We start from the raw sequence: 55,451 nt of genomic DNA, 5'->3' as shown, positions 1-55,451 counted from the left end.
TGGCCGCCGGCACCCGAGCTCTGAGGCGCACCGGTTCCAGGCCCCCTGTCCTAGATCGCTCCAGACGCGCACACTGGAAGAAGCGCAGGGTAGGGAGGGCCCACATGAGGACGATCGACCACTGGCTCACCTCCCCCTGGCGGCGCTCCGGCATCGCCGCACTGGCCGGCGCCCTTCCCGTGCTCGCGTTCCCCGCGCCTGCGCTGTGGTGGTTCGCCTACGTCGCCCTGGTCCCCTGGATCCTGCTGGCCCGCTCGGCCCCGAGCGGGCGCCGAGCGGCGTACGACGGCTGGAGCGGCGGCTTCGGCTTCCTGCTGGCCGTGCACCACTGGCTGCTGCCGAGCCTGAACGTGTTCATCTTCCTGATAGCCGTCCTGCTGGGCGTGCTCTGGGCGCCCTGGGGCTGGCTGGTGCGCCGTTTCCTGGGCGAGCAGCCGACGCCCGGGCGGTGCGCCGCCGCGCTGCTGGTGCTGCCGTCCTGCTGGCTGATGGTGGAGCTGGTGCGGTCCTGGCAGGGGCTGGGCGGGCCGTGGGGCGTGCTGGGCGCCAGCCAGTGGCAGGTGTCGCCGGCGCTGCGGCTGGCCTCGGTCGGCGGAGTGTGGCTGCTGAGCTTTCTGGTGGTGGCCGTCAACGTGGCGGCGGCCGTGCTGGTGTCCGTGCGCGAGGCCCGCGTCCCGGCCGTGGCCTCGCTGGTCGCCACGGCCGCCGCGACCTGCGCCGCGTGGGCCTGGGCACCGCACCCGGGCGTCGACGGGCGGGTGCGGATCGCCGTCGTACAGCCCGGGATCATGGACGGGCACGACAGCGCCGGGAAGCGGTTCGACCGTGAGGAGCAGCTGACCCGGCGGCTCGCCGGGCAGGACGTCGACCTGGTCGTGTGGGGCGAGTCCAGCGTCGGGTACGACCTGGACGACCGGCCCGACCTGGCCCGGCGGATCGCCGCCCTGTCCCGCGAGACCGGGGCCGACGTGCTGGTGAACGTGGACGCCCGCCGCTCCGACCGGCCCGGCATCTACAAGAGTTCGGTGCTGATCGGTCCGGACGGCCCGACCGGCGAGCGGTACGACAAGATGCGGCTCGTGCCCTTCGGCGAGTACATACCGGCCCGCTCGCTCCTCGGCTGGGCGACCTCGGTCGGCAAGGCGGCCGCCGAGGACCGCAGGCGGGGCACCGAGCAGGTCGTCATGAACGTCGGGCACGGGCTGCGGATCGGCCCGCTGATCTGCTTCGAGACCGCGTTCCCCGACATGAGCCGGCATCTGGCCCAGGACGGCGCCGATGTCCTGCTCGGCCAGTCCGCCACCTCCACCTTCCAGGACAGCTGGGCCCCGGAGCAGCACGCCTCGCTGGCCGCGCTGCGGGCCGCCGAGACCGGCCGCCCGATGGTGCACGCGACCCTCACCGGCGTCTCGGCCGTGTACGGCCCCGGCGGCCAGCGGCTCGGCCCGTGGCTCGGCACCGGCACGAGCGGTGCCCGCGTGTACGACGTACCGCTCGCGCACGGCATCACGCCGTACGTCCGCTACGGCGACTGGCCGGTGCACGGCGCGCTGCTGGTGCTGGCCGTGTGGTGCGCCACCGAGGGGATGCGGGCGGTCAGGCTGCGCCGGGGCGGTCCCGAACCGCTCGTACCACCCGCTCGCACAGCTCATGGGTCGCCAGCGCGTCCCGGGCGCTGAGCACCTTCCCGGCGCGCACGGCGTCGAGGAAGGCGAGGACCGCCTGCTCGATGCCGCGCTGCCGGGCCACCGGCACCCAATCGCCGCGCCGGCGCACGGTCGGCTGGCCCTTGTGGTCGATCACCTCGGCGAGGTTGACCACCTGCCGCTTGGTGTCCTGCCCGGAGACCTCCAGGATCTCCTCGGCGGAGCCGCTGAGCCGGTTCATCACGCCGAGCGCCGTGAAACCGTCCCCGCCGAGCTGGAGCACCACATGGTGCAGCAGCCCGGCCTCGACGCGGGCGCGGACCGTGACGTCGTCCACCGGGCCCGGCACCAGGAACCGCAGGGTGTCGACGACGTGGATGAAGTCGTCCAGGATCATCGGACGCGGTTCCTCGGGCAGTCCGATCCGGTTCTTCTGCATGAGGATCAGCTCGCGGGGGTGCTCCAGGCACTGGGCGTATCCGGGTGCGTACCGCCGGTTGAAGCCGACGAACAGGGAGACCCCGCGCTCCTCGGCGAGGGCCACCAGCCGCTCGGAGTCGGCGAGTTCGTAGGCGAGCGGCTTGTCCACGTACGTCGGTACGCCCGCCTGGAGCAGCCGGGTGACGATCTCGGGGTGGACGGCGGTCGGCGCGTGCACGAAGGCCGCGTCGAGACCGGCGCCCAGCAGGGAGTCGAGCGTGGTGTGCCGCCGGCCGGCCGGCAGGTGCAGGCTGTCCGCGACCCGGTCGAGGGTGGCGGGCGTCCTGGTCTGGAGGTGGAGGTCGATGCCCGGCTGCACGGCCAGCACCGGCAGGTACGCCTTCTGCGCGATGTCCCCGAGCCCGATGCAGCCGACCTTCACGTGCCTCTCCCCTACCGCTTGGTTGCCTCTTCGGCAGCATACGGGGGCCGCCAGCCGGCGATGTCGTCGAAGCCGCGCAGGAGGAGCGCCGGTCCGGCCTTCGACAGTGCCGCGACCAACGTGTTGCGTACGGCGACGGCGGCGGGGTTGCCGGCCATGTTCACGCGGGCGACCCGGACGGCCCGGCGGGCGATCGCGGTGGTGCGCGGCAGCCGGGCGGCGGTGTAGGCGGCGAGGTCGTCGCAGTGGTGGGCGAGCACGACGGCGTCCTCGACGGCCTGGTTGCCGCCCTGGCCGAGGGTCGGCGGCATGGCGTGGGCGGCGTCGCCGAGCAGGGCCACCCGGCCGGAGTGGAAGGCCGGCAGGGGCGTGACGATGTGGTGGACGTCGTGCCGGAGCACGTCCTCGGGTCGGGCGGCGGCGAGCACGGCGGGAATGGGGTCGTGCCAGTCGCCGAACAGGCGCAGGAGTTCGGCCTTCTCGTCGTCGGGTGCTCGTCCGCCGGCCGGGGTCACGGCCGCCGCGTAGGCGTAGACGCGGCCGTCCTTGAGCGGATGGGTGCCCCAGATGCGGCCCCGGCCCCAGGTCTCGTGCGAGGCGAACGTCACGCCGGGCACCTCGATCAGCACCCGCCAGGTGGTGAATCCCGCGTACACCGGGCCGGGGTGAGCCGGGAAGAGGGCACCGCGCACACGGGAGTCGATGCCGTCCGCGCCGACCACCAGTTCGGCCGCCAGTTCGTCGTCGCCGATGCTCACCCGGGCGGGCCGCCGGTGGTCGCCGGGATCGGCGAGGGACGCGGCGGCCGCGGTGCGGACGGCACCGGGCGGGAGCAGGGCGGCGAGCCGATCGACCAGGGTGGCGCGGGGCAGCAGGACCAGGGGGCCGCCGAAGCGGGCGGCGGCCGCCTCGGCGCTGGTCCGGGACAGCCACCGCCCGCCGGGGGCGCGCAGTCCGCCGTCCCCCTGCCAGGCCGCCAGATCACGGATCTCCGCGCCGACGCCGAGCACGTCCAGGGCGCTGAGGGCGTTCGGGGCCAGGGAGATGGCCGCGCCGACGGGTTCCAGGGAGCGCGCCCGCTCCAGCACCGTCACGTCCCAGCCCCCGCGGTGCAGGGCCGCCGCCGCGGCCAGACCTCCGATGCCGCCGCCGATGACGATCGCGCGTCCCGACCGAGCCATGGCTCCTCCCGATTCCCCGTTCCGAGTGCCCGTGTGACTACATCTGTGACTACATCTGTAGTGAGTGGGACTCTACTACAGCCGTAGTGAGACAGATAGGGTCGCCTCATGTCCGTACGCACCCCCGGCGCCTCCCGTGCCGATCTCGTCGCCGACGCCGCCCTCGCCCTGCTCGCCGAGCGCGGGATGCGCGGGCTGACGCACCGGGCGGTGGACGAGACGGCCGGACTGCCGCTGGGCTCGACGTCGAACGTGGCGCGCACCCGGCAGGCCCTGCTGGAGCTGGCGGTACGACGGCACGCCGAGCGCGAGGCCCGGGTGCTGGACGTGGCGGAACTGCCGGATCCGAGCGGCGGAGCGGACGCGCTGGCCGACGGTCTGGCCCTGGCCGTGCACCGCTCCCTGACCCAGGGCCGCGCCCTGCTGATCGCCCGCTACGAACTCGCGCTGGAGGCTACGCGCCGCCCCGAGCTGCGGGCCTTCTACGACCGGACCGGTGCCGTGTTCAAGGAACAGCTGGCCGCGATGCTCACCGCGGTCGGCTCGCCCGACCCGGCCCGGCACGCGCTGTCCCTGGTCGCCTGGGCGGACGGGCTGATGTTCTCCTGCGCGGCGGGCTCGTTCGGCGCCGAGCAACCGGGCCTGGAGGAGATCCGCACCGGCCTGCGGGAACTGCTCGCGGGGCTGCTGGGCCGGTGAAAACCCCTGGTGGAGGGCCGTGATCTCGGGTGACGATACGGGCATGACGACCGAACGCCGAGAGCCCGACCAGACCGCCGGTGAACGCGCCATGCTGGAGGGCTGGCTGGAGTATCACCGCCAGACCCTGGCGTGGAAGTGCGAGGGACTGACCGACGAGCAGTTGCGGACCCCGTCCGTGCCGCCCTCCGAGCTGTCCCTCATGGGCCTGGTGCGGCACATGGCGGAGGTGGAACGGGGCTGGTTCCGCAAGGTGCTGGTGGGCGACGACCCCGGCCCGATCTACTACACGGAGGAGGACCGGGACGGCGAGTTCCACCTCACCGAGGCCGACACCTGGCAGGAGGCCCACGCGACCTGGCAGGCGGAGATCGAGACGGCCCGGCGCAACGCGGCCGGCTTCGAGCTCGACGACCTGTCCCGGGGAAAGAGCCGGTTCCGTGACGAGCCGTTCAGCCTGCGCTGGATCTACACCCACATGATCGAGGAGTACGCCCGGCACAACGGCCACGCCGACCTGATCCGCGAGCGGATCGACGGCGCCACCGGCGACTGAGCGTCAGCCCCGGCACGCGGAAACCCCCCGTACGGGGCACGAGATCACCCGTGCGGGGGCATCGACCTCGGCTCCCTGACCCCAACCCGGGCGCCGAGCCAGCAGAGTTGACCAGGTGCATCGAACGACGACGACCGCAGCGCTCCTGGTCACCGTGGCCGTCTCGGCCCTCACCGGCTGTGTGACGGTACCGCGCCCCGCGACACCCGCGCCGCCGAGGGACACGGCCCCCTCGCTCCCGACGGCACCCCGGCCGGACGGCAGCACCGAACCCCGCGCGGTGCAGGCACCGGCCCAGGAGGCCCTGGAGATGACGGGCCCGTCCCGGCATCCGCAGCACCGGCCTCCGGCGGCCCCGCGGCACCCGGCCGAGGTACCGCCGGCCGTGCACCGTCCGCCGGCCGCGCCGCCGGCTCCCCCGCGTCACCGCGAGCACCCCCGGCAGCCGCATCCCACCACCCCGGATCTCCCGAACACGGCACCCAAGGCCCCGAACGTCTGCGCCCTGGGCAAGCGGTACGGCGGCTGGCGCGACGACAGCACGGAGGCGAAGATCTGCGAACAGACGTACGGCCACTGAAACGCGCCCGAAAGGGGCGCGGAGCCGTGTCGATTTGCGGCTCTGCCGCGTGCGCGCGACGAGCCACGACGAAGCCGCACCCGCAAGACGGCACAGCCCGGCATACGCCTAGGCGCCCTCCCCCAGCCGCAGCTCCATCCGGTCGATGGCCGCCCACACCCCGTCGCCGTACCCGTCGTCGGCCAGCGCGGCAGCGAACTCGCGTGCCCGGTGCAAATGGCTCCGGGCCGCCTCGTCCCGGCCCAGCTTCACGTAGTCGGCGGCGAGATTGAGGTGGAGCGAGGGGAACAACCCCCGCACACTCAGCGGAGCGCCCCGCTCCTCCGCCGCCGACAACGCCCTGAGGTCCCAGGCGAGTTCGTCCTCCGGGTCCTCCTGGGTGTCGGCCAGATAGTGGGCCAGGGTGCAGCGGTGCAGCGGGTCGCCGTCCTCGCAGATCTCCGCCCACAGGTTCAGGAAGCGGCTGCGGGCCTCCTCGCGGTCGCCGCCGTGGTGCAGCATCACGACCTGCCCGATCCGCGTCAGCAGGGCATCGGGTGCCGCCTGCTCCTGTTGCTCCGCCACGGGGCCCTCCGGGCTTTCGACCGATGTGGTGGTGCTGACGTTAAACGGCGCCGTCTGGAATCCTCGGCAGGCGGCGCCGTTGTGGCTTGGGCCGGTGGCCCGGCTGCGGGCTCGTCGTGGCTGGTCGCGCCCACGCGGCGGAGCCGCATGTCGACGCAGCCCCGCGCCCCTTCGGGGCGCTCACCCCAGGTTCGGGATCCGCCAGTCGATCGGCTCGTGCCCCTGCGCGGCGATCGCCTCGTTGATCTGGGTGAAGGGGCGGGAGCCGAAGAACTTCTTCGCGGACAGGGGGGAGGGGTGCGCGCCCTTGACCACCACGTGCCGCTTGTCGTCGATCAGTGGCAACTTCTTCTGGGCGTAGTTGCCCCACAGCACGAAGACCGCCGGGTCCGGGCGGGAGGCCACCGCGCGGATCACCGCGTCGGTGAACTTCTCCCAGCCCTTGCCCTTGTGCGAGTTGGCCTCGCCGGCGCGGACCGTGAGGACCGCGTTGAGCAGCAGCACACCCTGCCGGGCCCACGGCATGAGGTAGCCGTTGTCGGGGACGGGCAGGCCCAGCTCCTCCTGCATCTCCTTGTAGATGTTGCGCAGGGAGGGCGGGGTCTTCACGCCGGGACGGACCGAGAAGCACAGGCCATGGCCCTGGCCCTCGCCGTGGTACGGGTCCTGGCCGAGGACGAGGACCTTGACCTGCTCGTACGGCGTCGCCTCCAGCGCGGCGAAGACCTGCTCGCGCGGCGGGTAGACGGGACCCTTCGCCCGCTCCTCCTCGACGAACTCGGTCAGCTCCTTGAAGTAGGGCTGCTGCAGCTCGTCGCCCAGAACCCCGCGCCAGGACTCGGGCAGCATGGCGATGTCGGTCACGTCAACGTCCTCACGATGTCGATCAACTACGGCCTGTGGTCACTTCCAGGTCCAGAACCTACAGGCGACCACTGACAACCGGCACAGGAAGGCCGGTTCACCAGCTGGTCTTGCGGTGCAGTGCCCACATCATCATGATCGTCGACGGGTCGAGGGACTGTTCGCCGCCGGAGATGTCCTCGCTGGCGGCGATGAACTGCCGGCCCTGCCACAGCGGGATCAGCCGGGCGTCGTTCACCAGGATCTGCTGGGCCGCCTCCATGTCCTTGACCGTCTGGGCGCGGTCGCTCTCGGCACGGGAGTGCGGCAGCAGCTTGTCGGTGATCTCCTTGGACGGGTAGGGGGTGCCGAGGGCGTTGTGATCGCCGACGAACGGGGCGATGAAGTTGTCCGCGTCGGGGAAGTCGGGGAACCAGCCGCGGCCGAACACCGGGTACTCGCCGTTCTGGTAGCCGACCACATAGGTCTTCCAGGGGCGGCTCTTGAGCGTGATCGAGAACAGGCCGGACGCCTCCAGCTGCCGCTTCAGCTCCTGGAACATCAGCCCCGTCTCGGAGCCGTACCGGTCGGTGGTGTACCAGAGGGTGAGCGGGACGCGCTGGTGGATGCCCGCGTCGGAGAGGATCTTGCGGGCCTTGGTCACGCTCGGGTCGCCGTAGTCGTCGAAGAAGCCGGTGCTGTGCCCGGTCAGGCCCTTGGGGACCATCGAGTACAGCGGGTCGACGGTGTCCTTGTAGACCTTGTGGGCGATGGCGCCCCGGTCGACGATCTGGGCGACGGCCTTGCGGACGGCCGGCTCCTTGGCCCAGGGATCCTTGGGGTTGAACACCAGGTAGCTGATGTCGATGCCGGAGCCGTCGACCAGCTGGAGGTTGCTGTCGGCGTGCTGCTGGAGGGCGAGGATGTCGTCGGCGGCGAGACCGCGGTAGGTGACGTCGATCTGCTTGTCCCGCAGGGCCTTGACCATCTGGGCCGAGTCCTGGAAGTAGCGGATGGTCACGGCGTCGTTCTGCCGCTTGGCGAAGCCCTGGTAGCTGCCGTTGGCGACGAGGACGGCCTGCTTGTCCTCGTCGTAGGACTGGAGCTTGTACGGCCCGGAGCCGTAGACACTGTTGTCCTTGCGCAGGGAGCGCGCGGGGTAGTCGTCCGGGTCGACGATCGACATCGCGGGCGTGGCCAGCACGAACGGGAAGGTGGCGTCGGGCTGGTTGAGGTGGAAGACGATCTCGCGGTCGCCGAGCGCCTGCACCCGGTCCAGGCTGCCGAGCAGCGGGGCGGGGCCGCCGGGGGCGTTGATGGTGCGGATGCGGTCGATGGAGTGCTTGACGGCCTGGGCGTTCAGGGCGTTGCCGTCGGCGAACTTCAGGCCCGAGCGCAGGGTGCAGCGGTAGGTGCGGCTCGAGGAGTCGGTGAAGGAGCAGCTCTGGGCGGCGTCGGGCTGGGGGGTGGTGGCACCGCTGGGGTAGGCGAGCAGTGTCTGGAAGATGTTGCGGTACAGCTCCCAGGAGCCGTCGTAGGCTCCGGCGGGGTCCAGCGTGCTGGGCGCGCTGGTGGTGCCGACGACGATCGGGCCCTTGCTGTCGCCGCCGCCGTCGGACAGCAGGCTGCAGCCGGCCACCAGGGATATGGACGCGATCGCCGCGACTCTCCGCAGGAATCGGTTCCGGTTGAACACGCGCACGCTCCTCGATCTGCCATACCAAGGGTCGGCAGACCATACCGCAGCGTTCGCAGCCCTGAACCTCCCCGGAAACGAGGCTTCTTGATCGATTTCGCGATGACGACGTTGTCAGTCCGCTGTGCGGAATCCATGGGGCCTTCCGGGCGCCGATCCGTCCGAAAATCGGCGCCCGGAAGGTGGCTCAGCCCACGCCGGCGTTGAGGAAGATGCCGCCGTCCACGACGAGCGTCTGGCCGGTGATCCAGTCGGACTGGGTGGAGGTGAGGAACGCGGCGGCGCCGCCGATGTCGGAGGGCACGCCGAGCCGGCCGAGGGGGTAGGCGGCGGCCGCCTCCTCCTCCCGGTTCTCGTACAGGGCCTGCGCGAACTTGGTCTTGACCACGGCCGGGGCGATCGCGTTGACCCGCACCTTCGGCGCGAACTCGTGCGCCAGCTGCTGGGTCAGGTTGATCATCGCGGCCTTGCTGACGCCGTAGGCGCCGATGAACGGCGAGGGCGCGAGGCCCGCGACCGAGGCGATGTTGACGATCGCGCCGCCGTTGTCCTTCTGCCAGGCGTGCCAGGACTTCTGGGCGAAGCCGAGCGCGGAGATCACGTTGGTCTCGAAGACCTTGCGGGCGACGTCCAGGTCGAGGTCGGCGATCGGGCCGAAGACCGGGTTGGTGCCCGCGTTGTTGACCAGGAAGTCGAGGCGCCCGAAGGCCTCCATGGTGCGCTCGACGGCCTCGGCCTGGTGGGCCAGGTCGTGCGCCTTGCCGGCGACGCCGATGACCCGGTCCGAGCCGAGCTTCTCGACGGCCTCCTTCAGCGCGTCCTCGTTGCGGCCGGTGATGCACACGCGGTCGCCACGGGCGACGAGCGCCTCGGCGACGCCGTAGCCGATGCCGCGGCTGGCGCCCGTGACGAGGGCGACCTTGCCCGACAGCTCGGGCAGTTCAGCGGAAGTCATGTACCCGTATCCCTTAGTTGAGCGGTCCGCCGGCGACGTACAGCACCTGGCCGGAGACGAAGCCGGCCGCTTCGCCGGTGAAGAAGGCGATGGCGTTGGCGATGTCCTCGGGCTCGCCGACGCGCTGCACCGGGATCTGGGTCGCGGCGGCCTTCTTGAAGTCCTCGAAGCCCATGCCGACGCGGTCGGCGGTGGCCTTGGTCATCTCGGTGGCGATGAAGCCGGGGGCGACCGCGTTGGCGGTGATGCCGAACTTGCCCAGCTCGATGGCGAGGGTCTTGGTGAAGCCCTGCAGGCCCGCCTTGGCGGCGGAGTAGTTGGCCTGGCCGCGGTTGCCGAGCGCCGAGGAGGAGGACAGGTTGACCACCCGGCCGAAGCCCGCGTCGACCATGTGCTTCTGGACGGCCTTGGTCATCAGGAACGAGCCGCGCAGGTGAACGTTCAGGACGGTGTCCCAGTCGGAGACGCTCATCTTGAACAGCAGGTTGTCGCGCAGGACGCCCGCGTTGTTGACGAGGATCGTCGGGGCGCCCAGCTCCTCGACGATCCGGGCGACGGCCGCCTCGACCTGCGCCTCGTCGGAGACGTCGGCGCCGACCGCGATGGCCTTGCCGCCGGCGGCGGTGATCTTCTCGACGGTGTCCTTGCAGGCGGCCTCGTCGAGGTCGATCACGGCGACGGCACGGCCCTCGGCGGCCAGCCGTACGGCGGTGGCGGCGCCGATGCCGCGCGCCGCGCCGGTGACTACCGCGACCCGCTGTTCAGTGGTGGACATTGCTGCTTCTCCTCGCCCTTGAGAGAACCTGTCGGGGCCCTTGGCAGTGAGCCCCTCATGCGGTGAGCGACCGCTTAGTACCTTCAGCAGAGGTGACGCTAGAAGCCCTGGCACCCGGTGTCAACGGCACACCGGGTGCGTGTGATCCATTACCTCACCAAGAGGTCCAGCAACCGCTCGGTCTCGGCCGCCGGGTCGGCGGTCAGACCGGTGTGCACGGGGCCGGGCTGCACGATCGTGGAGCGGGGTGCGATCAGCCAGCGGAAGCGGCGCCCGGCGTCGTCCCCCGCCGCCTGCCCGGCCTCCTCGCCGCCCGCGCAGTGCCGCTCGATCGCACCGAGCGCGGCCCGGATCCCGGCCACGTCCGCCTCCGGGTCCAGCGCGAGCAGCCGGGCCTCGTCCAGATGGGTACGGGCGCCGACGTAGGCCCTGGCACGGCTGTAGACGACGACGCCCGCGTTGACGCACTCCCCGCGCTCCACCCGCGGTACGACCCTGAGCAGCGCGTACTCGAACACGTCCCGGTCCCCGCCCTGCCCCGCCCGGGTGATGTGCCGTTCGGTGACATGGCCGGCCATGTGGATGTGGGTCTCGCTCACTTGGTCCCCTCGATACCGGTGATGCGTTCGTGGACGCCCTTCGCCCGCGCGAGCAGCGGCCCGGCGTAGGCCCGGCGCAGGTCGTCGGGGGTGTCGAAGCCCGGCTCCTCGGTGAGCCAGGCGTCCGGGACCTCGGCGGTGACCTCGGCGAGCAGGTCCTCGGTGACCCGGGGCGCCAGGTCGGCCGCGGCGCCGGCGACGTCCGGGGCGAAGCGGGCGAGGGCGTGGTCGGAGGCGTCGTAGGGGCGGGCCGCGGAGGCGTCGGCCGAGGGCCAGTTGTGGTGCCAGATCATCGTGGCGCCGTGGTCGATGAGCCACAGCGCGCCGCGGTGCACCAGGAGGTTGGGGTTGCGCCAGGACCGGTCCACGTTGTTGACCAGCGCGTCGAACCAGACGATCCGGCCGGCCTCCTCGGGGCTCACCGGGAAGGCGAGCGGGTCGAAGCCGAGGGCGCCGGAGAGGAAGTCCATGCCGAGGTTGCTGCCGCCGCTGGACCTGAGCAGGTCCTGCACCTGCTGTTCGGGTTCGCCGAGGCCGAGGACCGGGTCGAGCCGGACGGTGACCAGCCGGGGCATCCGGAACCCGAGGCGGCGGGCGAGTTCGCCGCACACCACCTCGGCGACCAGCGTCTTGCGGCCCTGTCCGGCGCCGGTGAACTTCAGGACGTAGGCCCCGAAGTCGTCGGCCTCCACGAGCCCCGGCAGCGAGCCGCCTTCACGCAGGGGCGTGATGTAACGGGTGGCGGTGACTTCTGGCAGCATTTCCCCAGGCTACCGAGTTCTCGACCGTGCGATCGCCGGCCGCCGGGAGGTTCGCGGCGGTGCGGCCCACGCGGCACGCGACGGCCGGCGCCACGGGCGGTGCCGACAGCGGATCGACAGCTGTGGTTTACGGGCGTCTCATGCCCGGACGGCAAGGATCTGCATGCCCGTCTGAACGGGTCGCGTCCGGGCGCCGTACCCCTGGACGGATCACGAGAAGCTCCGCGGAAGGGAAGCTCACATGACCAGCGCATCGCCCCAGCCCCATGCCGGACCGGCCCGCCGTACCGTCGTGGCGGCGGCCGGAGCGGCGGGGCTCGCCGCCGCGCTGACCGCCTGCGGTTCGGGCGACAACTCGTCGGACACGGCCGGCACCGGGTCCGGTTCCTCCGGCTCGACCGGCTCGACCGGCTCCGGCGGGTCGGCGGGGAGCACCGGCTCCACGGGATCCTCGCAGAACAGCGGCGGTTCGGCCGGCGGCACCGCGCTCGCCAAGACCTCCGACATCCCCGAGGGCGGCGGCAAGGTCTTCAAGGACCAGGGTGTCGTCGTCACCCAGCCGGCGGCGGGCCAGTTCAAGGCGTTCTCGTCCAAGTGCACCCACCAGGGGTGTGCCGTGGGGAGCGTGGCGAACGGCGTGATCGTCTGTCCGTGCCACAACAGCCACTTCTCCGCCGAGGACGGCAGCGTGAAGCAGGGTCCCGCGACCCAGCCGCTGCCCGCGGCGAAGATCGCCGTGTCCGGCGACGAGATCAAGCTGGCCTGAGCCGTCTCACCCCCGCCCGCGCGGCCGTTGGAGGCAGCCGAGCACCTCGTCGGTGGTCGAGACCGTGGCGACCAGCGCGAGGGTGTGACGGATCATCGCGGGGGTGTACTCGGCGGGCACCCCCGCGATGGCGTCGGCCGGGACGACGGCGGTGTAGCCAAGGTTGACGGCGTCGAACACCGCGTTGGGTACCGCCACGTTGGCGGAGACACCGGTGACGACCAGCGTGCGGCAGCCGAGGTTGCGCAGCAGGGCGTCGACGTCGGTGCCGTGGATCGGGGACAGGCCGTGCAGCCGCCGTACGACGATGTCCTCCTCGGTGACCTCGATCGGGGGCGCGACGCGGACCGCGGTGGTGCCGGACAGCTGCTGCACGGGGAGCCGTTCGGCGGCCCGGAACAGCCGGGCGTTGCGGCTCGCGCCCCGGCCGTCCGGGCGGCGCTCGGCGATCGCGTGGACCACCTGGACACCGGTCTCGTGGGCGGCGGCGACCAGCCGGGCCACATTGCGCAGCGCACCGGAGGACCGGGCCGCACGGGCGAGTTCGGGCAGGGCGCTGTCCGGGCCGACGACCCCCTGCTGGCACTCCACGGTGAGCAGGACGGTGCTCACGGGGTCGAGGAGTTCGCCGAGCTGTGCGTGCGACGGCATGGCACGCCTCCCTTCGAGGAACCGCACGAGGACTGACGAGGACTGACGCGGACTTACGAGGACAGCCTGTTCTCTTTTCTGACGTGATGTCAGAGGATCACCACCACACGATAGTTCTCTGGCACGACGTGGGAGAAGAGGGGGCCGCATGACCGTCATTCAGCAGCGCCGGGGCCGGAAGATCATGATGACGCCCGGCGAGCTGGACGAGTTCCTCACCAGTCAGCGCACCTGCCGGGTCGCGACCGTCTCGGCGGACGGCACTCCGCATGTCAGCGCGTTGTGGTTCGCCTGGGACGGCACCTCGCTGTGGCTGTACTCGGTGGTGCGCAGCAGGCGCTGGGCGCAGCTGTGCCGCGATCCCCGGGTGGCCGTCGTGGTCGACTCGGGCGAGGAGTACGACCAGTTGCGCGGGGTCGAACTGTCCGGCCGGGTGGAGTTCGTCGGCGAGGTGCCGCGCACCGGGGAGCTGTGCGCCGAGCTCGACACGGCCGAGACGCTGTTCGCACGGAAGAACTTCGGCCTGGACGAGATGCCGCACGACGGCCGCCACGCGTGGGCACGGCTGACCCCGGACAAGATCGTCTCCTGGGACTTCCGCAAGCTGGGGCCGGCGTAGGGCTCAGCCGACCCCCTGTGCGGCGGTCCGCAGGGCGTCCACCGCCGCCCTGATCGAGGGGCGGCGGTCGGCGTCCGCGCGCCAGACCACGTAGACGTGCCGGCGCACCCGCTGCCTGAGCGGGACGAGGACCACGCCCTCGGGGACCGGGTGCCGACCCAGGAGCGGCGCGATGCACACGCCCAGTCCCGCGGCGACCAGGCCGAGCTGGGTGTGGGTCTCGCCCGCGCGGTGGCCGACGATCGGCTCGACGCCCTTGGAGCGCAGGGTGAACATCAGCCACTCGTGGCAGAACTCGCCCTCGCCCCAGGTGATCCACTCGTCCTCGGCGAACTCGGTGAGGTCCACCTCGTCCCGCGCGGCGAGCCGGTGCCCGGCCGGCATGGCGACATCGGCCGGGTCGTCCAGCAGGGGTGCCTTGACCAGGCCGTCGGGCACGGGCATCGGCTTGTTGTACCAGTCCAGGACCACGGCGAGATCCAGATCGCCGCGGACGACACCGGCGACGCCCGCCTCCGGCTCCAGCTCGCTGGAGCGCACCCGCAGCCCCGGATGCTCGGCCCGCAGCGCGCCGAGCGCGACCGGGAAGAGCCCGCGGGCGGCGGTCGGGAACGCGGACAGCCTGAGCTCGCCGACGACCTGCCCGCGGTGGGCCTCGAGGTCGGACTCGGCGAGTTCGACCTGCGACAGGATGCGGGCCGCGTGCTCCGACAGCAGGCGGCCGGCGTCCGTGAGCCGTACCCCGCGGCCGTTCTTGGCGAGCAGTCGCTGGCCGATCTCGCGCTCCAGCTTGCCCAGTTGCTGGGAGACGGCGGACGTGGTGACGTGCAGCGCGTCGGCGGCGGCGCTCACCGAGCCGTGCCGGGCGAGGGCGTCGAGGGTGCGCAGGCGCTCCAGGTTCAACATGTAAGTGATTCTAAGAGATACCTCGTGAGAAATCTCGATTGTGCTACGAGGTTGCCTTCGGCATCGTGGAGACCATGAGCACGGTCACCGCACCCCGAACCCAGTCCCCCGCCCCCGCCCGCCCCCGCGCCCGCCTCGACTGGCGACTCCGCTTCGGCGCCCTGTCGCTGATCTGGGGCTTCAGCTTCCTGCTGATCAAGCTGGGCACCGAGGGCTACGCGCCCTTCCAGGTCACGCTCGGGCGTCTGGTGTTCGGTACGGCGGTGCTGGCGGCGGCGATGGCCGTCAAGCGGGAGAGGCTGCCGCGCGGGGCCCGGCTGTGGGGCCGCATGGCCGTCGCCGCGTTCTTCCTGAACGCCCTGCCGTTCTCCCTCTTCGCGTACTCCGAGCTGACGATCCCGTCCACCCTGGCCGGCATCTGCAACGCCACCTCTCCCCTGTGGGGCATGGCCCTGTCCCTGGTCGCCCTCTCCGAGGACCGGCCGACCCGGGTCCGCGTGGCCGGGCTCGGGCTGGGCTTCCTGGGCGTCCTGACGGTGCTGGGCGCGTGGCAGGGCTTCCACGGACTGGACGCCACGGGTACGGCGATGGCTCTGCTGGCGTCGCTGAGCTACCCGGTCGGCTGGATCTACGTCCGGCGGACACTGGCCGGGACGGGGAACTCGCATCTGTCGATGACGGGCGCGCAGCTGCTGCTCGCGGCGCTCCAACTCGCCGTTGTGACGCCGTTGTTCACCAGCTTCCCCACCCGTTTCCCGCTCGTTCCGCTGCTGGCGATCGCCGCGCTGGGGGCGCTGGGCACGGGGGTGGCGGTTCTCATCCAGTACGGGCTGGTCGCCGAGGTCGGGCCGACCACCGCGCAGATGGTCACGTACTTCATTCCGGTCATCGCCACGGGGGCGGGCGTCGCGATTCTCGGGGAGTCGTTGCGGTGGACGACGCCGGTGGGGGCGGTTGTCGTTCTCGCGGGGGCCGCGCTCACCCAGGTCCGGCGGAAGAGCGCCTGAGCGGGAGGGGCTGGGGGTTCGTGGGCGAGTGCAGGTCGCCCGTGGTTGCTCGGGCCCACGCGGCGGAGCCGCATATCAATACAGCCCCGCGCCCCTTCTCACGTGCCGTCATCCGTAAACGCGCGCCGGTGACGGCCGTACCGCTGCTGCCACCGCGTCCGCCAGCAGGCTGATGTCCTGCTCCGTGAGGGCCGAGATCGTGATGCGGATGCCCGGTGGAGAGGAGACGCGGAAGCGGGCCCCCGGTGCCACCGCCCAGCCCGCCTGCAGCAGACGGGCCACCGCGCCGGTCTCGTCGGGGACCGGTACCCACACGTTCATGCCGCTGCGGCCGTGGGCCACGACCCCGCGTTCCGTGAGCGCGTCGACCAGCGCGTCCCGCCGGGCGCCGTACGCCTTCGCCACCGCCGCCCGGTCCACCGCGCCCTGCGTCCACAGCCGGACCACGGCCCGCTGCAGCAGCACGCTCACCCAGCCCGGGCCGAGGCGCTGGCGGCCGCGTACCCGGTCGACGGTGACCGGGTCGCCGGCGACGACGGCCACCCGCAGGTCGGGACCGTAGGCCTTGGAGGCGGAGCGGATCACGGCCCAGTGGTGGGTGACGCCGGCGAGGGGGTGCAGCGGGAGGTCGACGATGCCGTGGCCGTGGTCGTCCTCGATCAGCAGGGTGCGCGGGTGGTCGCGCAGGATCGCACGCAGGGCACGCGCGCGCGTGGCGGTCACCGAGGCCCCGGTCGGGTTCTGCGCACGGTCGGTGACGATGAGCGCGCGGGCCCCGGACTCCAGGGCCCGGCGCAGGTCCTCGGGACGCGGTCCGTCGTCGTCCATGCCCACCGGGAGCGTGCGCAGGCCCAGCGCCGGGACCAGGTCGAGGACGCTGCCCCAGCCGGGGTCCTCGACGGCGACCGCGTCGCCCGGTCTGAGGTGCGCGGCGAGGACGCGCTCGATGGCGTCGAGGGAGCCGGACGTCACGGTCAGCGGGCCCTCAGGGACGCCGTCGGCGTCGAGTTCGGCGCGGGCCGTGCGGACGAGTTCCGGGTCGACCGGGTCGTCGCCGTAGAGGACGGGCCGCCGGTCGCCCTCCTCAGCCGCCGCGGCGAGCGCCGGGGCGAGGCGGGGCAGCAGGGCCGGGTCCGGGTTTCCGGCCGACAGGTCGCGGCCCCCGGCGGGGACCTCCACGCGCAGTTCCTCGCGGCCGGTGGTGGCCGGCTTGGGCCGGACCCGGCTGCCCCGGCGGCCGGCCGTCTCGATGACCCCCCGCTCGCGCAGGGTGCGGTAGGCGGCCGCCACGGTGTTCGGGTTCACGCCGAGCCGGGTCGCCAACTCCCGCATGGGAGGCAGGGGTTGACCCGGCTGCAGCGCACCGGCGCCGACCGCGCGCTCGACGCTGGCCGCGATCTCGGCTGCGCCGCGCCCTTCGATGGGATACTCTCCTAGCACAAAAGACATTATGTACTAGTGCAATAGATATGGCCAGACCGCCAGATCACCGTTGCTCGCCGATGGAGGGACCGACATGCAGGGGACGACCGAGGAGAACCGGGCCGCCGCCTACACCCCGACCGAGCGCACCGTGCCCACGCGCTCAGCGGACCGGGCGTCGTACGACAGGGAACTGGTGCACGCGATACTCGACGAGGGGTACGTCTGCCACCTCGGCTTCGTCCGCGACGGCGCCCCGGTGGTGCTGCCGACCCTGTACGGCCGGGTCGGCGAGCGCCTGTACGTGCACGGATCCACCGGTTCCCGCCCGCTGCGGATGACCGGCGAGAGGGACCCGGGCCTGCCGGTGTGCCTGACGGTCACCCACGTCGACGGGCTGGTGCTGGCCCGCTCCGCCTTCCACCACTCCATCAACTACCGCTCCGTGGTGGTGCACGGCATCGCGCGCCAGGTCACCGACCCCGAGGAGCGGCGGCTGGCCCTGGACGCGCTGGTGGACCACGTCGTGCCGGGCCGGGCCGCCGACTCCCGGCCCGCCAGCAAGAAGGAGCTGGCCGCCACCGCGGTGATCCGGCTGGACCTGGACGAGGTCTCGGCCAAGGTCCGCGCGGGCGGCGCGAGCGACGACCCGGAGGACCTCGCCCTGCCGCACTGGGCCGGCGTCGTCCCGCTCCGCAAGGGCTACGACGCGCCGCTGCCCAACGCCGACCTGGCGCCGGGCGTCGAGCTGCCGGACTACCTGAAGGCCCTGTAGCCCCCGGACGCGGCGGGCGTCACACCGGGACCGACTCCCGGCCGCCACCCCCGCGTGCCTCGCTCACCGCGAGGCCCGCGACCGCGCCGAGCAGCAGCAGGGTGCCGGCCGCGGTGGCCGCCGTGAGCCGCTCGCCGAGCAGCACGACGGCGAGCACGGCCGCGGTCACCGGCTCCAGCAGCATGATCACGGAGACGGTGGCGGACCGTACGACGGCCGCCCCGGCGAAGTACAGGGCGTACGCGAGAGCCGTGGGCACGGCGGCGATGTAGAGCACGAGCCACAGCAGCCGCGCCGGGTGGGCGGTGTGCGGGAGCAGGCCCTCGTGCAGGGCGAACGGCAGCAGGCACAGCCCGGTCACCGCGAAGGCCCCGACGGTGGTGTCGGAGGCGTCGGCGCCGCCGCCCCTGCCCCACCAGCGGGTCAGCAGGGTCATGGCGCCGTAGCCCGCGGCGGAGACGAGCGCCAGGAGCACGCCCGCCGGCCGTACGGTCGCCGCCGAGCCGCCGAAGGTCAGCACGGCCAGCCCGGCGAGCGCCCCGGCGACGGCCAACACCCCGCCGGCGCCGAGCCGTTCGCCGAGCAGCAGCCGGGCGCCGAGCGCGATGAGGACGGGGCCCGCGCCGAGGGTCACGACGGTGGCCACGGCCAGGCCGGTCGACCGCACGGCGGCGAAGTAGGCGGTCTGGAACACCGCCAGGCCCAGGCCGGTGGCGAGGACCTTCCCGGCCCTGCGCGGCAGGGGTTCGGTGCCGGCCGGGCGGGTCCAGGGGCGCAGCCCGCGTCCGGCGAGCAGCAGGACCAGGCCCAGCGCGCAGCGCCAGAAGGACAGCCCGAAGGCGCCCAGGTCACTGGACCGGTAGACCAGGGAGGCGGCGGCGCCCGCGGTGCCCCAGGCGGCACCGGTGATGATCAGGTAGAGCAGGCCACGCCCGACGGGCAGGCCGGAAGCGGCGTTCGACGTCGTCAAGGCAATCTCTTCCGCAGAAGCGCACCCGGAGGTGCGGAAGTTCGGAGGCGGCCCGCTTCAGCGGGGCGCGCGGACTTCGTCTGCGGGCAGCACCGTCCCGCCCGGCGCGGATGCGCGGGGCTGATGTCCCGGAGGCCCGCCTCAGGCGGCCGGGGGCGGAAGGACGAGTGCGTTCGACGGCATGACCGGCACCTTATGCAGTCGTGCGCCGGGGCGCCACATCCCTTTCGACGCCGCCCGCGGCCACCGGCTCGGCGGAGCCGTTCGCGGGGGCCGAGGACTGGGCGATGAACGCGCCGACCAGGACGACCGCACCGCCGGCCACCTGGGGCGCCGACAGGTGCTCGCCGAGCAGCACCCAGGCCAGCACGGTCGCGACGACCGCCTCCAGGCAGGCCACGACCCCGGCGACCTGCGGCGACAGCCGGCGCACCGACAGCACGCCGGTGACGTACGCGACGACGGTGGCGATCAGCACGATCCAGCCCAGCAGCGCGAGGGCCGGTACGGCGGTGCCGTCCAGGTGCGCCGAACCGGTCAGCACCGACCAGCGCATGCCCCAGGGGCGGGCGACGACCGTCAGTACGACGGCGCCGACGAGCAGGCCGTAGGCGATGACGCCGAGCGGGTCCGGTGCCTCGTCGCCCGCGTCGCCGCCGTGGTCGGCCAGGACGAAGTAGCCGACCTGGCAGCAGGCGGCGCCGAGCGCGAAGAGCAGGCCGAGGGCGTCGAAGCTCAGGCCCGACCAGGCCTCCACCACACCGGCGAGGCCACCGGCCGCGAGGACCACGCCGAGCGCGGCGGCGCGGGTCACGGGCCGCCGCTGCACGAACCGGACCCAGCCGAGCACGAGCGCGGGAGCGAGGTACTCGATGAGCAGCGCCACACCCACCGGGATACGGGACAGCGCGGCGAAGTAGCAGGCCTGGACGCCGGCGACGGCGAGGAGTCCGAACCCGGCGAGCAGCGCGGGACGGCGGCGCAGCAGCGCGCGGTGCCGTACGGCGACGGGCAGCATGACGACGGCGGCGCCGGACACCCGCAGCCAGACCACGTGGAGCGGGTCGAGTCCCGCCTCGATCAGCGGCTTCGCGGCCACTCCGGACCCGCCGAAGGCGAGCGCCGAGGCCAGCGCCAGGCCGAGCCCGACGCCCCTGCCGCGGCTGCTCCGACTGCTCTCTGACGTATGCACCGGCACATGATGACAGGCGGCGACATGAGCGTCATCCCTGTTGACACCTGTCTCAGGGGATGGACCTCAGTGGACCGGCCCGGCGTCGCCGGCGCACTCGTCCACGCCGGGTTCGACCGGGGTGTTCAGCTCGCGGATGCCGGCGCGTTCGAGGACCTCCACGGCCCGCGAACCCGGGTCCGCGGTGAGCGCGGCGAGGAGGTCCATGCCGCGGACGCGGGGCTCGCCCCGCAGCCTGGCCCGCTCGCGGGCGGCGGCGAGGGCGGTGGCGGCCGCGGGCGACCACCCGGCCGTGTCCCTCGGCTCGCGTGGCGCGGGAACGGCCGCGGCGGGGACGGCGGGAAGCGCGCCGGAGTCCTCGACGCTGCCCTGCCAGCGCAGCCCGTAGCCGATGCTGCGCTGCACGAGGTAGCCGAGCAGCCGGGCGAGCTGCTGCGGGCCGCCGACGGCGGCGCGGACCTCGGGGTCGTGCTCCAGGAGGGAGTGCAGCAGATGAGCGGTGTCGGTCTGGCGGTCCCCGTCCCGGACGGCCCTGCGGCGGGCACCGGCGACCACCGCTGCCAGCTCGGCGCCGAGCACGGCATCGTCGTCCAGGTGCGCGACCGCCTCGTCAGGGGCGGTCCAGGGGGCTGTACGGGGGTGCACAACCCCCACCCCATCAACCTCAGCGGCCCGGGTCATCCACGAGGGGAACCATCTTCGCGTCCCACACAGAGTGGACCCGGGCGTTCGCGATCTCATCCTCAGGGAGGAGATTCGGCCGATCCGGCCCGAGGGGCGCGCGCCGACTTGCCATGCGCCCCGCACGCAGCCACCGCGCGCCCTCACTCGTCCCGCCCCTACGAACACGGCGGTGATACGGCGGCTGGGGCGACCCCGCACGGCCCCCGGTCCGCCGCCCGCAGGTTCCTGACGGTTCATCAGTATTGAATGTTGGAGCCCCTGCGGCTACGTTCCGCGACACCCTAGCCCGCTACGCCCGATCCGAAGGGGTGGTCGCATGGCCGAAGTCAGCGCCGAGGCACGCATCCAGGCACCGGCCGAGAAGGTGTGGGCCCAGCTCACCGACTGGTCGTCGTACGGAGAGTGGAACGCCACCCACACCAGCTTCCCCAAGGGAGGTCCGGAGAACCTGGCCGTGGGCGGGACCTTCCAGGAGAACATGAAGCTGATGGGCTTCCCGGCCGAGGTCGACTGGACCATCGAGGAGCTCGAGCCGGCGCGGGTGTTCGCGATCCGGGGCAAGGGCCCGATGGCGGTGACGGTCGCCACCCGCTACACCCTCACACCCGACGGCGGCGCGACGGCCGTCCGGATCGACGGCGAGTTCACCGGCGCCGCGGTGTCGCTGATGGCGGGCAAACTGAAGGACTCGGCGACGGCCGCGCTGAACGAGTCGCTGCGCAAGCTGGCCGGCCTGGTCGCCTGAGCCGGGATGCGGCAAGGCGCCCCACGGATGTGCTCCGCGGGGCGCCCGGACCGTCGTACGGGACTCAGTGCTCGTCGGCGAGGATGAGGTACAGCTTCTTGCGGGCGTCGTTGATGACACCCAGCGCCTTCTCGCGCTGTTCCTTGCTGCCGGTCTTCCAGACCTGGCCGAAGGCCTCCATCAGGCCGAAGCCGGCCTGGCGGATCTCACTGAGCGCCTCCCAGTCGACCCCGCGCGAGGCCTCCTCCCAAGGGGCGTCCGGGCCTTCGTCGGCGGCGGCGCGCCCGGCCTCGGTGAGCGCGAACAGCTTCTTGCCGCCCTCGCTCTCGCTGGCGATCAGCCCCTCGTCCTCCAGCAACTGGAGCGTGGGGTAGACCGAGCCGGGGCTGGGCTTCCAGGCGCCGCCGCTGCGTTCGGCGATCTCCTGGATCATCTCGTAGCCGTGCATGGGGCGGTCCTTGAGCAGGGCCAGGATCGAGGCCCGTACATCACCGCGCCGGGCCCGCCCCCTCGGGCCGCCGCGCCCCCGGGGTCCCCAGGGGCCGGACCCGAAACCGGGGCCGCCGGGGCCGAACCCCGGACCGCCCGGGCCGAAGGGCCCGAAGGCGGCGCGCCGCCCGTCGAATCCACCGAAGCCCCGCAGGCCGGGGCCCTCGTGCCGATGTCCACGCTCGTGTCCGTGGGTACGCATCGCGATCACTCCATTCCATCGATGATCTGTCACGTCTGCATCGCGTATCGTTCGCGATGCCTCAACGATATATCGGAACCGATCGCATAACAAGCCCCCTTCCGACCGTGGGCTCCCTCTGGGCGCTACGCCTGGTCAGCCGCCCGCAGCGGGCAACCGGTGCCGACACGGGAGGTGAGGTCCGCGCGGAGTGCGGTCAGCTCCGCCATGCGCGCGTCGATGACCCGGATCTTGTCCTCGAACAGTGCGGACAGGGCCTCGGCGCTGTCGGGGGCCTCCCGCAGGTCCGCGCCGTGCCGGGCGATCTCGGCCAGGGTGAAGCCGAGCGCCTGAGCGGTGCGGACATAGCGAGTCGGCCTGGCAGCGGGGGAATCCGGCGGGGGCGAGGGGGGGAGGAGCCATGCGCACGGAGAACTGGCCGCGCGCATGGGGCTGTCGAAGGACACACTTCGTTTCTACGAGCGCATCGGCCTGCTCGACGGCGACCGTCTGCCCAACGGCTACCGCGACTTCCCGCCGGAGACCGTGGTCTGGCTGTGACCTTGGAGCGTACTCCGCTGTTCAGCGTGGGCGGCGCCCCGGCGAGCCGAACCGAGGAGCCCCCGGTGAACCTACGCACTGGTGCACCGCCTGCTGTCGGCCGGCGGCGCGGCGGCGGGCCTCGGCACCATGCCCGCGCTCACCCCCCTGCAGACCCTTTACGCCAACCTGATGGGCTCGGTCGTGGTGGTCTGGTCCGTCCTGCGCGTCGTACGGCCCCTTCCCCTGCACGGCCTCCTCGACGGCGCCGCCCGCGTCCTGTTCTCCCTGTGGCAGGGGTACGCGCCGGCGCACGGTGGGCCCGGGGTGCTGTGGCCGTTCCTGGTGCTGGAGGTGTCGTTCGGGGTCGCCCAACTCGCCGCATGGGCGCGGCCGCGTGCCGCCACCGTGCGGAAAACGTGCCAGGACGCGTGAATTGGCCTTGGGCGGGCGTCCGTCGGGGCACTAGCGTCGGCGCCATGCGCATGCGAATCGTGGACGCCTTCACCGACCGCCCCTTCGCCGGCAACCCGGCCGGGGTCCTGCTCCTGGACGACGTCTTCCCGGACGACGACTGGCTCCAGAACGTCGCCATGGAGGTCAACCACGCCGAGACCGCGTTCGCCCACCCGCTGCCCCAGGGCGGCGAGGTGGACTGGGCGCTGCGCTGGTTCACGCCCGTCGCCGAGGTCGCGATGTGCGGGCACGCCACGCTCGCCACGGCCCACGTCCTGCACACCACCGGCGCCCACGAGGGCCCGGTGCGGTTCGCCACCCGCAGCGGCGTGCTCATCGCCACGCCCGCCCCGGACGGCTCGATCACCCTCGACTTCCCGACGGCCCCGCTCACCCCGGCCGAGATCCCGGCCGGGGTCGCCGAGGCCCTCGGCGCGGAGCCCGTCGCCGCCTTCGACACCGGGCCGAACGTGGGGGACCTGCTGGTGCAGCTGGCCGACGAGAAGACGGTCCTGGGCCTCGCGCCGGACCACAAGGCACTCGGCGCCTTCTCCGCACGCGGCATCATCGCCACCGCCCGCGCCGACGCTCCCTCCCGCGGCTACGACTTCGTCTCCCGCTGCTTCTTCCCCAACGTCGGCATCGACGAGGACCCGGTCACCGGCAGCGCCCACACCGCGCTCGCCCCGCACTGGTCCGCCCGCCTGGGCCGCGACGACCTCACCGGGCTGCAGGCCTCCCGCCGCACCGGCCTGGTCCGCACCGGACTGCGCGGCGAGCGCACCCTGCTCACCGGCCGCGCGGTCACGGTCATCGAGGGCGAACTGCACGCCTGAGCGGGCGGTCCCGGCGCTCAGGCCGTCGGCAGCCAGCCCACCTTGCCCGCGAGCAGGGCATAGCCGACGAACGCGCCGATGTCGAGCAGGGAGTGCGCGACGACCAGCGGGCCGACGCGCCCCCAGCGGCGGTACAGGTACACGAACACCACGCCCATGACCATGTTGCCGAGGAAGCCGCCGACGCCCTGGTAGAGGTGGTACGAGCCGCGCAGGACCGCGCTGGCGACCAGCGCGGTCCCCGGCGTCCAGCCCAACTGGCCGAGTCTGCGCAGCAGATAGCCGACCACGATGACCTCTTCGAGGATCGCGTTCTGCAGGGCGGAAAGGATCAGCACCGGGAACTTCCACCACACGTCCGGCAGCGCCTCGGGCACGACCGTCAGGTTGAAGCCGAGGCCGCGGGCGGCCAGGTAGAAGGCGATCCCGGTGCTGCCGATCACGGCCGCCACCCCGGCGCCCCGGCCCAGGTCCGGCCAGGGCCGGGTGCGGTCGAAGCCGAGGGTGCGCAGGCTTCCGCCCTCGCGCATGAGCAGATGGGCGACCAGGGCGACGGGGACCAGCGCGGTGGCGATGCCGAACAGCTGCCAGGCCAGGTCGAGCCAGGGGCGGCCGGGCGCGGCCGAGGCGTTGAGGGTGGCCGCCTGGTCCTTCAGGCCGCCCGGCTTGGTGACCGCGCCGATGAAGCTGATCAGCGCGGAGACCCCGCTCGCTCCCAGCGACAGCGCCAGGACGAGCAGCGTCTCGTCCCGCAGGATGCGCCGCGGGTCGCGCTGCCGCGCCCCGGAACCGGCCACCGAGTCAGCCTCCACCTGCACCCCTGCCTCCATCCGGCTCATGGGCCCCTGGCCCACCTCTGCCTGGCAAGGATCGCAGAAGGGGATGTGAGGACGGCGTACACCCGTTCCTTCATGCCCGGCCCCGGGCACCTCCGCGACCTCCGGCCCGCCGGTGCGGCGCTCGGCCGCTGCGGCGCGGACCGGCGGTCCGCACGGTGCTCAGCGCGGGAAACACCCCTGCGTCATCCCAAGGGCACGGCCTCCGGCAGCCCCACCGGCCACGTGTGCACCGGCTCCCCCACGTGCATCAGCTCGGCATAGCGCCGCGTCGTCGCCGCCAGCGCCGCCTCGCGGGACAGCCCTTGCTCCAGAGCACGGTGAAACGTGGCCGCCTGCCAGGCCGCCCCGTTCACCCGGCGCCGGCAGCGCTCCTCGATGACGCCCAGGTACAGGTCGCGGTCGGCCGCCTCCACGCCCCACGCGTCCAGCCCGGCCGAGGCCAGCGGCAGCAGCTCGTCGCGGACCAGGGTGACCGCGTCGACCTCGCCCGTGCCGCCGTAGCGTCCCCGCCGGGGCCACACGAACCGCGCGTCGATGCCGTACCGGCACGCGGCGTCGAAGTTGGCCTCGGCCACGGCGAAGGGCAGCCGCGTCCACACCGGGCGGGACTCCTCGGCCAGGGCGCGGACCAGGCCGTAGTAGAACGCCGCGTTGGCGATCACGTCGGTGATGGTCGGCCCGGCCGGCAGCACCCGGTTCTCCACCCTGAGGTGCGGGACGCCGTCGGCGATGCCGTACACCGGCCGGTTCCAGCGGTAGATCGTGCCGTTGTGCAGCACCAGCTCGGCCAGCCTGGGGGTGCCGCCCGCCTCGATGACCTCCAGCGGCTCCTCGTCGTCGCAGATGGGCAGCAGGGCGGGGAAGTAGCGCAGGTTCTCCTCGAACAGGTCCTGGACCGAGCCGATCCACCGCTCGCCGAACCAGATCCGCGGCCGTACGCCCTGTGCCTGGAGCTCCGGCGGGCGGGTGTCGGTGGACTGCAGGAACAGCGGGGGCCGGGACTCGCGCCACAGTTCGTGACCGAACAGGAACGGGGAGTTGGCGCCGACGGCGATCTGCGCGGCGCAGGCCGCCTGCGCCGCGTTCCACACGTCGGCGAACCGGGCCGGGGTGACCTGCAGGTGCAGCTGGACGGAGGTGCAGGCGGCCTCGGGGACGATCGACTTCGAGGTGCAGACGAGGTGCTCCACGCCCTCGATGTCGAGCCGGAAGTCCTCGCCGCGCGCGGCCACGATCTGGTCGTTGAGCAGGGTGTAGCGGTCGTTCTCGGAGAGGTTGGAGGAGACCAGGTCGTCGCGGTCGAGTGTGGGCAGGATGCCGATCATGACGATGCCGGCGTCCACCTCACCCGCCTTGCGGTCCGCGTAGGCGAGGGAGGTGCGCAGTTCCTCGGCGAGCCGGTCGAATACCCGGCCGCCCAACCGGTGCGGGGCGATGTTGACTTCCAGGTTGAACATGGCAAGTTCTGTTTGGAAATCGCGGCTCGCGATCCGCTCCAGAACCTGTCCGTTCAACATCTTCGGCATACCGTCGCGCCCGGCGAGATTCAATTCGATCTCGACTCCCATGAGGTTCTTGGGACGGTCGAACCGCTTCTCCCGCAGCAGTCGCTCCAGCCCCGCGAGGCACTTCTGGAGCTTTTCTCGGTAGCGCTGGCGATCGGACAGGTCGAACCGCCCCGCCACGACCTTCTCCCCCATCGAAGTGTCCCTCCTCGGATGGGCGGGCCGACGATCCGGCCGCCGGGCTCCCGGGTGCAGGGGGGATGATGCCCAGTGGAAGCGATCGATAACGTCCCGCGCGGGCCCGGCACCCGCTACTGTGTCGGAATGTTCCCCGCGGCACATTCACGGGGCATGCGTCGGTCTGCACCAACGGGTTCCCGCAGCACCTCGTGAAAAACGCCGACGACATTCGGCCGACCGCTACCGGCGCGTATTCCGAGGTCAGCGGTGGCGTACGGGCCGGGAAACGGGAGGAGCCCCGCAAAACTCCGGCGTATTACCGCCTTGCGCGACTTCCCGAAATCGGATAGACGAAACAACGGCCGAACAAGCGTCATATAAACTTCGCCCACAAGGCGGAAGGTTGACGCCTCGGTCCTGGTTCCTGCCGTGATCAGGCCGTCCCGGTGACGGGCGGCAGACCGAGCCGCACCCATGTTCACCGACCCGGGCCTTCACCCTTCCGGCCTTGCGTGAGCAGACAGCGCCGTCCGCCCCACCCCCTCCTCCTCGCGCCGTCGCGCCTGTCGTACGAGAGAGGCGACCCACATGCCGCTGCACGTGCCCCCCGCCCCCGCGCCTGCCCTGCGTTCCGTCCTCACCGCCCTCGGTTCGCCCACCGCGGTCCGTGAGGCCCGCACCCCCTCCCTGCGCGCCGCGCAGGGGCCGACGACACCCGAACTGCCGCTGCCCGTGCACGTACTGGAGCGCATCACCGCACCGGGCCTGTCCGCGACCAGGCTGACCGGCTGGCGCTTCCTGATCCGCTGCGGCGACCGGGCGGTGGCCGCGGCGGAGACCATGCTGACCCCCGACGGCTGGGCCTTCTCGCACTTCTTCGAGGGCCCGTACGTCTCCTCCACCGAGCGCGCCCTGCAGCAGGCCGAGGCGCTGCAACAGCCCTACCAGGCCCGGCTGCTGTCCGTGCCCGACCTGTACATGCTCACCCTGTGGCTGCACGGCGACATCACCGCCGACGGAGCCCAGGGACAGCCGGCCGACACCGATCTGCTCGTCCCGCTGGCGCCGGCGCCGCCCGGCATACCGGCGCACCGGCCGTTCCGCGTCACCGAGTTGCTGCCGGTGCTGACCCATCGCGCGACCCCACTGCCACTGCTCGGCGCGCCCGTCCTGGACTCCCCCGCCGCCTGACCGATCACCCGCGTACCCCGCTTGCCCGGACGGCAGGCGGGGTACGTCCATGTCAGGGGTCCGGCCTGCACGGACTAGCCCGTTCCGGCCACTGCGAACCATCCGAAGTGACCGCCCACTTGGACTGAACCGTCCGCCCGGGTGACGCGTCATGAACCTGTGAGAAGCGGTGCTGCGAAATCCCTGCGGAACGACGCCGAGAGGGCAACACTGGGTTCCGACCGACTATCACCACGGGGGACGGCCATGACCACGACAGAGCGAAAGATCCCACCCATGTGCCAGCACCAGCCACCGTGTCCGCCAGCCGAATCCGCCGACCGGGAGTCCGCCCGTCTCGTGGCGCACCACCCGGAGCAGGGATGGAGTCTGCTGTGCAACGGCGTCCTGCTCTTCGAGGACACCGGTGAGCTGCTGCCCGACGGCCGGATCATCGCTCCGCACCGCCCGCTCGGTGCGGAGCACGTGATGACCGCCGCCTGAGCGGAGCGCGGGCGAACGACGCGAGGGGCCGGCCGCACCCGGTGAGGTGCGCACCGGCCCCGATGTGCGTCCGGAGGTGGCTACGCTGCGTAGCCGGGCGTCAGCGCAGCGCCTCCCGCAGTGCCTGGTAGGCCGGCTTTGGGTCCAGCTGCTCGTCCCACGGCAGGGCGGCGCCCTCGCCGGGGAAGACGGCCGGGATCCAGGAGTACTTGTCGGTGTAGTCCCAGATGGTCACGCCGACGCACCTGCGCACCGCCAGGCAGGCTTCGGTCAGCCGCCGGTACCAGCCGGCCTGCTCGGCGAGCTTCTCCTCGGTCGCGGGCAGCTGCATCCGTACGTCGACCTCGGTGAGGGCGGTGTCCAGGCCAAGGCCGGTGAAGCGGCGCAGGTTGTCCTCGAGGCTGGTGGGATAGCCGTACTGCAGGGCCAGATGGGTCTGGAAGCCGATGCCGTCGAGCGGCACGCCACGGGCCCTGAGGTCCTTGGCCAGCGTGTAGTAGGCGTCGCTCTTCGGGCCGACCGCCTCGATGTTGTAGTCGTTCAGGTAGAGCTTCGCATGCGGGTCGGCCTGGTGGGCCCAGCGCAGCGCATCGGCGATGTAGCCGGGGCCGAGGGTCTTGTACCAGAGGGTCTCGCGATAGGTCCCGTCCTCGTTGAAGGCCTCGTTGACGACGTCCCAGGAGTACACCTTGCCCCGGTAGTGCCGTACCTCCGTGGTGATGTGCTTCTTCAGCACGGCCCGCAGCTCGGCCGCGGTCCACTGCCTGGAGGTGAGCCAGTCGGGCAGCTGGCTGTGCCAGACCAGGGTGTGGGCGCGGACCCTCTGGTGGTTCTTCCGGGCCAGGTTCACGATCTGGTCGCCGCCTGTCCAGTCGAAGACGCCCTGCTGGGGTTCGGTGGCGTACCACTTCATGGCGTTGCCGGGCGTGATCATGTCGAACTCGCCGCCGAGGATCTTCGTGTAGGCGCTGTCGGTGAGTTCGGGGTTGTCGGTGGCGCTGCCGAAGTACCGGCCGTGGCGTTCGGCCAGGTCCGCGAGGGTGGGCTGCCGTGCGGGGGCCGGGGCGGCCTGCGCGGCGGGGGCGGCGAGTGCGGCGGCGACGAGGGCGGCCGCGAGGGCGCCGGCGAGCCTGCGACGCGTGCTCTTGCTGGGCATGGTGCGACTCCTGTCTCTGAAAGGGGTGTTCAGCCCTTGGTGGCGCCCGCGGTGAGGCCGCCGACGAGCTGGCGTTCGGCGACCGCGTAGAAGGCGAGGGCGGGGACCATGGCGAGGACGAGGTAGGCGAACACGCGTGCGGTGTCGGCGGAGTACTGGCCCTGGAACTGCTGCACGCCGATCGGGATGGTCCACCAGGTGCTGTCGGTGAACACCAGCAGCGGCAGGAAGAAGTTGTTCCAGCTGGTGACGACGGCGAGCACGGAGACCGTGCCGAGCGCGGGGCGGGCCATCGGCAGCAGCACCCGCCAGAAGAAGCCGAGCGGTCCGCAGCCGTCGAGGGTGGCCGCTTCCTCCAGTTCGCCCGGGATCTGCCGGAAGAAGCCGCGCAGGATGATGATCGTCATCGGCAGGCCGAAGGCTGCCTGCGGCAGGATCACGCCGAGCGGGTTGTCCAGCAGGCCCATCGAGCGCAGCAGCAGGAACAGCGGCAGCGCCGCCACCGCGAACGGGAACATCAGCCCCATCGTGAACAGCGTGAACAGCACCTCCCGGCCCCGGAAGGCGAACCGCGCGAAGGAGAACGCGGCCAGCGCCGAGACCGCGACGACGATCACCGTCGTACCGACCGCGATCAGCGTGCTGTTGCCGACCAGCCGCCAGAAGGAGCCCGAGCCGAGGATGTCGCCGTAGTTGGCGAACACCCACGGCTTGGGCAGCCCCACCGGGTTGCGCGAGAGCTGGTCGGTGGACTTGAAGCCGGAGAGCAGCGCGTACAGCAGCGGTACGGCCATGACGGCGCCGACCGCCACCAGGACGACGTGCAGCGGGAGCGTACGGCCCCTGCGGCGGACACTCATGCTCCGGCTCCCCTCATGTTCGTGGTGGCCCCTTCGAGGTCGCGGCGCAGCACGAACCGCTGGTAGGCGAGGGCGAAGACGAGGCTGATGGCGAACATGACCACGCTGATCGCGCTGGCGTAGCCGACCTGGTAGCGCTTGAAGCCGTACTGGAACATGGTCACGGCCATCGTCTCGGAGTGGTGGTCGGGACCGCCCGCGGTGACCACCCACACCAGGTCGAACAGCTGGATCGCCCCGATCACGGACAGGAACACGCTGATCCGCAGGGTGGGTGCGAGCAGCGGCAGCGTGACGTGCCGGAACCGCTGCCAGGGACCCGCGCCGTCGACGATCGCCGCCTCGGTCAACTCGGCCGGTATGGACTGCAGTCCGGCCAGATAGAGCATCATGTGGAAGCCGAAGTACTTCCACGTCATGACGAGGAACAGCGTGGCCATCACGGTGGAGGTGCCGGCGAACCACTGGCCGCCGAGCCCGTCGAGGCCGATGGCTTTCAGGACGTGGTCCGCGAGGCCCTGGTCCGGGGCGAAGATCATGCTGAAGAGCACGCCGGTGATGGCCTCGGACAGCACGTACGGCGCGAAGAACAGCATCCGGTACACCGCCCGGCCGCGCACCTTCTGGTTGAGCAGGACGGCCATGGCGAGCGCGAACGGCAGTTGCAGCGCGAGCGACAGCACGACCAGCAGCAGCATGCGCCACAGGTCGCCGAGGAACACGGGATCCTGCAGCAGACGGCTGAAGTTGTCGGTGCCGGTGTAGTCGGACGGCATCCCGAAGCCGCCCCAGCGGAAGAAGGACGCGTACAGCGCGAACAGGATCGGCAGCAGGACCAGGACGCCGAAGAGCACGAGGGCGGGCAGTTGCAGGCCGACGGCGGTGAGCCAGTGCAGGGCGCGCCGGCGGGCGCGCTGCCGGCCGGCGCCGGCCGGCGGGGCGGGCAGGACGGCGCCGGGCCCGCTCCGCCTGCCCCGTTCGCCCCGCTGATCCGGGAGGAAGGTGGAGGTCATCGGGGGCCCTACTGCTCCTGCTTCGCGGTGCTGGTGATCGCCTGCGCGACCTGCTGCGGGGACTTGGACCCGGCGATCAGCCCGGCCACGCTGTCGTTGACCTGCTGGCCGAGGGCGGGGGCGTAGGCCTGGTCGAGGTAGAGCTGGAAGCCGGTGGCGCCCTTCAACTGGGCCTGCACCGCCTTGAGGTTGGGGTCGGTGAGGACGCTCTCGGCCGCCGGCACCAGGGGCAGCACACCGGTCCTCTTCACCAGCTCCTTGTCGGTGACCTCGGACGCGAAGAACTTCAGGAAGTCCACGGCCGCCTGCGGGGCACCCTTGCGCAGGGCGTGGCCGCCGCCCCCGCCGAACACCTCGGTGATCTTCCCGGCGCCGCCCTCGACCTCGGGGAACGGGAAGAAGCCGAGGTTCGCGCCGAGGCCCTTGCCCGCGTCCGCCTCCACGACCGGCGCCCACTGCCCCATGAGCTCCATGGCGGCCTTGCCGTTGCCGACGGTCGCGGCCTGTCCGGTCGGGGAGGAGTAGGCCGCCCCGAGGAAGCCCTTCTGGAAGGGCTGGAGATCGACGAGGTCCTTCAGGTGCTGCCCGGCCTGGACGAATCCGGCGTCGGTGAAGTCCTTCTTCTCATTGGCCTTCCGCAGCGCGTCGACCCCGGCGGTGCGCATCGCGAGGTACGCCCAGTAGTACATGCCGGTCCAGCTCTCCTTGCCGGCGAGGGCCAGCGGCGTGATCCCGGCGGACTTGAGCTTCTTCACGGCGTCCAGGAAGCCGCTCCAGGTGGTCGGGGGTGCGCTGATCCCGGCCCGCTTGAAGAGCGCCTTGTTGTACCAGAAGCCGATCATGCCGATGTCGAACGGGATGCCGTACAGCTTGTCGTCGATGAGGTACGGCTGCTTGGCCACCGACAGCAGTCCGTCGGCCCAGGGCTTGGTGCGGTCGGTGAGGTCCTCGACCAGACCGGCGTCCACCTGCTGCTTGAGCACGCCGCCGCCCCAGGTGTGGAAGATGTCCGGCAGCTTTCCGGAGGCGATCAGCGCGGTCATCTTCGACTTGTAGGCGTCGTTCTCCAGCTGGACGATCTTGAGCTTGACCTTGGGGTTCTGGGCCTCGAACTTCTTGGCGAGGCCGGCCCACACGGTCTTGGTGGGTTGGGTGGTCGAGATGTTCCACCACTCGATCGTGGTCGTCCCCGAGGACGACCCCCCGTCCGAACCGCCGCCGCAGCCGCTGAGTGCGGTCACACCGAGACCGGCGGCGACGGAGGCCGCCAGGAAGCCGCGGCGGGACAGTGCAGGGTCGCCCATCTTGCGCTCCTTCGAAAAATTTCGGAGTGGCTTCACAGAGGTGGTTCCGAAACATTCGAAGAAAATCCCGAACGTTCCGAACGGCGACTCTAGGAACGCGCGTGGGGAGCGTCAAGGTGTCGCGCAGGAGGTCGTGGGTGCGAGGTGAAACCAGGCGGCGCGGCAGCGGCCTCGGCCGGTCTCGAAACTTTCGGCCTTCGGTGCCGAACGGAGGCCGTTGCGAAGACATCGACCACCCGGCTGGCCCCATCGCCGGTACGGGAGTGGGATGGAAGGAAGCAAGGGCCTTGCAGGGCGGGCACGTCCGCGCGCGAGACGCCCCGGCGTCGCCCGCGAGGAACGGTGGAGTGATGTCCGGTTACGACGCCTCGGCGAGCGCTCGGGTGGTGGTCGGTGTGAGCGGCTCCCTGGGCAGCGTCACGGCCCTGCGGCGGGCCACCGCGCTGGCCCGCCGGCTGGGAGCGGAACTGTGGCCGGTGCTGGCCTGGGAACCGCCGGGCGGTGACGCCGCCGCGCGCCGTTCCCCCGCCGCCGGCCTGCTGGTCGAGGACTGGCAGCGGCTGGCCGGGCAGCGGCTGGCCTCGGTGCTCGAGGAGATCTTCGGCGGGGAGGCTCCCGGTGTGCCGATGCACGCCGTCGTCGTCCGCGGCGCCCCTGGCCCGGCGCTCGTGGCGACCGCGGACCGGGAGGGCGACCTCCTGGTGGTGGGTGCCGGCCGGCGCGGTCTGCAGCGCGCCTTCTCGGGCCACGTCTCCCGGCACTGCCTGGCGCACGCGGTCTGCCCGGTGCTCGCGGTGCCCCCGTCCCCGCTGGAGTCGGAGCTGCTGTCCGTCCACCGGCGCAACACCTGGCATCTGCGCATGGACATCCGGCGTCTGTGAGGCTCGGCGCCTGCGCGTCGACGGCTCGAAAGGTCCGCTGGAGTCAAGGATCCGGTGCGCGGGGTCAAGGATCCGGTGCGCCGGTGTGCCGCTCGGGCGAGGGCCGTGAAACGACGTCCACGGGCGCTCGGCCGGGGACGCGGATGACAGTCGGTGGCCGTCCACAGGCCCGCGGCGCGACCTGCCACCCGGACGGCCCCGGTCGCGGCGCCACCTCTCCGGCCTCTGCTTCTTGATGCGGGTCTGGCGTCACCGGGCCATTCTTAACGCAAGATTGACGCGCTCCGGGCCCGTATCCGTGGGCCGAGGCGTCACTCTCTGCTTACGCTGATGCCGCCATCCGCGTGATGGCCGGAAAAGAGCTGAGCCGCACACAGGAGCCCACTGATGGCCACGACCGAGCAGCCTCCCAGTACCAACCGCCTCCGGGCCTGGATGCTGGAGGGGCTGTCCGACATGGGCAAGGCCGGGGGCCACACCGGCCCGCACGCCGAGCCGGAGCCCGCCCACCAGGGCCAGCGCTGGTGGCGCGTGATGTGCCTGACGGGTGTCGACTACTTCTCGACCCTCGGCTACCAGCCGGGCATCGCGGCGCTCGCGGCGGGACTGCTGGGGCCGATCGCGACCATCGTCCTCGTCATCGTGACCCTGGCCGGTGCGCTTCCGGTGTACCGCCGGGTCGCCGAGGAGAGCCCGCGCGGCGAGGGTTCGATCGCCATGCTGGAGCGGCTGCTGTCCTTCTGGCAGGGCAAGCTCTTCGTGCTCACGCTGCTGGGCTTCGCCGCCACCGACTTCCTGATCACCATCACCCTGTCGGCCGCCGACGCCTCGACGCACCTGGTGGAGAACCCGCATCTGACCAACGCCCTGCACGGACAGCAGATGATCATCACCCTGATCCTGGTGGCCCTGCTCGGCGCGGTGTTCCTCAAGGGCTTCCTGGAGGCGATCGGCGTCGCGACGGCGCTGGTCGGCATCTACCTCGCGCTGAACGTCGTCGTCGTGGTCGTCGGCCTCTACCACGTGGCCACCGCCGGACATGTGATCACCGACTGGTCGAGCGCGCTGACCGCCCAGCACGGCAACGTCTTCGTCATGATCGGCCTGGCGCTGCTCGTCTTTCCCAAGCTCGCCCTCGGCCTGTCCGGCTTCGAGACCGGCGTCGCCGTCATGCCCCACGTCCAGGGCGATCCCGGGGACACCGAGGAGAAGCCGACCGGCCGGATCCGGGACACCAAGAAGCTGCTGACCACGGCCGCGCTGATCATGAGCGCCTTCCTGATCACCTCCAGCTTCGTCACCACGCTGCTCATCCCGGAGAACGAGTTCAAGACCGGCGGTCAGGCCAACGGACGCGCCCTCGCGTACCTCGCGCACGAGTACCTCGGCAACGCCTTCGGCACGGTCTACGACGTCTCGACCATCGCGATCCTCTGGTTCGCCGGCGCCTCCGCCATGGCCGGTCTGCTGAACCTGATGCCGCGCTATCTGCCGCGCTACGGCATGGCCCCGCACTGGGCCCGTGCCGTGCGCCCCATGGTCATCGTCTTCACGCTCATCGCCTTCCTGGTCACCTGGATCTTCGACGCCAACGTCGACGCGCAGGGCGGCGCCTACGCCACCGGCGTGCTGGTGCTCATCAGCTCCGCGGCGATCGCGGTGACCATCGCCGCGCGGAAGGCGGGGCAGCGCAAGTGGACCATCGGGTTCGCCGTGATCTCCGCGGTGTTCCTGTACACGACCGTGGTGAACGTCATCGAGCGCCCGGACGGTGTGAAGATCGGTGCCTGCTTCATCGTCGGCATCATCCTGGTCTCGCTGCTGTCCCGGCTGGCCCGCGCCTTCGAACTGCGCGTGACCAGCGTGACGCTCGACCCGATGGCGGAGCGGTTCATCCGGGACATGGCCAGCCGGAAGATACGGTTCATCGCCAACGAGCCCGGCCACCGCGACAAGGCCGAATACCGCGACAAGGTCGAGCAGATCCGGGCCGACAACGACATGCCGGAGCAGGAGGACTTCGTCTTCGTCGAGGTCACCGTCACGGACCCCTCCGAGTTCGAGGCGGGGCTCACCGTACGCGGCGAGGTCCTGCACGACCGCTACCGCGTGCTCACCCTGGAGTCCTCCTCCATCCCCAACGCTCTCGCCGCGCTCCTCCTCCATGTGCGCGACACCACCAACTGCACCCCGCACATCTACTTCGAGTGGACCGAGGGCAACCCCTTCGCCAACTTCCTGCGGTTCTTCCTCTTCGGCCAGGGCGAGGTCGCCCCTGTCACCCGCGAGGTGCTGCGCGAGGCGGAACCGAACCGGGAACTCCGGCCGCGGGTGCACACGGGCTGAGACCGGCCGGGAGGCGACGACCGGGGCAGACGGCGGCGCGGGGCCGGGCCGGCCGGTGCGGCGAGAGTGCGTGCCGGGCGTCGCGACGGGGCGAACGTCGCCTGCCGGGGCACTAGCGGCCGAACCACCGCCTGGGCGGCCGTACCTCCAGCCGTCCCAGGCTGAGCCGGCCGTGTATCTCCACGCGGAGCACGGCCGGCGCCCCTGGCTCGGCGGCGGGCCGCACCTTGGTCTTGCCGTAGCCGATCACGAGCGCGTCGGCGTCCACGACGACACCGGCCCGGGTGATCAGCCGCAGGGTGCCGCCGCGCATGTCGAGGTCGATGCGCAGGGTGTCGTGGGTGATCACCGCGCTGGAGAAGTCGAGCGTCACGTCCCCCCAGGCCGAGGTGATCTCCATCCGGCGCGGCACCGCCCAGCCGTCCGCGCGTACGGCCGAGGCACCCTGCTGCTCGATCCGCACGACGTCCTTGGCCGGTGCGGGACCGGCCGCGTCCGGCAGGTCGGCGGTGAGCACCGCCAGGTCGCCGAGCGTGCGGGCGGACAGGGCGGCCGTCACGCGCTCGTCCAGTTCCTCGGCCGTGATCCGGCCGTCGGCCGCGGCGCCCGTCAGCACGTCCACCACCCGGTCCCGGTCCGCGTGCGAGGCACGCAGCCCGGACGGCATCTCCGTGTGCAGCAGCTCGGCCGCCATACCCTCACCCCGATTCGGCACCGCCCCGCGAGGGGCATCGTCACGAACTAACGTTATATCGCGTTATACCCAACGGCCAACCCCCGTCCACGGTTCCCGGGGCCTGGCCCTATCGTGACCGGCATGCAGTCCTACACGATCGGCCAGGCGGCACGGCTGCTCGGCGTGAGCCCCGACACCGCCCGCCGCTGGGCCGACGCGGGCCGGGTGGCGACCCATCGCGACGAGTCCGGACGGCGGCTCATCGGCGGCAGGGATCTCGCCGCGTTCTCCGTCGAACTGGCCAAGGCGGGCGGCGGCGAGGAGGACGCCTCCTACACCTCCGTCCGCAACGCCTTCCCCGGCATCGTCACGGCGATCAAGCTCGGTGACGTGGCCGCCCAGGTGGAGATCCAGGCAGGCCCCCACCGGCTGGTGTCGCTCCTGACCCGGGAGGCCGTGGAGGAACTGGGCCTGGAGGTCGGCATGGAGGCCACCGCGCGCGTGAAGTCCACCAACGTGCACATCGACCGCGTCTGACCCCGTCACCGACAGCACCGCCCAGCAACACCGCCCGCACAGACAGCGGCCGGGGAACTCACCACCCCGGCAAGGTCACCTGCGCGCCCCCGGCAAGGTCGCCTGCGCGCCGCCCGTCCCTCGCCGACCGGCTGATGGAATCACCGAGGTGCCGCTGCCGCGTGACCGGCGGATCCGGCGGGCGCGGGACCGCCACAGCGGTAGCCGCCGTCGACCCGGATCGCCGTGATCCCGCTGATGTGCCGGGCTCCGCACCGGTCCTGCGGCAGCACCAGCTGCGGCCCGGCCGCGTCCAGCGGGGTGTCGTCGATGCGCACGCCCAGCAGGACGGGGGCGTGCGCGAAGTCCGGGTCGATCTCGGCCCAGGACAGCATCGCGTGATGGCCGTCCGTGCCGGTGACCGCGATGAGGAAGCGGAGCCGGTCCTTGCGCCGCGCCGGGTCGAAACCGGGTCCGGCGTCGGCGAGGACGTCGTACAGGCGCGGACCCGCGAAGCGGTGGTGCTGGATGCCGCTGGTCGCGCACTCGAAGCTGACGTCCACCCGGTGCTGCGGCCAGCGGAGCAGGTCCGGCACGGTCAGCCGGGCGGGCCGGGCCAGATCACCGGTCAGGGCGAGCTCTGCGAGCGTCATCGGCGACCACCTCCCGCAGGACCGTACCCGCCGCGAAGCGCCGTACAAACGCACATGCAAGCTACAAGTCACAAGTTCGCAGCTCATGCGATGCGACAGGAGACTTACGGCTGGCAGATGCGGCAGTATCATCGCCGCACGGTCGATGGTGTGCGGCCGTGGCAGGGCGCGACAGTTCGACAGAACCTGAGGAGAGATCCGTGATGACCCGTTCCGTGCGCCGGACCCGGCGGATGCTGCAGCTGGCCGGTGCGGGAGCCGCCGCCCTGATGGCACTCAGCGCCTGCTCCTCGTCCTCGGACTCGTCCAACGCGAAGTCGGACAAGTCGAACTCCGCCTCCCCGAAGCTGTCCGGCGACGTCACCGTGTTCGCCGCCGCCTCCCTGAAGGAGAGCTTCACGGCCCTGGGCAAGGAGTTCGAGCAGCAGCACCCGGGCACCCACGTCAACTTCAACTTCGGCGGCAGCGACACCCTCGCCGCGAGCATCACCGGCGGTGCCCCGGCGGACGTCTTCGCCGCCGCCAGCCCCAAGACGATGAAGATCGTGACGGACAAGAAGGACGCGGCAGGCACCCCGGCCACGTTCGTGCGCAACCAGCTGGAGATCGCCACCCTGCCGGGCAACCCCGGCAAGGTGTCCTCCCTGAAGGACCTCACCAAGTCCGGTCTGAAGGTCGTGCTGTGCGACAAGACCGTGCCGTGCGGCGCCGCCGCCCGGAAGGCCCTGGACGCCGCCAAGCTCAAGCTCACCCCGGTCTCCTACGAGCAGGACGTCAAGTCGGCTCTCAACAAGGTGGAGCTGAAGGAGGCCGACGCCGCGGTCGTCTACAGGACCGACGTGAAGTCCGCGGCCGGCAAGGTGGAGGGCGTGGAGTTCCCCGAGTCCGCCGAGGCGATCAACGCCTACCCGATCGTCCTGCTGAAGAACGCGCCGAACGCCCAGGCGGCCAAGGCCTTCATCGCCCTGGTGCGGTCCGCCGAGGGCCAGAAGGTGCTGAACGAGGCGGGGTTCCTCAAGCCGTGACCACGCTGCACGAGCCCGGCGCCGCGACCGGTCCCCGCACGGACCGGCCGCGGCGTCGCCGCGTCGGCACGGGGGGCCGGCGCGGGGTGCCGTTGCCGCTGCTGCTGCCGGGTGTGCTGGCGCTGGCGTTCCTGCTGCTGCCGCTGGTCGCGCTCGTCGTCCGCGCGCCCTGGCGCAGCCTGCCGGCCCAGCTGTCCAGCGCCGAGGTGTGGCAGGCGCTCCAGCTGTCCCTGGTCAGCGCCACGGCGGCGACGGCCGTGAGCCTCGTCCTGGGCGTGCCGCTGGCCTGGCTGCTGGCGCGTACGGAGTTCCCCGGCCGGGGCCTGGTGCGGGCCCTGGTGACGCTGCCGCTCGTGCTGCCGCCGGTGGTCGGTGGTGTGGCGCTGCTGCTGTCCCTCGGCCGCAACGGCGTGATCGGCAGGTGGCTGGACGCCTGGTTCGGGATCACCCTGCCGTTCACCACCACGGGGGTCGTGATCGCGGAGGCGTTCGTCGCGATGCCCTTCCTGGTCATCAGCGTCGAGGGCACGCTGCGCGCGGCCGACCCGCGCTTCGAGGAGGCGGCCGCCACGCTGGGCGCGTCCCGCTTCACCGCGTTCCGCCGGGTCACCCTGCCGCTGATCGCGCCCGGCATCGCGGCGGGCGCGGTCCTCGCCTGGGCGCGCGCGCTCGGCGAGTTCGGCGCGACGATCACCTTCGCGGGCAACTTCCCCGGCCGCACCCAGACCATGCCCCTCGCGGTCTACCTGGCCCTGCAGAACGACCCCGACGCCGCGATCTCCCTCAGCCTGGTCCTGCTGGCGGTGTCGATCGCGGTGCTGGCGGGGTTGCGAGACCGTTGGATGACCACCTCATGACCAACCAGCGCCCCACGCCCGGCAACACCACCGAAGCGCCCCAGGCACCCGCCGCAGGCGCCGAAGGCACGACACCGCCGCCGGAACCCCCCGCAGCCGCCGACGGCGCTCAGCCCCCGCAGGGGCCACCCGCACCCGACGACGAAAGTCGCACGGGTGGTGCGGGTGGGAACCCGAAGCCGGCCGAAGGCCGGCACCCCACGACGCACCCGCACCGGCACCCGCACCCGCCCACCGACGGCCTCGACGCCCACCTGATCGTCGACCGCGGCACATTCCGGCTGGACATGACCCTCACCGCCGCCCCCGGAGACGTCCTCGCCCTCCTCGGCCCCAACGGCGCCGGCAAGACCACCGCCCTGCGCGCCCTCGCCGGCCTCACCCCGCTCACCGACGGCCACCTCCGCCTGGACGGCACCCCCCTGGAGCACACTCCCCCGGAGTCCCGCCCGGTCGGCGTCGTCTTCCAGGACTACCTGCTCTTCCCTCACCTGTCCGCCCTGGACAACGTGGCCTTCGGCCCGCGCTGCCAGGGCGCGTCGAAGGCCGACGCCCGCGCACAGGCCGCGGCGTGGCTGGACCGCATGGGCCTCGCCGACCACGCGACCGCCAGACCCCGCCGCCTGTCCGGCGGCCAGGCCCAGCGCGTGGCCCTGGCCCGGGCCCTGGCCACCCGGCCCCGGCTGCTGCTGCTGGACGAGCCGCTGGCCGCCCTGGACGCCCGCACCCGTCTGGACGTCCGGGCCCAACTCCGCCGCCATCTGGCCGAGTTCGAGGCCGTGGCCGTACTCGTCACGCACGACCCGCTGGACGCCATGGTGCTGGCCGACCGGCTGGTGGTCATCGAGCACGGCCGGGTCGTCCAGGAGGGCGGTCCCGCCGACATCGCTCGCCATCCGCGCACCGACTACATCGCCCGGCTCGTCGGCCTCAACCTCTACCGAGGCCAGGCGGACGGACACACGGTACGGCTCGACACGGGCCCGGCGATCACGACCACCGAGGAGCTGTCCGGCCCGGCGTTCGTGGCGTTCCCGCCGTCCGCCGTCACCCTGTTCCGGGACCGGCCCTCCGGCGCCAGCGCCCGCAACCTCTGGCACTGCGAGGTGGTCGGCCTGGAGACGCACGGAGACCAGATCCGCGCCGACCTCACCGGCGAACTCCCCCTCGCCGCCGACCTCACCACGGTCGCCGCCGCCGAGCTCGGCCTGCATCCGGGCGCCGCTGTCTGGGCGACGGTCAAGGCGACGCAGACACACGCATACCCGGCCTGAAGGGACGGGCGCTCTACCGTGAGTGCCCATGACCCTGAGCATCCGCAACCAGCTGCCCGGCACCGTCACCGAGGTCCAGTCGGGCGAGGCCATGGCCACCGTCCGGCTTCGCCTGGACGGCGGCCAGAACCTCATGGCTGCCATCACCAAGGAGTCCGCCGAGGACCTCTCCCTCGCCCCCGGCTCACCCGTCCGCGCGCTCGTGAAGTCGACGGAGGTTTCCCTGGCCACCCATCGGGTGGCGGGTCTGTCGATCCGCAACCAGCTTCCCGGCGCGATCACCGGCCTCACCACCGGCGCCGTCATGGCCTCCGTGAGGATCTCCGTCGACGGTGGCGAACTGACCGCGGCGATCACCAAGGACGCGGTCGCCGACCTCGGCCTCTTCGTCGGCTCCGACGTGTTCGCCCTGATCAAGGCGACCGAGGTGTCCCTGGCGACGGCATGACACGGCGAGGGCCCCGCCCGGAAACGGACGGGGCCCTGCGACAGCTCCTGCTCAGTCCTCGTACGCGTCCAGTCAGTCCTCGTACGCGTCCAGCGGCGGGCAGGAGCACACCAGGTTGCGGTCGCCGAAGGCCTGGTCGATACGGCGCACCGGCGGCCAGTACTTGTCCGCGGCCGACACACCGGCCGGGAAGACGGCCTCCTCGCGGCTGTAGGCGTGCTTCCACTCACCGCCGAGCGCGGCGGAGGTGTGGGGGGCGTTCCGCAGCGGGTTGTCCTCCGCCGGCCACTCCCCCGCACCGACCTTCTCGATCTCCGCGCGGATGGCGATCATCGCGTCGCAGAACCGGTCCAGCTCGATGAGGTCCTCCGACTCGGTCGGCTCGATCATCAGGGTGCCGGCCACTGGGAAGGACATGGTCGGCGCGTGGAAGCCGTAGTCGATCAGGCGCTTGGCCACGTCGTCCACGCTCACGCCGGTCGCCTTGGTCAGCGGGCGCAGGTCGATGATGCACTCGTGCGCGACCAGGTTGCCGGGACCGGTGTAGAGCACCGGGTAGTGCGGCTCCAGGCGCTTGGCGATGTAGTTCGCCGACAGCACGGCCACCTGCGTGGCGCGCTTGAGGCCCTCGCCGCCCATGAGGCGGACGTACGCCCACGAGATCGGCAGGATGCCCGCCGAACCCCAGGGAGCGGCCGAGATCGGGCCGACACCCGTCTCCGGGCCCGCGGCCGGCTGCAGCGGGTGGTTCGGCAGGTACGGCGCCAGGTGCGAGCGGACCGCGACCGGGCCGACGCCGGGGCCGCCGCCGCCGTGCGGGATGCAGAACGTCTTGTGCAGGTTCAGGTGGGAGACGTCACCGCCGAAGTGGCCCGGCTTGGCGAGGCCGACCAGGGCGTTGAGGTTGGCGCCGTCGACGTACACCTGGCCGCCGGCCTCGTGGACCTGGGCGCAGATGTCGGCGACGTGCTCCTCGAAGACGCCGTGCGTCGACGGGTAGGTGATCATCAGCACCGCCAGCTCGTCGCGGTACTGCTCGATCTTCGCCCGCAGGTCCTCGACGTCGATCTCGCCGTCCTCGGCGGTCCTGACGACGACGACCTTCATGCCGGCCATCACGGCGCTGGCCGCGTTGGTGCCGTGCGCGGAGGACGGGATCAGGCAGACGGTGCGCTGCTCGTCGCCGTTCGCACGGTGGTAGCCGCGTACGGCCAGCAGGCCGGCCAGCTCGCCCTGCGAACCGGCGTTCGGCTGCAGGGAGACCTTGTCGTAGCCGGTGACCTCGGCGAGACGTTCCTCCAGCTCACGGATGAGCGTGAGGTAGCCCTCGGCCTGCTCGGCGGGCGCGAAGGGGTGCAACTGGCCGAACTCGGGCCAGGTGACCGGCTCCATCTCGGTGGTCGCGTTGAGCTTCATGGTGCAGGAGCCCAGCGGGATCATGCCGCGGTCGAGCGCGTAGTCGCGGTCGGCCAGCCTGCGCAGGTAGCGCAGCATCGCGGTCTCGGAACGGTACTGGTGGAAGACCGGGTGGGTGAGGTACGTGTCGGTGCGCAGCAGTGCCTCGGGCAGGGTGTCCTCGGCGGTCGCGTCCAGCGCCTCGATGTCGCCCTCGATACCGAAGGCGGACCACACGGCGGCCAGCTGGGCCCGCTTGGTGGTCTCGTCGCAGGCGATCGACACGTGGTCGGCGTCGGCCAGGTGCAGGTTGACGCCGTTCTTCCGGGCCGCGGCCACCACCTCGGCGGCCCTGCCGGGCACGCGCGCGGTGAGGGTGTCGAAGAAGGCGCCGTGCACGATCTCCACGCCGCCCGCCTTCAGACCCTCGGCGAGGATGGTGGCGTACCGGTGCGTGCGCCGGGCGATGGTCCGCAGGCCCTCCGGCCCGTGGTAGACGGCGTACATGCCGGCCATCACGGCGAGCAGCACCTGGGCGGTGCAGATGTTGCTGGTCGCCTTCTCCCGGCGGATGTGCTGCTCACGGGTCTGCAGCGCGAGCCGGTAGGCCTTGTTGCCGTCGGCGTCGACGGAGACGCCCACGAGACGGCCGGGCAGGCTGCGCGCGAACTTCTCGTGCACCGCCATGTAGCCGGCGTGCGGGCCGCCGAAGCCCATCGGCACACCGAAGCGCTGGGTGGTGCCGACGGCGATGTCCGCGCCGAGCTCGCCCGGCGAGGTCAGCAGGGTCAGCGCGAGCAGGTCGGCGGCGACGGTGACGAGCGCGCCGAGCTCGTGGGCCTGGTCGATGACCGGCTTGATGTCGCGTACGGCACCGGAGGCGCCCGGGTACTGGATCAGCACGCCGTTGATCTCACGCGCGGCGATGTCGGCCGGGATGCCGTCGCTGAGGTCGGCGACGACGACCTCGACACCGGTCGGCTCGGCCCGGGTCTCGATCACGGCGATGGTCTGCGGCAGCGCGTCCGCGTCGACCAGGAACAGGCCCTTCTTGTTCCGGCCCATGCGGCGGGACAGCGCCATGGCCTCGGCGGCGGCGGTGCCCTCGTCGAGCAGGGAGGCGCCGGAGGTGGGCAGCCCGGTGAGGTCGGCGACCACCGTCTGGAAGTTCAGCAGGGCTTCGAGGCGGCCCTGGGAGATCTCCGGCTGGTACGGCGTGTACGCCGTGTACCAGGCGGGGTTCTCCATGACGTTGCGCAGGATGACGGGCGGGGTGAAGGTGCCGTAGTACCCGAGTCCGATCATGGAGTCGAGGACCTGGTTCCGGTCGGCGAGCGAGCGCAGCTCGGCGAGCACCTCGGCCTCGGTGCGGGCGCCCGGCAGGTCGAGGGCGTCGGCGTTCTTGATCACATCGGGGACCGCCGCGGCGGTCAGTTCGTCCAGCGAGCCGTAGCCGACCTGCGCGAGCATCTTGGCCCGCGCCTCCTGGTCGGGCCCGATGTGGCGCTGCTCGAACGGGATACCCGCTTCGAGCTCCGAGAGCGGAATGCGATGGGCGGTCATTGCGGAGGCCTCCTGGTCTGACACGACCTTCGAGGGCACCACGGCGCGGGTGCCCGGACGGCCTCCCCCTCTGTCATCTCAACCTGAGAGCTTCACCGGGCACGCCCCGGCTTTCACCGTCGGTGAGAGCGGAAGCCGTCGACACCCGCTCTGCTTTCCAGAGTGACCTCGTCCGTGCGGTACGTGAGCCTGAGAGATTCCGGGGAGGATTTGCTCCTTCGGCGCCTCCGAGGTGGTCGGAGGACTCTCCCGCACGGGGTCAGCAGCCGCTGTCAGCCTACCAGCGAGGTCAACGCACGGGCCCTCGAGTGGCCGCCTCCCTGAATGTGCTCTTTCGTAGTGCTTACGGATGAGTTGCGACCAAGTGGAGGGAGACGGACCGTGCAGACCGAGATCGATCCGCGCAACCTGATCGGCCGCAAGGCGTTCGACCGCAACGGCACCAAGATCGGCACCATCGACGAGGTGTACCTCGACGACGCGACCGGCGTGCCCGAGTGGGCGGCCATACGCACCGGCCTGTTCTCCCGCGACGCCTTCGTCCCCCTGGAGCCGAGCGAACTGATCGAGGGCTCCCTCCACGTCCCCTTCGACCGCGCCCTGATCAAGGACGCCCCGGACTTCGGCGTGGGCCGCCATCTCTCCCCCGAACAGGAGCTCCAGCTCTACCACCACTACGGCCTGGACGTGACCTCACCTCCTCCCGTACCGGACCACGACTTCGGCAAACTGGCGGGTTCGGAGGAGACGTGAGCCCTCTGATCCACCTCCGGACTCCGATGATCCACCTCCGGGGCCCGGCGACCCACCTCCGAGGCCCGGTGACCCATCTCCGGGGCCCGGTGATCCACCTCCGAGGCCCGGTGATCCACCTCCGGGGCCCGGTGATCCGCCTCCGAGGTCCGGTGTTCTTCCTCCGGGGTCCGGGGCGGAGCCCCGTGTCGGCCACTGCTTGACCGACCGAGACGGGCGGGCGGGTGGGCAAGCTCCAAAACCAGGGGCAACGGATCAGCGGCCTCCAGCGCAGGATCATCGACAAAAAACGTCCGCACCCGCCCCGGAGGGGACTGCGGCGTCTCGAACCGCACGGTCACCCGCCCCAGCCCACTCCCCTGCACCCACCCATGCCCGTACTCCGTATGCCGTATGTCCTGCCCTGCGCGCCACTGGCGTTCCACGGGCTCCGGCCGCTCCGCCACGGCCTCCCCCTCAGCCCTTTCCGGCTCATCCGCCGGAGGCAGTGGCATCGCCTGCGCGAACAGGTCCTCCTGGGTGTAGTCGGCGAGCCCGGAAACACCCACGCCCAGCAGCCGTACCCCACCCGTGGTGTCCACCGAGTCCAGCAGCCGCGCGGCCGCCTCCCGTACGACCGCCGGATCGTCCGTGGGCCCTCTGAGCGTCTCGGAGCGGGTCAGGGTCGAGAAGTCGTACCTGCGCACCTTGAGCACGATCGTCCGCCCCGAAAGCCCCGCCCCGCGCAGCCTCCCCACACACCGGTCCGCGAGCCGCCGCACCTCCAGCCCGATCCGCAGCCGGTCGTGGATGTCCACGTCGTAGGTGTCCTCGACCGACACCGACTTCGCCTCGCGCTCGGCCACCACGGGCCGTTCGTCATGGGCCAGCGCCATGGCGTACAGCGCGTGCCCGTGCGCCTTGCCGAGCAGCCGGACCAGCTCGTCCTCGCCCGCCTCGGCCAGCTCCTCGACCGTCGTGATCCCGGCCCGGCGGAGATGGTCGCCGGTGGCCGGCCCGACCCCCGGCAGGGTCCGCACCGGCATCGGCCCCAGCAGCGCCCGCTCGGATCCCGGCTCGATGAGCACCAGGCCGTCCGGCTTGGCCTGCTCCGAGGCGATCTTGGCGAGCATCTTGGAGGCGGCTAGCCCCACCGATCCGGTCAGCCCCGTGACCGCTTGGATGTCCGCGCGCAGCTTGACCCCGGCCAGCCGCGCCGACTCCTCGTCCCAGGCCGTCCCGCCGGCCTCCAGGTCCACGAACGCCTCATCCAGGCTGAGCGGCTCCACCAGCGGCGACAGCTCCCGCAGCAGCGCCATCACCTGCTCGCTGATCGCCCGGTACACGGTGAAGCGCGGGACCAGATACGCGGCGTTGGGTGCCAGCCGGCGTGCCTGGGCCATGGGCATCGCCGAGTGGACCCCGAAGACACGTGCCTCGTACGACGCGGTGGCCACCACCCCACGCGGCCCGAGTCCGCCCACGACGACCGCCTTCCCGCGCAGGCTCGGCTTGGATGCCTGCTCCACCGAGGCGTAGAAGGCATCCATGTCGAGATGCAGGATCGTGGGCGCGTTTCTCACATCTCCGATGCTGCACCACGGCACTGACAATGCCCCCGCCGCGGAGGGGGGCCCGTGTCAAAGCGCGGGAGCGGTGTCAGACGGCCCGGTTACGGCGCCGCGCCAGCTCGTCCGCGGGATTGTGCCCGACCAGGGTCTCGCCGGTGTCGATGCGCTCCCCGTGCAGCTGGGAGAGTGCGCTTTCCACGTCCCGCCACACCACGCCGACGGCGATCCCGAAGATGCCCTGACCACCCTGGAGCAGGGCGTGGACCTCGTCCGGCGAGGTGCACTCGTACACCGTGGCGCCATCGCTCATCAGGGTCATCCGCTCCAGGTCACGGAAACCGCGTTCCCTGAGGTGCTGCACGGCCGTGCGGATGTTCTGCAGCGAGACACCGGTGTCCAGGAACCGCTTGACGATCTTCAGGACGACGACGTCCCGGAAGCTGTACAGCCGCTGCGTGCCCGACCCGTACGCGGGCCGTACGCTCGGCTCGACGAGCCCGGTGCGGGCCCAGTAGTCGAGCTGCCGGTAGGTGATGCCAGCGGCCGCACAGGCCGTGGGCCCCCGATAGCCGATCTGCTCGGACGTCATGGCCGCCGCCCCTCCGCCGTTCGGCACCGCTGTCGGCCGTTGCGGAGCGTGATCCACCGCGCTGCTGTGAACCGGGTACGGACCGCTCTCCCCGAAACCGCGCACGGGGGCACCCCCAGCCGTACCGTCGCCGCTGGTTCTCACGCCGACCTCCGTCCTTGACCTGCCTTCACGACGGTAGGCAGTCACCAGGGGTGCGTCAACGATCGCCACACTCGGCACGCCGAGTGATAATCACCCTAGGAGTGGTTTCCCGTGCCCCACCGCGGGGAAAGGCTAGCCGAATGCTTTCGGGGGAGGCCGTAGGACGCTCTCCTTGGCCGGTGGCACATGCCCGCGCGCCGGGCGCCGATATGCACCGGCCGTGCACCCTCACTGGCTGCTGGTGCCGAAGTCCTCGGGCGAGATCTGGTCGAGGAACTCGCGGAACTTCTCCACCTCGTCCTCCTGCTCGTCCGGGATGGCGATGCCGGCGTCGTCCAGCACCGCGTCACTGCCGTAGATCGGCGTCCCCGTCCGCAGGGCCAGCGCTATGGCGTCGGAGGGACGGGCGCTGACTTCGACACCGCTGGCGAAGACCAGCTCCGCGTAGAAGACACCTTCACGTAGATCGGTGATGCGTACCTCGGTCAGCTCCTGGCCGACGGCCTCCAGCACGTCCTTGAACAGGTCGTGGGTCAGCGGCCTGGCGGGGGCCATGCCCTGCTGGGCGAAGGCGATCGCCGTCGCCTCCCCCGGCCCGATCCAGATGGGGAGGTAACGGTCGCCTCCCACTTCGCGCAGGAGCACGATCGGTTGGTTGGAGGGCATTTCGACCCGGACACCTACGACATCGAGCTCGTTCACACAGCAACCCTAGGCCGTGCCCGCGACATTTGGGTAGTCGGGCCGGGAACAGGTGCCCGATCCGGCCGCTGGCAGCCCCCGGCCTTCACGGCAGCCGCACCCCGAGCGCGGTCTGCACCAGTGCGGCGTGCAGCTTCACCGTGAGCGCCGCCAGCTCCTTCGCCCGGGCCTCGGCATGGGCCCTGGTCTGGGGGTTGCGGTGGCGCCTCAGCGGGGCCACCACCTGGTCGACCAGCCCGGCCTCGCGGTCGGCGGCCGCCTTCATCACCCGCAGATGGCGTGGCTCGATACCGAAGCGGCCCAGTGCGGCGACGAGCGAGGCCACGGTGACCGCCTCGGCGTCGTACACCCCGTCCGCCAGGGGAGCGATGAGCCCGTACGACTCCCACTCCTTGAGGTCGCCCTCGTCGATCTCCGCGGTCGCCAGCAGCTCGGCCCTGCCGACCCGGGCCACGGTGGGCGCCGCGGCCGGCTCCGGAACGTCCTCGGCGGTGCGCTGACGGCCCACGACCGGCAGCTGGACGGCCTCGCCCCGCTCCATGGCGTCCAGATGCTCGCGGATCACCTTGAGCGGCAGATAGTGGTCCCGCTGCATCCGCAGGACATGCGCCAGGCGCTCGACGTCCCCGGCGCTGAACTTGCGGTACCCCGAAGGCGTCCGCTGCGGCTCGATGAGCCCCTCCGACTCCAGGAAACGGATCTTGGAGATGGTGACTTCGGGGAACTCGTCGCGCAGCGCGTTCAGCACCGTGCCGATGCTCATCAGCCCACTGTCCCTGGCGGCGGTACCGCTTCCGGCACCGCCGCTCGGTGTTTGAAGCATGGACCTTCCCTGGGAGTCCCCCCGGACACCGGTCCGGGGGCGGGTCAGATGCCCTGCCGGCTCGCGTAGAACACCAGCCGGTACTTGCCGATCTGCACCTCGTCACCGTTCGACAGAGCCACCTGGTCGATCCGCTCGCGGTTGACGTACGTGCCGTTCAGACTGCCCACGTCGGCCACCGTGAACGAGCCGTCCGCGAGGCGCCGGAACTCCACGTGCCGACGCGAGACCGTGACGTCGTCCAGGAAGATGTCGCTCTGCGGATGACGGCCGGCCGTGGTCAGGTCGCTGTCCAGCAGGAAGCGGCTGCCCGAGTTCGGTCCGCGGCGCACCACCAGCAGGGCCGAGCCCATGGGCAGCGCGTCCACCGCGGCCTGCGCCTCGGGCGACAGCATCGGCACCTGGGTCTGGCCGGTGACCTCGGAGTCGTAGGCCTCGAGACCCGAGATCGAAATGGTGGACGTCGTCTCGGCGGCACGCTCCGGGGCCACTCCGGGGCGCAGCGGCGCGCCACAGTTGGAGCAGAAGCGGGCGTTCTCCGCGTTGCGGTTACCGCACCTCGTACACACCAGGACCGACATCGACGGATCCTCCTGCGGCTGCCCCGCCGGGGCGTTGGACGCGTACGGACCGGGGGCGAACCCTCCACCCGCACCTGAGGTTGACGGTTGCCCGAAACCTATGCCGCCGGACTGGGCAGGGTCAACCGACGCCCCGCCCTGACCTCCGGAAATGTCACCGCCCGGACCAGCCACCTGGTCCCGGAACAGCGGGCGCTGGCCCTCCGCGTCAGGCTGCGCGCGGTGCCGAGCGGTCGCGTTGTCGCTGCCCTCTCGCGCGCTCTTGCGGAACAACTTCGCAAACAACTTCACGGGCGATTCCCCTTGACCGAAACAGACCCGCCCGTGGGGCAGGACGAACCCTGATTGCCTACACCGGCCGAGCCGGACATTCTCACAACGTCCGTATCCACCGGACAGTTTCCACCACGCACCACTCCTTCGGTGCGCCGACCCCCCGCAACCTCATGCCCCTGCCGGATGTCCCCCATGCACCGCCGGTTCACTGGGAGGACGACCGAGCGTAGTCAGGCCGCTTCGCCTGTCGCAAGGCGTCCACGACGATCTTGTCCGACTGCTGGACCGTCACCGTGGCCTGCTCCTTCTCCAGTGTCTGCACCACGCCTCCCGGGATGTTCAGCGCCGGCTCCAGATCCTGCGGCTTGCCGATGACCTTGAAACGATAGGGGGCGTTGATCTTGTTCCCGTCGACGCCGACTCCGTTGCCCGAGTCCGTGAAGTAGGTGTTCGCGACCACTCGGACCCCGTTCACCTGGATCGCCTCCGCACCGGCCGCGCGCAGCTCCTGGATCGCGTCGAGCAGCATGTCCGCCTTGACCGTCCCCTTCGTGTCCTCGATCGTCATCGTGATGCCGGGACCCTGCGCCGCCACGGTGCCCGCCAGGATGCCGAGTTGCTTCTCCTTCTCGGCCGTCTGCTTGCGAGCCTCCGCCGCCTGGTCGGAGCTGCTCTGCAGTTCCTGGCGCTGCTTTTCGAGTCCCTGCTTCTCGTCCTCAAGACGCTGAGTACGCGAATCCAGTTCATCGAGAATGCGCACAAGATCCTCCTGGCGTGCGCCGCGCAGCGCGCTGTCCGTTTCGCTGTTGGAGGCCACCTGCACCGCCAGGCCGAAGCCGAGGCCGAACAACAGCACGGCGACGATGAGTTGGGCCCGGGTGAACCGCGGCGGCCACACTCCCTTGACCAGCCGCTGCCGCCCGGTCAGCTGCCCTTCGGCCTGCTGCTCCGGTTCCGGCTCCGGTGCCCGCGCGGGTACCTCTTCGGGCAGTTCCCTGCGCAGCCGGTTCTCCGGCTCTTCCGCCTTCCGCGGAGTATCCGGCCTTTCCGGCTTCTCTGGCCTCTCCGGCCTCTCCGGCCTCTCCGGCCTCTCCGGCTTCTCTGGCCTCTCCGGCTTCTTCTGCTGCTCCGGCGTCTTCTGCTGCTCCGGCTGCTCGTCCGGCTCGTTCTGCTCGCTCATCGATGTCACGCCCGGAACACGTGCCGCCGGATCGCCGCGGCGTTGGAGAAGATCCGGATGCCGAGGACGACCACGACACCCGTGGACAGCTGCGCACCGACGCCCAACTTGTCGCCCAGGAACACGATCAGCGCGGCGACGACCACGTTCGACAGGAACGACACCACGAAGACCTTGTCGTCGAAGATCCCGTCGAGCATGGCCCGCAGACCGCCGAACACGGCGTCCAGCGCCGCGACGACGGCGATCGGCAGATACGGCTCGACGACCGCCGGAACCTCGGGCCGGACCAACAGGCCGGCCACGACTCCCACGACGAGGCCCAGTACGGCGATCACGATGTGCCCTTCTCCGTCTTCTCGGTCTTCTCGGTCTTCCCGGTGCCCGGCTGTGCCGTGCGTACGATCACACTCGGTGCGGCGGGCAACCGCAGGTCGCCCTCCGCGGAGATGGTGGCGCGGATGCCGAAGTTCTGCTCCAGGGCGTGCAGGTACAAGCCGTCCGCGCTGTTCTGGAACTCGGTGCTCAACCGGTGCCCGTCCCCCACCGCCAGCACCGTGTACGGCGGCACCAGCGGCCTGTTGTCGACCAGTATCGCGTCTCCCGCGGCCCTGATCGCGGACAGGGCGGTCAGCCGCTGCCCGTTGATGGAGACGGCCTCGGCGCCGGACTGCCACAGCCCGTTCACCACGCGCTGCATGTCCCGGTCGCGCACCCGGCCGGTGTCGGAGAATCCTGAGGTCTCCCGCGGGTTGGTCCCGTCACCGCCGGTGCTGGCCTCCTTGGCGTCGTCCACGACGAGCTTGACGCCCGGACCGTGGACCGCCGTGGCGCCCGACAGCACGCCCACCAGGTCCGCCTGCGCGCTGCCGCCGCTCGACTTCAGCGCCACCCGCTGCCGCGCGCTGACGTCGTCCCGGAGCCGGTCGACCGTGCCCTCCAGCTTGTCGGCGTTCGCCGTCTCGCTGTCGATGCGGTCGATCAGTTCCTGCCGCTCCTTGGCGACCACGGGCGCCGCCGCCTGCGTCTGTGCCGCCCCGACGGTCACGACCAGCGCCGCGAGGACGAGGCCGGCCGCGAGACCGAGCTTCGCCCTCAGGGTCCTGGGCAGGCCGCCCTCGCCCGCGGACTTCCTGCGGGCGGCGGCCTCGGCGTACCCGTCGTCGAGGCTGTGGTCCATGACGTTGGTGATCAACGACATGGAGGCGTCCGGGCGCTGCGACCGCGGGGGTCTGCTCCGAACGGGGGGTTGCTGCGGCATGCCGCACATCGTCGCATGTCGAGAGGAGTACCTCCGAATGGCCCCACCCACGTGCCGGACAGGCCCCCTTGGGGGACACTTGTCCGGCACGCGCGCGTGCGTGGGTTCTGCCGTCCGGTGGTCTTGTCCTCTTAGCGCATCCTCTTACCGTCCGGCGCTGTCCACGACGGCCGACCACTCGTCCAGCAGGGCCTGCGCCGAGGCGTCGTCGGGGCCCTCGGCCCACAGGTGGGTGACGGCCTCGGCCGGGTCGGGCAGCACCATCACCCAGCGTCCGTCCGTCTCCACGACCCGCACACCATCCGTCGTGTCGACGAAGCGATCCCCTGCGGCTTCGACCACCCGCCGCATGACCAGGCCCTTGACGGCCCACGGCGTGGCCAGGTCCCGCTTGAGGACATGCGCCCGCGGGATCCGCGCGTCGATCTGGCTCAGCGTGAGCTGCGTGCGCGCCACCAGCCCGATCAGCCGTACGAAGGCCGCCGTGCCGTCGTAGACGCTGCTGAACTCGGGGACGATGAAGCCGCCCTTGCCGTCACCGCCGAAGATGGTGCCCTCCTCGCCGCCCACGCGCGTGAGGTCGTCGGGCGAGGTGGTGGTCCACTCCACCTGGGTGCCGTGGTAGGCGGCCACCTGCTCGGCGATCCGGGTCGTGGTCACCGGCAGCGCCACCCGGCCGCTGCGCCGCTCCGCGGCCACCAGGTCCAGCATCACCAGCAGCGCGCGGTCGTCCTCGATGATCCGGCCCTTCTCGTCCACCAGCGACAGCCGCTCGCCGACCGGGTCGAACCGGACACCGAACGCGGCCCCCGAGGACGCCACTATCTCGCCCAGCCGCACCAGCCCCTTGCGCCGCATCTCCTCGGTCTCCGTGGGCCGGGACTCGTCCAGACCGGGGTTGATGGTCAGGGAGTCCACGCCCAGCTTGCCGAGCAGGCTGGGCAGCACCAGGCCGGCACTGCCGTTGGAGGCGTCGACGACCACCTTCAGGCCGGAATCGGCGATCCCGGTCGTGTCGACGTTCCGCAGCAGCGATCCGGTGTAGGAGTCGAAGACGCTCGCCGGGAAGTACAGGTCACCGATCTCGCCGGGGAACGCCCGCCGGTACTCCTGCCGCGCGAACACCCGGTCCAGCTTGCGCTGGCTGCCCTGCGAGAGGTCGGCGCCGTTGCCGTCGAAGAACATGATGTCGACCGAGTCCGGCACACCCGGCGAGGTCCGGATCATGATGCCGCCGGCGCTGCCCCGCGCGGTCTGCTGCCGGGCCACGGGCAGCGGTACGTTCTCCAGGTCGCGTACGTCGATGGCGCTGGCCTGCAGGGCGGAGATGACCGCCCGCTTGAGCGCACGGGCGCCTCGGGAGTGGTCGCGGGCCGTGGTGACCGTGGAGCCCTTCTTGAGGGTGGTCGCGTAGGCACCGGCCAGCCGTACGGCGAGTTCCGGCGTGATCTCCACGTTCAGGATGCCGGACACACCACGGGCACCGAACAGATGGGCCTGGCCCCGGGACTCCCAGATGACGGACGTGTTGACGAAGGCGCCGGCCTCGATGGTCTTGAACGGGTAGACCCGGACGTTGCCCTGAACGATCGATTCCTCACCGATCAGGCACTCGTCACCGATGACCGCGCCGTCCTCGATCCGCGCGGCGCGCATGATGTCGGTGTTCTTGCCGACGACACAGCCACGGAGATTGCTGTGCTGCCCGACGTACACGTTGTCGTGCACCACGGCCTTGTGCAGAAAGGCTCCGCTCTTGACGACGACGTTCGAGCCGACGACGGTGTGCTCCCGGATCTCCGCGCCGGCCTCGACCTTCGCGTAGTCGCCGATGTACAGCGGCCCGCGCAGCACGGCATCGGAGTGCACCTCGGCGCCTTCCGCCACCCACACACCGGGGGAGATCTCGAAGCCGTCGATGTCGACGTTCACCTTGCCCTCGAGCACATCGGCCTGGGCCTTCACGTAGCTCTCGTGGGTGCCGACGTCCTCCCAGTAGCCCTCGGCGACAAAGCCGTAGATCGGCTTGCCCTCCTTCATCAGCTGCGGGAAAACGTCACCGGACCAGTCGACCGGAACATCGGGCTCGACGTAGTTGAATACCTCGGGCTCCATGACATAGATGCCCGTGTTGACCGTGTCGGAGAAGACCTGCCCCCAGGTCGGCTTCTCCAGGAAACGCTCGACCTTGCCTTCCTCGTCGACGATGGTGATGCCGAACTCCAGCGGATTGGGGACGCGGGTCAGACAGACCGTGACCAGCGAACCCTTCTCCTTGTGGAAATTGATCAGCTCGGTGAGGTCGAAGTCAGTCAGGGCATCGCCGGAGATGACGAGGAAGGCATCGTCCTTCAACGCCTCTTCGGCGTTCTTGACGCTTCCGGCGGTACCGAGTGGCTTCTCCTCATTGGCATACGTGAGCTCCATTCCGAGCTCTTCGCCGTCGCCGAAGTAGTTCTTGACGAGCGATGCCAGGAACTGGACGGTGACAACGGTCTCGGTGAGCCCGTGCCTTTTGAGCAGCCGCAGCACGTGCTCCATGATCGGGCGGTTGGCCACGGGCAGGAGCGGCTTGGGCATGCTAGAGGTCATGGGGCGCAGGCGGGTGCCTTCGCCTCCGGCCATCACGACGGCCTTCATGTCGGAAGCGTCCTCCTCACAAGAGACGACGGTCTAGCCGACTTCACCCGTCCAGATTGTCCCGCACTTTTCCACCGCGGGCCATCGTGGCGTAACGTCCGGACAATCGCCGAGCTCAATCGGCCATGGCGTCCGCACGAACCAAACGGCGGACCTGTACCACGTAGAGCACTCCTGCCCACCAGTAGAGGGTTGTACCCCACCCGGCGAACGCCCATCCGAAAACAGCAGCCAGTGACGCGATCCAACCGTGCCCGTCGCTGAGAAGCAGCAACGGGAAGGCGTACATCAAGTTGAAGGTGGCTGCCTTCCCGAGGAAGTTCACCTGGGGCGGCGGATACCCGTGCCGGCGGAGGATGCCCACCATCACCAGAAGCATCAGCTCCCTCGCGAGCAGGAGGGCGGTCAGCCAGAGCGGCAGGATCTCCCGCCAGGTGAGACCGAGCAGCGTGGAAAGGACGTACAGCCGGTCGGCGGCAGGATCGAGAAGCCGACCGAGACTGCTGATCTGATTCCACCGCCGGGCGAGCTTGCCGTCCAGATAGTCACTGACCCCGCTGAAGGCCAGCACGAGGAGAGCCCAGCCGTCGCTCTTCGGGCCCCCGAACTCGGGCCTGAGGATCAACCACAGGAAGACGGGTACGCCGACGAGCCGTGCCATGCTGAGGATGTTGGGGATGGTGAGGACCCGGTCCGTCTGGACACGCGTCTCCTGGACCTCCACCCGGGGGCCTCCTGTGCGAAACGAGCCGATGATGCCTCCTGACCTTACCTCAACGCAAAAAAGCTCCGGCCCCTGGGCAGTGCCCAAGAGCCGGAGCTGTAAAGGTA

At 71.4% G+C, this 55,451-nt stretch carries 57 protein-coding genes, 1 pseudogene and 1 riboswitch; of the genes and pseudogenes, 22 read left to right on the top strand and 36 right to left on the bottom strand.

Annotation, left to right across the window (positions count from 1 at the left end):
- The first annotated feature begins 104 nt into the window (after positions 1-104).
- Positions 105-1,679 carry an apolipoprotein N-acyltransferase gene (gene lnt, locus ABB07_RS32650; RefSeq protein WP_208902083.1) on the top strand — a complete coding sequence of 525 codons (1,575 nt, stop codon included), beginning with the start codon at positions 105-107 and terminating at the stop codon, positions 1,677-1,679.
- Here lnt and ABB07_RS32645 read toward each other — a convergent pair.
- On the bottom strand, positions 1,597-2,508 hold the full coding sequence (locus tag ABB07_RS32645) for a Gfo/Idh/MocA family protein (RefSeq protein ID WP_208902082.1): 912 nt from the start codon (positions 2,506-2,508) through the stop codon (positions 1,597-1,599). The two genes, lnt and ABB07_RS32645, sit on opposite strands and share 83 nt — an antisense overlap.
- An 11-nt stretch (positions 2,509-2,519) precedes the next feature.
- Positions 2,520-3,689: an FAD-dependent monooxygenase gene (locus tag ABB07_RS32640; RefSeq protein ID WP_208902081.1), complete on the bottom strand. Its 1,170-nt coding sequence runs from the start codon at positions 3,687-3,689 to the stop codon at positions 2,520-2,522.
- 108 nt (positions 3,690-3,797) lie between these two features.
- On the opposite strand from ABB07_RS32640, the gene ABB07_RS32635 reads away from it, so the two are divergent.
- From ABB07_RS32635 to ABB07_RS32625, 3 genes are all read left to right on the top strand, one after another.
- Positions 3,798-4,388 carry a TetR/AcrR family transcriptional regulator gene (locus tag ABB07_RS32635; protein WP_208902080.1) on the top strand — a complete coding sequence of 197 codons (591 nt, stop codon included), beginning with the start codon at positions 3,798-3,800 and terminating at the stop codon, positions 4,386-4,388.
- 43 nt (positions 4,389-4,431) lie between these two features.
- Positions 4,432-4,944 (top strand): DinB family protein, encoded by a 513-nt coding sequence (locus ABB07_RS32630; RefSeq protein WP_208902079.1) that lies wholly within the window; start codon positions 4,432-4,434, stop codon positions 4,942-4,944.
- Positions 4,945-5,059: 115 nt separating this feature from the next.
- On the top strand, positions 5,060-5,524 hold the full coding sequence (locus ABB07_RS32625) for a hypothetical protein (protein ID WP_208902078.1): 465 nt from the start codon (positions 5,060-5,062) through the stop codon (positions 5,522-5,524).
- Between the two features lie 108 nt (positions 5,525-5,632).
- On the opposite strand, the gene ABB07_RS32620 is transcribed toward ABB07_RS32625, so the two are convergent.
- The 7 genes from ABB07_RS32620 to ABB07_RS32590 form a co-directional block, all read right to left on the bottom strand.
- On the bottom strand, positions 5,633-6,088 hold the full coding sequence (locus ABB07_RS32620; RefSeq protein ID WP_208902077.1) for a hypothetical protein: 456 nt from the start codon (positions 6,086-6,088) through the stop codon (positions 5,633-5,635).
- A 180-nt stretch (positions 6,089-6,268) separates the two neighbouring features.
- Positions 6,269-6,952: a uracil-DNA glycosylase gene (locus tag ABB07_RS32615; RefSeq protein ID WP_208902076.1), complete on the bottom strand. Its 684-nt coding sequence runs from the start codon at positions 6,950-6,952 to the stop codon at positions 6,269-6,271.
- A 97-nt stretch (positions 6,953-7,049) separates the two neighbouring features.
- A complete protein-coding gene (locus ABB07_RS32610; protein ID WP_208902075.1) occupies positions 7,050-8,627 on the bottom strand; it encodes an ABC transporter substrate-binding protein in 1,578 nt (525 codons plus the stop codon).
- A 187-nt stretch (positions 8,628-8,814) separates the two neighbouring features.
- Complete coding sequence (locus tag ABB07_RS32605) at positions 8,815-9,582, bottom strand: SDR family oxidoreductase (protein ID WP_208902074.1); 768 nt, start codon at positions 9,580-9,582, stop codon at positions 8,815-8,817.
- 13 nt (positions 9,583-9,595) lie between these two features.
- A complete protein-coding gene (gene fabG, locus ABB07_RS32600) occupies positions 9,596-10,357 on the bottom strand; it encodes a 3-oxoacyl-ACP reductase FabG (protein ID WP_208902073.1) in 762 nt (253 codons plus the stop codon).
- Positions 10,358-10,506: 149 nt separating this feature from the next.
- Positions 10,507-10,956, bottom strand: coding sequence for a DUF3037 domain-containing protein (locus ABB07_RS32595; protein WP_208902072.1), 450 nt, complete (start codon positions 10,954-10,956; stop codon positions 10,507-10,509).
- Positions 10,953-11,717, bottom strand: coding sequence for a HipA family kinase (locus ABB07_RS32590; RefSeq protein WP_208902071.1), 765 nt, complete (start codon positions 11,715-11,717; stop codon positions 10,953-10,955). The genes ABB07_RS32595 and ABB07_RS32590 overlap by 4 nt, the downstream gene beginning before the upstream one ends.
- 241 nt (positions 11,718-11,958) lie before the next feature.
- Here ABB07_RS32590 and ABB07_RS32585 point away from each other — a divergent pair, with 241 nt between their 5' ends.
- Complete coding sequence (locus ABB07_RS32585) at positions 11,959-12,483, top strand: Rieske (2Fe-2S) protein (protein WP_208902070.1); 525 nt, start codon at positions 11,959-11,961, stop codon at positions 12,481-12,483.
- A 6-nt stretch (positions 12,484-12,489) separates the two neighbouring features.
- Here the strand turns inward: ABB07_RS32585 and ABB07_RS32580 are convergent, their stop codons facing one another.
- Entirely contained in the window at positions 12,490-13,134 is a 645-nt protein-coding gene (locus tag ABB07_RS32580) for a cysteine hydrolase family protein (protein WP_208902069.1), read from the bottom strand.
- A 148-nt stretch (positions 13,135-13,282) separates the two neighbouring features.
- Here ABB07_RS32580 and ABB07_RS32575 point away from each other — a divergent pair, with 148 nt between their 5' ends.
- Positions 13,283-13,753 carry a pyridoxamine 5'-phosphate oxidase family protein gene (locus tag ABB07_RS32575; protein WP_208902068.1) on the top strand — a complete coding sequence of 157 codons (471 nt, stop codon included), beginning with the start codon at positions 13,283-13,285 and terminating at the stop codon, positions 13,751-13,753.
- Between the two features lie 3 nt (positions 13,754-13,756).
- Here the strand turns inward: ABB07_RS32575 and ABB07_RS32570 are convergent, their stop codons facing one another.
- Complete coding sequence (locus ABB07_RS32570) at positions 13,757-14,659, bottom strand: LysR family transcriptional regulator (RefSeq protein ID WP_208902067.1); 903 nt, start codon at positions 14,657-14,659, stop codon at positions 13,757-13,759.
- Between the two features lie 74 nt (positions 14,660-14,733).
- Between ABB07_RS32570 and ABB07_RS32565 the strand changes: the two genes are divergently transcribed.
- Positions 14,734-15,666 (top strand): DMT family transporter, encoded by a 933-nt coding sequence (locus tag ABB07_RS32565; RefSeq protein ID WP_208902066.1) that lies wholly within the window; start codon positions 14,734-14,736, stop codon positions 15,664-15,666.
- Positions 15,667-15,774: 108 nt separating this feature from the next.
- Here the strand turns inward: ABB07_RS32565 and ABB07_RS32560 are convergent, their stop codons facing one another.
- Positions 15,775-17,106, bottom strand: coding sequence for an aminotransferase class I/II-fold pyridoxal phosphate-dependent enzyme (locus ABB07_RS32560; protein WP_208902065.1), 1,332 nt, complete (start codon positions 17,104-17,106; stop codon positions 15,775-15,777).
- Positions 17,107-17,182: 76 nt separating this feature from the next.
- Between ABB07_RS32560 and ABB07_RS32555 the strand changes: the two genes are divergently transcribed.
- Positions 17,183-17,863: a pyridoxamine 5'-phosphate oxidase family protein gene (locus ABB07_RS32555; RefSeq protein WP_208902064.1), complete on the top strand. Its 681-nt coding sequence runs from the start codon at positions 17,183-17,185 to the stop codon at positions 17,861-17,863.
- A 19-nt stretch (positions 17,864-17,882) separates the two neighbouring features.
- Here the strand turns inward: ABB07_RS32555 and ABB07_RS32550 are convergent, their stop codons facing one another.
- The 3 genes from ABB07_RS32550 to ABB07_RS32540 all read right to left on the bottom strand — a co-directional run bounded on the left by ABB07_RS32550 (position 17,883) and on the right by ABB07_RS32540 (position 20,706).
- Positions 17,883-18,833 carry a DMT family transporter gene (locus ABB07_RS32550; protein ID WP_208902063.1) on the bottom strand — a complete coding sequence of 317 codons (951 nt, stop codon included), beginning with the start codon at positions 18,831-18,833 and terminating at the stop codon, positions 17,883-17,885.
- A gap of 193 nt (positions 18,834-19,026) precedes the next feature.
- A complete protein-coding gene (locus tag ABB07_RS32545; RefSeq protein WP_208902062.1) occupies positions 19,027-20,031 on the bottom strand; it encodes an EamA family transporter in 1,005 nt (334 codons plus the stop codon).
- A gap of 60 nt (positions 20,032-20,091) precedes the next feature.
- Positions 20,092-20,706: a Clp protease N-terminal domain-containing protein gene (locus tag ABB07_RS32540; protein WP_425264774.1), complete on the bottom strand. Its 615-nt coding sequence runs from the start codon at positions 20,704-20,706 to the stop codon at positions 20,092-20,094.
- Between the two features lie 319 nt (positions 20,707-21,025).
- Between ABB07_RS32540 and ABB07_RS32535 the strand changes: the two genes are divergently transcribed.
- Positions 21,026-21,454: a type II toxin-antitoxin system Rv0910 family toxin gene (locus ABB07_RS32535; RefSeq protein ID WP_208902061.1), complete on the top strand. Its 429-nt coding sequence runs from the start codon at positions 21,026-21,028 to the stop codon at positions 21,452-21,454.
- Between the two features lie 64 nt (positions 21,455-21,518).
- Here ABB07_RS32535 and ABB07_RS32530 read toward each other — a convergent pair whose 3' ends face one another.
- Together ABB07_RS32530 and ABB07_RS32525 are read right to left on the bottom strand one after the other, a co-directional pair.
- The gene (locus tag ABB07_RS32530) at positions 21,519-22,145 is read right to left on the bottom strand and encodes a PadR family transcriptional regulator (RefSeq protein WP_208902060.1); all 627 of its coding nucleotides are present in this window, start codon (positions 22,143-22,145) and stop codon (positions 21,519-21,521) included.
- 125 nt (positions 22,146-22,270) lie between these two features.
- Entirely contained in the window at positions 22,271-22,573 is a 303-nt protein-coding gene (locus tag ABB07_RS32525; RefSeq protein ID WP_208903709.1) for a MerR family DNA-binding protein, read from the bottom strand.
- Between ABB07_RS32525 and ABB07_RS32520 the strand changes: the two are divergent.
- The 3 genes and pseudogenes from ABB07_RS32520 to ABB07_RS32510 all read left to right on the top strand — a co-directional run.
- Positions 22,572-22,682: pseudogene (locus ABB07_RS32520) on the top strand (MerR family DNA-binding transcriptional regulator); the annotation flags it as partial. The gene ABB07_RS32525 and the pseudogene ABB07_RS32520 overlap by 2 nt on opposite strands.
- An 81-nt stretch (positions 22,683-22,763) precedes the next feature.
- Positions 22,764-23,099, top strand: a complete 336-nt coding sequence (locus ABB07_RS32515; protein WP_244189812.1) for a hypothetical protein — start codon at positions 22,764-22,766, stop codon at positions 23,097-23,099.
- A 44-nt stretch (positions 23,100-23,143) separates the two neighbouring features.
- A complete protein-coding gene (locus ABB07_RS32510; RefSeq protein ID WP_208902057.1) occupies positions 23,144-23,956 on the top strand; it encodes a PhzF family phenazine biosynthesis protein in 813 nt (270 codons plus the stop codon).
- A gap of 17 nt (positions 23,957-23,973) precedes the next feature.
- Here the strand turns inward: ABB07_RS32510 and ABB07_RS32505 are convergent, their stop codons facing one another.
- Together ABB07_RS32505 and ABB07_RS32500 are read right to left on the bottom strand one after the other, a co-directional pair.
- Positions 23,974-24,786 (bottom strand): CPBP family intramembrane glutamic endopeptidase, encoded by an 813-nt coding sequence (locus tag ABB07_RS32505; RefSeq protein WP_425264829.1) that lies wholly within the window; start codon positions 24,784-24,786, stop codon positions 23,974-23,976.
- Positions 24,787-24,977: 191 nt separating this feature from the next.
- Complete coding sequence (locus tag ABB07_RS32500; RefSeq protein WP_208902056.1) at positions 24,978-26,495, bottom strand: glutamate-cysteine ligase family protein; 1,518 nt, start codon at positions 26,493-26,495, stop codon at positions 24,978-24,980.
- A gap of 573 nt (positions 26,496-27,068) precedes the next feature.
- Here ABB07_RS32500 and ABB07_RS32495 point away from each other — a divergent pair.
- Positions 27,069-27,671 carry a hypothetical protein gene (locus ABB07_RS32495; RefSeq protein ID WP_208902055.1) on the top strand — a complete coding sequence of 201 codons (603 nt, stop codon included), beginning with the start codon at positions 27,069-27,071 and terminating at the stop codon, positions 27,669-27,671.
- Between the two features lie 276 nt (positions 27,672-27,947).
- Entirely contained in the window at positions 27,948-28,154 is a 207-nt protein-coding gene (locus ABB07_RS32490; RefSeq protein ID WP_067045924.1) for a DUF5999 family protein, read from the top strand.
- 100 nt (positions 28,155-28,254) lie between these two features.
- Here the strand turns inward: ABB07_RS32490 and ABB07_RS32485 are convergent, their stop codons facing one another.
- The 4 genes from ABB07_RS32485 to ABB07_RS32470 are packed head-to-tail and all read right to left on the bottom strand — an operon-like array spanning position 28,255 to position 32,487.
- Positions 28,255-29,310, bottom strand: coding sequence for an endo-1,4-beta-xylanase (locus ABB07_RS32485; protein ID WP_208902054.1), 1,056 nt, complete (start codon positions 29,308-29,310; stop codon positions 28,255-28,257).
- A gap of 29 nt (positions 29,311-29,339) precedes the next feature.
- A complete protein-coding gene (locus tag ABB07_RS32480; protein WP_208902053.1) occupies positions 29,340-30,170 on the bottom strand; it encodes a carbohydrate ABC transporter permease in 831 nt (276 codons plus the stop codon).
- On the bottom strand, positions 30,167-31,183 hold the full coding sequence (locus tag ABB07_RS32475; protein WP_208902052.1) for a carbohydrate ABC transporter permease: 1,017 nt from the start codon (positions 31,181-31,183) through the stop codon (positions 30,167-30,169). The genes ABB07_RS32480 and ABB07_RS32475 overlap by 4 nt, the downstream gene beginning before the upstream one ends.
- Before the next feature lie 8 nt (positions 31,184-31,191).
- Complete coding sequence (locus ABB07_RS32470; protein WP_208902051.1) at positions 31,192-32,487, bottom strand: extracellular solute-binding protein; 1,296 nt, start codon at positions 32,485-32,487, stop codon at positions 31,192-31,194.
- A 350-nt stretch (positions 32,488-32,837) separates the two neighbouring features.
- Between ABB07_RS32470 and ABB07_RS32465 the strand changes: the two genes are divergently transcribed.
- Together ABB07_RS32465 and ABB07_RS32460 are read left to right on the top strand one after the other, a co-directional pair.
- A complete protein-coding gene (locus ABB07_RS32465; RefSeq protein ID WP_208902050.1) occupies positions 32,838-33,368 on the top strand; it encodes a universal stress protein in 531 nt (176 codons plus the stop codon).
- A gap of 387 nt (positions 33,369-33,755) precedes the next feature.
- A complete protein-coding gene (locus ABB07_RS32460; RefSeq protein ID WP_208902049.1) occupies positions 33,756-35,714 on the top strand; it encodes an APC family permease in 1,959 nt (652 codons plus the stop codon).
- A 112-nt stretch (positions 35,715-35,826) separates the two neighbouring features.
- Here ABB07_RS32460 and ABB07_RS32455 read toward each other — a convergent pair whose 3' ends face one another.
- A complete protein-coding gene (locus tag ABB07_RS32455; RefSeq protein WP_208902048.1) occupies positions 35,827-36,408 on the bottom strand; it encodes a DUF1707 SHOCT-like domain-containing protein in 582 nt (193 codons plus the stop codon).
- A 123-nt stretch (positions 36,409-36,531) separates the two neighbouring features.
- On the opposite strand from ABB07_RS32455, the gene ABB07_RS32450 reads away from it, so the two are divergent.
- Positions 36,532-36,927 carry a TOBE domain-containing protein gene (locus tag ABB07_RS32450; protein ID WP_208902047.1) on the top strand — a complete coding sequence of 132 codons (396 nt, stop codon included), beginning with the start codon at positions 36,532-36,534 and terminating at the stop codon, positions 36,925-36,927.
- 140 nt (positions 36,928-37,067) lie between these two features.
- Here the strand turns inward: ABB07_RS32450 and ABB07_RS32445 are convergent, their stop codons facing one another.
- Entirely contained in the window at positions 37,068-37,559 is a 492-nt protein-coding gene (locus ABB07_RS32445; protein ID WP_208902046.1) for a molybdopterin-dependent oxidoreductase, read from the bottom strand.
- A gap of 203 nt (positions 37,560-37,762) precedes the next feature.
- Between ABB07_RS32445 and modA the strand changes: the two genes are divergently transcribed.
- Genes modA through ABB07_RS32425 form a run of 4 tightly spaced genes read left to right on the top strand, consistent with a single transcriptional unit; the run spans position 37,763 to position 41,163 of the window.
- The gene (gene modA / locus ABB07_RS32440; RefSeq protein ID WP_208903707.1) at positions 37,763-38,584 is read left to right on the top strand and encodes a molybdate ABC transporter substrate-binding protein; all 822 of its coding nucleotides are present in this window, start codon (positions 37,763-37,765) and stop codon (positions 38,582-38,584) included.
- Entirely contained in the window at positions 38,581-39,441 is an 861-nt protein-coding gene (gene modB / locus ABB07_RS32435) for a molybdate ABC transporter permease subunit (protein ID WP_208902045.1), read from the top strand. The genes modA and modB overlap by 4 nt, the downstream gene beginning before the upstream one ends.
- Positions 39,438-40,715 carry an ABC transporter ATP-binding protein gene (locus ABB07_RS32430; RefSeq protein WP_244189582.1) on the top strand — a complete coding sequence of 426 codons (1,278 nt, stop codon included), beginning with the start codon at positions 39,438-39,440 and terminating at the stop codon, positions 40,713-40,715. Before modB ends, ABB07_RS32430 begins: the two co-directional genes overlap by 4 nt.
- 28 nt (positions 40,716-40,743) lie before the next feature.
- On the top strand, positions 40,744-41,163 hold the full coding sequence (locus ABB07_RS32425; protein ID WP_208902044.1) for a TOBE domain-containing protein: 420 nt from the start codon (positions 40,744-40,746) through the stop codon (positions 41,161-41,163).
- A gap of 72 nt (positions 41,164-41,235) precedes the next feature.
- Here the strand turns inward: ABB07_RS32425 and gcvP are convergent, their stop codons facing one another.
- Positions 41,236-44,121, bottom strand: coding sequence for an aminomethyl-transferring glycine dehydrogenase (gcvP, locus tag ABB07_RS32420; RefSeq protein ID WP_208902043.1), 2,886 nt, complete (start codon positions 44,119-44,121; stop codon positions 41,236-41,238).
- Between the two features lie 167 nt (positions 44,122-44,288).
- Positions 44,289-44,383, bottom strand: a riboswitch (glycine riboswitch).
- Between the two features lie 119 nt (positions 44,384-44,502).
- On the opposite strand from gcvP, the gene ABB07_RS32415 reads away from it, so the two are divergent.
- Positions 44,503-44,874, top strand: coding sequence for a PRC-barrel domain-containing protein (locus tag ABB07_RS32415; RefSeq protein WP_208902042.1), 372 nt, complete (start codon positions 44,503-44,505; stop codon positions 44,872-44,874).
- Here ABB07_RS32415 and ABB07_RS32410 read toward each other — a convergent pair.
- The 10 genes from ABB07_RS32410 to clsA form a co-directional block, all read right to left on the bottom strand.
- Positions 44,796-46,436 carry a DNA polymerase IV gene (locus tag ABB07_RS32410; RefSeq protein WP_244189581.1) on the bottom strand — a complete coding sequence of 547 codons (1,641 nt, stop codon included), beginning with the start codon at positions 46,434-46,436 and terminating at the stop codon, positions 44,796-44,798. The genes ABB07_RS32415 and ABB07_RS32410 overlap by 79 nt on opposite strands.
- A gap of 76 nt (positions 46,437-46,512) precedes the next feature.
- Entirely contained in the window at positions 46,513-47,157 is a 645-nt protein-coding gene (locus ABB07_RS32405) for a MerR family transcriptional regulator (RefSeq protein WP_142218969.1), read from the bottom strand.
- 228 nt (positions 47,158-47,385) lie between these two features.
- Positions 47,386-47,859 (bottom strand): bifunctional nuclease family protein, encoded by a 474-nt coding sequence (locus tag ABB07_RS32400; RefSeq protein WP_053666762.1) that lies wholly within the window; start codon positions 47,857-47,859, stop codon positions 47,386-47,388.
- Between the two features lie 85 nt (positions 47,860-47,944).
- Positions 47,945-48,682, bottom strand: a complete 738-nt coding sequence (gene ftsR, locus ABB07_RS32395; protein ID WP_208902041.1) for a transcriptional regulator FtsR — start codon at positions 48,680-48,682, stop codon at positions 47,945-47,947.
- A 44-nt stretch (positions 48,683-48,726) separates the two neighbouring features.
- Entirely contained in the window at positions 48,727-49,554 is an 828-nt protein-coding gene (locus ABB07_RS32390) for an FHA domain-containing protein (RefSeq protein WP_244189580.1), read from the bottom strand.
- Between the two features lie 190 nt (positions 49,555-49,744).
- A complete protein-coding gene (locus ABB07_RS32385) occupies positions 49,745-50,719 on the bottom strand; it encodes a DUF881 domain-containing protein (RefSeq protein ID WP_244189579.1) in 975 nt (324 codons plus the stop codon).
- A 5-nt stretch (positions 50,720-50,724) separates the two neighbouring features.
- Entirely contained in the window at positions 50,725-51,057 is a 333-nt protein-coding gene (locus ABB07_RS32380) for a small basic family protein (RefSeq protein ID WP_003988855.1), read from the bottom strand.
- Entirely contained in the window at positions 51,054-51,920 is an 867-nt protein-coding gene (locus ABB07_RS32375; RefSeq protein ID WP_244189578.1) for a DUF881 domain-containing protein, read from the bottom strand. Before ABB07_RS32375 ends, ABB07_RS32380 begins: the two co-directional genes overlap by 4 nt.
- A 204-nt stretch (positions 51,921-52,124) precedes the next feature.
- The gene (locus tag ABB07_RS32370; protein ID WP_208902039.1) at positions 52,125-54,620 is read right to left on the bottom strand and encodes a mannose-1-phosphate guanyltransferase; all 2,496 of its coding nucleotides are present in this window, start codon (positions 54,618-54,620) and stop codon (positions 52,125-52,127) included.
- Between the two features lie 115 nt (positions 54,621-54,735).
- Positions 54,736-55,344: a cardiolipin synthase ClsA gene (gene clsA / locus ABB07_RS32365; RefSeq protein WP_208902038.1), complete on the bottom strand. Its 609-nt coding sequence runs from the start codon at positions 55,342-55,344 to the stop codon at positions 54,736-54,738.
- Between the last annotated feature and the right edge of the window lie 107 nt (positions 55,345-55,451).

It is taken from the genome of Streptomyces incarnatus, from assembly GCF_001027185.1.
Lineage (GTDB): Bacteria > Actinomycetota > Actinomycetes > Streptomycetales > Streptomycetaceae > Streptomyces > Streptomyces puniciscabiei.
This window is presented reverse-complemented; position numbering and strand designations above follow the sequence as displayed.

Coding starts and splice junctions, on each gene's coding strand:
- lnt (WP_208902083.1), top strand. CDS start 105: ATGAGGACGATCGACCACTGGCTCACCTCCCCCTGGCGGCGCTCCGGC.
- ABB07_RS32640 (WP_208902081.1), bottom strand. CDS start 3,689: ATGGCTCGGTCGGGACGCGCGATCGTCATCGGCGGCGGCATCGGAGGT.
- ABB07_RS32635 (WP_208902080.1), top strand. CDS start 3,798: ATGTCCGTACGCACCCCCGGCGCCTCCCGTGCCGATCTCGTCGCCGAC.
- ABB07_RS32630 (WP_208902079.1), top strand. CDS start 4,432: ATGACGACCGAACGCCGAGAGCCCGACCAGACCGCCGGTGAACGCGCC.
- ABB07_RS32605 (WP_208902074.1), bottom strand. CDS start 9,582: ATGACTTCCGCTGAACTGCCCGAGCTGTCGGGCAAGGTCGCCCTCGTC.
- fabG (WP_208902073.1), bottom strand. CDS start 10,357: ATGTCCACCACTGAACAGCGGGTCGCGGTAGTCACCGGCGCGGCGCGC.
- ABB07_RS32590 (WP_208902071.1), bottom strand. CDS start 11,717: ATGCTGCCAGAAGTCACCGCCACCCGTTACATCACGCCCCTGCGTGAA.
- ABB07_RS32585 (WP_208902070.1), top strand. CDS start 11,959: ATGACCAGCGCATCGCCCCAGCCCCATGCCGGACCGGCCCGCCGTACC.
- ABB07_RS32580 (WP_208902069.1), bottom strand. CDS start 13,134: ATGCCGTCGCACGCACAGCTCGGCGAACTCCTCGACCCCGTGAGCACC.
- ABB07_RS32575 (WP_208902068.1), top strand. CDS start 13,283: ATGACCGTCATTCAGCAGCGCCGGGGCCGGAAGATCATGATGACGCCC.
- ABB07_RS32570 (WP_208902067.1), bottom strand. CDS start 14,659: ATGTTGAACCTGGAGCGCCTGCGCACCCTCGACGCCCTCGCCCGGCAC.
- ABB07_RS32565 (WP_208902066.1), top strand. CDS start 14,734: ATGAGCACGGTCACCGCACCCCGAACCCAGTCCCCCGCCCCCGCCCGC.
- ABB07_RS32555 (WP_208902064.1), top strand. CDS start 17,183: ATGCAGGGGACGACCGAGGAGAACCGGGCCGCCGCCTACACCCCGACC.
- ABB07_RS32540 (WP_425264774.1), bottom strand. CDS start 20,706: ATGACCCGGGCCGCTGAGGTTGATGGGGTGGGGGTTGTGCACCCCCGT.
- ABB07_RS32535 (WP_208902061.1), top strand. CDS start 21,026: ATGGCCGAAGTCAGCGCCGAGGCACGCATCCAGGCACCGGCCGAGAAG.
- ABB07_RS32530 (WP_208902060.1), bottom strand. CDS start 22,145: ATGCGTACCCACGGACACGAGCGTGGACATCGGCACGAGGGCCCCGGC.
- ABB07_RS32525 (WP_208903709.1), bottom strand. CDS start 22,573: ATGCGCGCGGCCAGTTCTCCGTGCGCATGGCTCCTCCCCCCCTCGCCC.
- ABB07_RS32510 (WP_208902057.1), top strand. CDS start 23,144: ATGCGCATGCGAATCGTGGACGCCTTCACCGACCGCCCCTTCGCCGGC.
- ABB07_RS32505 (WP_425264829.1), bottom strand. CDS start 24,786: ATGGAGGCAGGGGTGCAGGTGGAGGCTGACTCGGTGGCCGGTTCCGGG.
- ABB07_RS32500 (WP_208902056.1), bottom strand. CDS start 26,495: ATGGGGGAGAAGGTCGTGGCGGGGCGGTTCGACCTGTCCGATCGCCAG.
- ABB07_RS32495 (WP_208902055.1), top strand. CDS start 27,069: ATGCCGCTGCACGTGCCCCCCGCCCCCGCGCCTGCCCTGCGTTCCGTC.
- ABB07_RS32490 (WP_067045924.1), top strand. CDS start 27,948: ATGTGCCAGCACCAGCCACCGTGTCCGCCAGCCGAATCCGCCGACCGG.
- ABB07_RS32485 (WP_208902054.1), bottom strand. CDS start 29,310: ATGCCCAGCAAGAGCACGCGTCGCAGGCTCGCCGGCGCCCTCGCGGCC.
- ABB07_RS32480 (WP_208902053.1), bottom strand. CDS start 30,170: ATGAGTGTCCGCCGCAGGGGCCGTACGCTCCCGCTGCACGTCGTCCTG.
- ABB07_RS32475 (WP_208902052.1), bottom strand. CDS start 31,183: ATGACCTCCACCTTCCTCCCGGATCAGCGGGGCGAACGGGGCAGGCGG.
- ABB07_RS32470 (WP_208902051.1), bottom strand. CDS start 32,487: ATGGGCGACCCTGCACTGTCCCGCCGCGGCTTCCTGGCGGCCTCCGTC.
- ABB07_RS32465 (WP_208902050.1), top strand. CDS start 32,838: ATGTCCGGTTACGACGCCTCGGCGAGCGCTCGGGTGGTGGTCGGTGTG.
- ABB07_RS32460 (WP_208902049.1), top strand. CDS start 33,756: ATGGCCACGACCGAGCAGCCTCCCAGTACCAACCGCCTCCGGGCCTGG.
- ABB07_RS32455 (WP_208902048.1), bottom strand. CDS start 36,408: ATGGCGGCCGAGCTGCTGCACACGGAGATGCCGTCCGGGCTGCGTGCC.
- ABB07_RS32450 (WP_208902047.1), top strand. CDS start 36,532: ATGCAGTCCTACACGATCGGCCAGGCGGCACGGCTGCTCGGCGTGAGC.
- ABB07_RS32445 (WP_208902046.1), bottom strand. CDS start 37,559: ATGACGCTCGCAGAGCTCGCCCTGACCGGTGATCTGGCCCGGCCCGCC.
- modA (WP_208903707.1), top strand. CDS start 37,763: ATGACCCGTTCCGTGCGCCGGACCCGGCGGATGCTGCAGCTGGCCGGT.
- ABB07_RS32430 (WP_244189582.1), top strand. CDS start 39,438: ATGACCAACCAGCGCCCCACGCCCGGCAACACCACCGAAGCGCCCCAG.
- ABB07_RS32425 (WP_208902044.1), top strand. CDS start 40,744: ATGACCCTGAGCATCCGCAACCAGCTGCCCGGCACCGTCACCGAGGTC.
- gcvP (WP_208902043.1), bottom strand. CDS start 44,121: ATGACCGCCCATCGCATTCCGCTCTCGGAGCTCGAAGCGGGTATCCCG.
- ftsR (WP_208902041.1), bottom strand. CDS start 48,682: ATGCTTCAAACACCGAGCGGCGGTGCCGGAAGCGGTACCGCCGCCAGG.
- ABB07_RS32385 (WP_244189579.1), bottom strand. CDS start 50,719: ATGAGCGAGCAGAACGAGCCGGACGAGCAGCCGGAGCAGCAGAAGACG.
- ABB07_RS32375 (WP_244189578.1), bottom strand. CDS start 51,920: ATGTCGTTGATCACCAACGTCATGGACCACAGCCTCGACGACGGGTAC.
- ABB07_RS32370 (WP_208902039.1), bottom strand. CDS start 54,620: ATGAAGGCCGTCGTGATGGCCGGAGGCGAAGGCACCCGCCTGCGCCCC.